The following is a 57,671-nucleotide window of genomic DNA, read 5'->3' as shown; positions in this document are numbered from 1 at the left end:
ATGATCTCTTTGACCTTCACTGCTGCCGCCCCAGGGTCACGCGGGCCCCCGCACCGTCCGGTGGGCGAGCCCGTCCTTCGTCCTGCCACATGACCTTAGATGTCGCGATCGTTCCGGTCGGCACCGGGCCGGAACGGGCACTCGTCCGCGGGTCGCTGTCAGTCCTTCCCGATATCGCGCGGATGATCCGGAAGCCGGGCCACCGGGCTGCACGGGAGGAGAGCGCGCCCTGTCGTCTCCATCCGCTTTCAGGCGCTCCGGCGGCACCGGCGGGCCGGGGTCGGCCCTACGGCCGTCCGCTGGAGTCCGGCGCCGAGGGCTCGTCGCTCGGTTCGGACGGTGACGGCTCCATGCTCGGCCCCGAGTCCGAGGGCTCCTCGCTGGGGACCGGCGTGGACGGCTCCTCGGAGGGCGTCGAAGTCGGCGGGGACTCGCTCGGCGCCGGGGAAGACGGCGCGACGCCGTTCCGGGGCTCGCAGTCGACGCCGTCCCGATCCCGGTCCTTATACCAGGCGTACTCGGGGTCCGTGCCCTCGTAGTACGGGCCGTATCCGGCGGCGTTCGCCTTCGCGCAGGTGGCGAACCTCGGATCGAGGCCGTCACCCGGCTGCGGTGCCGCGGATCCGGAGCCGCGCTCGCAGTCGATGCCGTCCTGATCGCGGTCCTCGTACCAGGCGTACTCGGGATCCGCGCCCCTGACGTACGGGCCGTACCCGGCGGCGTTCGCCTCCGCGCAAGTGCCGAACTTCGGATCAAGTCCATGCGCCCGGGTGGACGGCGCCGGTGTCGTCGGCCGAGCGGACGTGGACGGCGTCCTGGCGGGGGCCGAGGTGCCCTGTGAGGACTTCTGCGCGCGTTCGCCGCCGCACGAGGCGAGGCCGGCGAGGACCAGAACCGCGGCCGAGGCGATGAACAGCGCGGAGAGCCGCGGCTGCGCGGGCCGGTGCGGGCGGTGCCGCGGAGGCGGGCGGGAATCGACGGGCATGGCGTGACCTCCGTCCGAGGTACCGCCGCATCAATCCCCCATTCCACCCCAATCGCCCCATGAGTGACATACGAGACGAACAACCCCGCAGCCAACAGTCGCCCAAATCTCGCGGCACGAGGGGGTCGCACGCCGCCGTCCCGCGTCCGCCCGCATCGCGGTGTGCCCGGTGCGGGCCGATGGCGGTCAAGGCTGACGTTTCTGAATTTTTCCGTTATCGCCCGCCCTGGCGCGGGTCTGCACCGTATCTACGGTCACCCGACGAGAGGACGTGGCATCGCCATGAGCAACCAACCCGGTCCTCGCCCGCGTCTCCGGGGGCGGAGGCGTCCTGGACGGCGTCCGCTGGACGGGGGCCGCGGCGCCGGGCACGGGCGGCGCCGGTTCGGGCGGCCCCGGCCACGTCCAGTAGACGACCGCGGCCGCGACGCCCACCGCCGCCGCCCCCGCCGGCTCGCGCAGCCCGCCCAGGCCGCCGAGCGCCCGCAGCACCGACTCCTGGACGACGTCGTCCACGTCCGCGTGCCCGCGGAGCGCCCACCCGACCACGTTGTACAGCAGCGGCAGATGCTCGGCGACCAGCCGCTCCCGGGCGCCGGCGTCCCCGTCCTGCGCCGCCCGGACCAGCAGGTCCACGTCCGTGCCCACTCGCATCCTCGTCCTCCACAGAGTCTCCGCCGATCCCTCTGGAGACCCCCGAAACCACCAGGGATAACAAGAACCCCGCCGATTCTCCCCCGGGCTCGGCTCCGGCCGGCCGGTTGGCGCGTTCTGCGGGGCAGGTGGGACTGTCCAGGTTAGGGTGCGTTCGTGAAGGCAGCCGTTCATGACAGGTACGGCCCGCCGGACGTGGTCCGGATCGCCGAGGTCGACAAACCCTCCGCGGGAGAGCGGGACGTTCTCATCAGGGTGCACGCGACGACCGTGAACCGGACGGATTGCGCCTACCGATCGGCCACGCCGTTCTTCATCCGGGTGGTCTCCGGCCTCGTCCGGCCGCGACGGAGAATCCTGGGGACGGAGTTCGCGGGCGCGGTAGAGGCGGTCGGCGGCGGTGTCACGTCGTTCGCCGTGGGCGACCGGGTCTTCGGGTACAACGAGGGCCCGTTCGGGACCCATGCCGAGTACCTGTCCGTCCCGGAGGACGGCATGATCGCGACCATCCCGGCCGGCGTGGCGTTCGCGGAGGCCGCTCCCGGAACCGAGGGATCGCACTACGCGTACTCGTCCATCAGGACGGCGGGAGTCGAGGCCGAGCAGGACGTCCTGGTCTACGGCGCGACCGGCGCCATCGGCTCGGCGGCGGTGCAGTTGCTGAAGAGCCTCGGCGCCACGGTGACCGCGGTGTGCGACACGGCCGGTCTGGAACTGGTGCGCGGCCTCGGCGCCGACCGGGTCGTCGACTACACGGCGCAGGACTTCACCGAAGACGAGCAGCGGTACGACCTGGTCCTCGACGCGGTCGGCAAGAGCACTTTCGGCCGCTGCAAACGGCTTTTGAAGTCCGATGGACTGTACATGTCCTCGGAACTGGGGCCGTGGTGGCAGAACCTAATTCTGCTGCTGGTCACGCCATTGCTCGGCGGCAAGAGGGTGAAGTTCGGCTACCCCCGCCAGGATCAGGAGACGGCCCGACATCTCCGGGACCTGATCGAGTCGGGGCAGTTCAAGCCGGTCATCGATCGCCGGTATCCATTGGATCGAATCGTCGACGCCCATCGGTACGTCGAGACCCAGCAGAAGGTCGGCAACGTCGTCATCGAGGTCGTACCGCCCTCCTGACCCGGCCGGTGTCACGGTCGGCGGTCACGGCCGGGAGCCGTCGTCCTCGGGAAGGCCCGCAAGGAGTCCGCGCACTTCGGCGACCCTCGTGGGGGCGTCTATCTCGATGAGCAGATCGAGGGCTTCGGAATAGGCCGGCCGGGCGTCCGACGAACGTCCCGCATGATGGTGGACGCCGCCCAGGATGCACAGCATGGTCGCCAACCCGGCCTTGTTCCCGATCTCCCGGTGGAAGTCGATGGCCGGTCCGAGCACTTCTTCGGCGTCGGCGTGGCGGCCGAGGCCGTCGTAGGCCAGCGCCAGGTGCCAGGCGCACCAGACGACCTCGTCGCGGTCGCGGCGCCGCTCGCCCATGGCCATGGCGTCCTCCAGGACGCGGGCGGCGTCCGCGTGCCTGCCGAGCTGCCGGTAGGCGTCGCCGATGTGCGCGGCCAGCCAGATCTCGCCCGCCTCGTCGTCCCGGCTCCGGTAGACGGCCAGCGCTTCGGCGTAGCGGTCGAGTGCCTGTTCCGGCTGGCCGAGATCGCACTGAAAGTCGCCGAAGTGCGTCAGCACCCACGCCTCCTTGCCCGGATCGCCCATGGAGCGGACCACCTCCAGCGCCCGCTCATAGAGCGGCGGCGTCTCGGCCGCGCGGCCGAGGATCCGGCGCGCCTCGGCCAGGTGGATCAGCGATCCGAGCTCGGCCGGGGCGTCCCCGACGCGGTGCGCCGCCCGGACGGCGAGGTCCTTGACGGCCTCCATCTCCTCCCAGTGCCCGCGGTAGAAGAGCAGGCCGTAGAGCGATTCCGCGATCCGGACGACGAGCCCGTCCTCCCCCGCGTCCGCCGCGGCGCGAAGGCTCGCCTGGACGTTCAGCGACTCGTCCGCGAACCACGCGATCGCCTCGGCCGGCGGCTGCTCGTGCGCGCCGGGCCGGGTCATCCACGCGTGCAGGCGGTCGCCGTACCAGTCCAGCGAGCGGCGGAACGCGTCCCGGCGGGCGGACGGCGGCTCCTCGGCCTCCATGCGCTCCCTCGCGTACAGCCGGAGGAGGTCGTGGAGGCGGTACCGGTCGTCGCCCGCGACCTCGACCAGATGGCGGTCCAGCATCTCCCCGAGCATGCGGTCGGCGTCCGCGTCGGCGACGCCGCCGGTGCGCGCGGCCACGGCGGCGGTGAAGTCCCGTCCCGCGAGGACGCCGAGGCGGCGGAACAGCGACGCCGTGTCGGGCCGCAGGGCCCGGTAGCTGAGCTCGAAGCTGCTGCGCACTCCCCTGTCCTCACCCTCAAGGCGGGATATACGCCCGGTCTCGTCCAGGAGGTCGGACAGGTAGCGCGCGGGCGACCCGCGCCTCATCACGAGGTGCGCGGCGGCGATGCGTATCGCCAGCGGAAGCCCGGCCAGCAGCCGGACGATCTGCCGCGCGGCCGGCCGGTCGCGTCCCACCACGTCCGTGCCGACGATCCGCTCGAACAGCCTGAGCCCGTCGGGATCGGGCAGCGGGTCGAGGCGGAGCCGGTCGGCGCCGTCCACCGAGGCCAGGGTGGTGCGGCTGGTCACGATCACCGCCGTGCCGGGCGACGCGGGCAGGAGCGGGGCGGCCTGCCGCGCTTCGGACACGTTGTCGAGCAGCAGGAGGCTGGGCCCCCGCCTCAGCTGCGCCTGGAACTCGCGCCTGCGCTGCGCCGGGTCGTCCGGCAGCCTGTCGCCGGACATGCCCAACGCGGCCAGGACCTCCACCATGGCGGCGTCCGCGGTGCCGGCCGCGGCCACGTCCACCCGGATCCGCGCGTGCGTGAACGTGGCGGCGAGCCTGTGGGCGAGCTCATTGGCCAGTTCGGTCTTCCCGACGCCCGCCATGCCGTGCAGGACGACCAGCGGGCAGGTCTCGTCCAGCCGGTCGGTGAGCAGGGTCCGCGCCCGCTCGATCACCTCGTCCCGGTCCGTGAAGTCGGGGAGCGACCTGGTCAGGTTCACGTGGCCCGGGGAGGACGGTCGGGGACCCGCGGCCGGGCGCAGGACGCGGACCGGGCCGCCGCCCAGGCCGAGCTCCCGCTCCCAGGGCGCGCCCCGCACCGCGCCTGCCCAGCGGTCCAGCGGGGCGACGGTGAGGACGGACACCCCCTCGGGGACATGGTGTTCCGTCACCACGCCGACCGCGAACTCCTCGTCCTGGAAGCCCTGGGCGAAGACCACGGCGCCCGACATCCCCTCCCATTCGCTCACGCCGCGCCCTCCGGCGGAGCCGGGCGCCGCGGTGACGCGCAGCTCCATCAGGTTCGTGCGCAGGTTGGAGCCCGCCGGGATGACGCCCTTGACCTGCACGCTGTCGCGCCTGGGGGCCGTGCCCGGCTCCCCTGGGCGCTCCTTCCACCGGGGGAAGCCGAGCGCCCAGCACGGGCCGATCTCGCCCGTCCGGGAGCGGTCGACACCGGCGAAACGGACCGGGGGCAGTTCGAGCAGCGGGGAGTCCCCGGCGACCGCCAGCAGGGCGAGGTCGGAGGTCTCGTCCACCGCGACGGCCTCGGCCGGGTGCTCGGTCTCGTCCACCAGCCGGACGAGCAGCGTCCCGGCGCCCGTGACGTTGTGCGCCGCCGTCAGCACCCAGCGCCGTCCGACCAGGCAGCCGGAGCCGACGCTCCACCGGCCGCCGGGGGCGCGCCGCAGGACCTCGACGGCGCGGGCCGTGAGCCCGGCCATCTCAGGGCTTGGCCGCGAGCCCGCGGGTCACCTTGATCGGGCGTCCGGCGTCGTCCAGCGGCGGTTCCAGCGTGACCGTCACGCGCTGGATCTCCTCCTTGCGGTAGGAGCCGTCGCCGCCCAGTTCGAGGACCCAGACCTTCGCCTTGCCGGACGCCCCGGCCTGCCGCGTCACTCCGACGTGGAATTCGAGCTGTATCTGGCCGACGCCGAAGCCGAACTCCGCGTCCTTCCCCGCCTCCAGGGCCTCCATCAGTTCGGCGCGTAGGGCGGCGATGCTCTCGGCAAGTCCAAGTTGGCCCACGAAATCCTCCTATATCCGCATTCCGTCGAGCGCGCGCCGGGACACGGCCGCCGCATGCCCGCGTCGCGATCCTCCACGGCCTCCATCGCCGGGCGGAACGGTTCAGTGGAACGCGGCCGGAGAAGGCCAATTCGAGACTTCGGAAGGCGCGGAGGCGGCGCGTTCGTCCCTCCGCACGGCGCCGGGCGGGCCACCGGACGTTCAGGGCACGCCTTGATCGATGACGAGGACGCTCGGCGCGGCAGCGGAGTCGAAGGGGATCCTCACCCGCAGCCGGTCCGGGGTGCCGGTCGCGTGCACGGCGCTGAGCGTGACGATCCAGCAGCCGGACTCCCGCTCGGCGGCCAGGAGCATGATCGTCTGCTCTCCGTAGCCCCTGCTGACGACTTCGGTCCGCGCCACTTCGACGGCGTGGTCTTCGGGGACGCGCCGGGAGCGGCCGAACAGCCCGCGCCACCGCGCGCGCACCGAGCGGAGCGTTCGCTTCACGGCGCCGGCGAACCCCGCGTCGGCGCGGTTGCCGATGATCCCTCCGGCGGCGGCCGCACCGACGTACGCGCCGACGTGCAGAGCATGATCGATCAGGTCCGGCGCCGACCCGGCCCAGCCCTGCGGGGCCGGGCTTCCGTCGTAAGGGTAGGGGTCCGGAGTGCTCACCGGCACAGCGGGAGGCCCGTCCGGCGCCGGCCCCGCTGCGGCGTAAGGCGCCGGCGGCCCCGGCCGGCCGAGCCATTGCCGCATGCCGTCCGCCCACTCGGGCGCCCGGCCCTGATCGGAGAACCGGTAGATCTCGCAACCCGCGATCAACGTCGTCCAGGCGCCGTGGGGCATGCCGCAGAGAGGCTCGCTCATCCGCATGGCGGCCTGATGGAATTCGGCCGGCCCGCCATTCGCCAGCAGTTCCGCCTGCTGGACGATCAAGGACATCGGATGGCACTCGCCGGCGGACTCGGGACCGGGCGGACCGCCCGCGTCATCGGCCCGGGCAGCCTCGGCACCCCCGTAGGCGGCCACGAGCGAGCCCGCCGCATCACGAAGACCCTGGATGAAGCTCTCCCGGAGCTGCGGGTCCATGGGAGGGGGCTCGGTGGTCACTCTCCCAGCATCATCCCCATTCCTTCACCAGACAAGCCGAATGGCGCAGGCCGCCGACCCGGGGGCGCGACGAAAGCCCGTCTCCCGCTGCGCCACCGCCCGTCCGGCCGCCACCTTAATGATCTTCAGATCGGGTGCCTCCAGTGCCGGCGCGCCACCCCGCACCCCGGCGGATTTCTGTGTTCCTAGAAATCAACATTGAACATCTAATGGCATCATCCGATAGATGGAAGCGCTTCTTTCAACTACTCTCCCGTAGATGTGGTACCTGCCAGGACATTGAAGCTCCGCCGCATGCACATGGGCAGGCGTCCCCGCATTTCACCGGCCACTGCTGAAGTCAGGTCCCGGCGCCACGCTATTTCGTTGGCGAACCCGTCCGCCCGCCGACGATCGAAGCAGCGGCGTGGTCGCCGACCCCGGCGACGAATGCGCGACCACCACGCTCTCCACCGGCATCGCGCCGCACCTGTCCTGGATCGACCAGCGAATCGGCGGCCGACCCCCGTCCTCACCCCGCAGGAGACCCCCATGTTCCGAAAGATCACGGCGGCGCTGGCCGTCGCCCTCGGGCTCGCCTTCCTGGTGCCCGCCCTGGCCGCCGCCCCCGCGTCCGCCGCGGTCCCGGCCCGGGCCGCCGTCCGGACGATCTACTACGACGCGAGCGGCGCGCAGGAGTTCAGAGCGGCCGTCGACCAGGGCGCCGCCGCATGGAACGCGGCAGTGCCGACGATCGCGCTGAAGCCCGCGACCGGGTCCCAGGCCACCGTCAAGGTGTACGCCGACAACGGCTGGCCCCGCACCTACATGTACGGCTTCGGCCAGGCCACCATCTACATGGGACGTGAAGCGGTCGACGACGGCTTCTACCCGCCCCGGATCGCCGCCCACGAACTCGGGCACGCCCTCGGCCTGCCCGACAACCGCAACGGACGCTGCGACTACCTGATGTCCGGCCACAGCTCGCCGGTCTCCTGCACGAGCACGACCCCGCACTCGACCGAAGCAGCCCAAGTCGCCCGCAACGCAGGCACCCGCGTCCCGGCCCTCGCCGCCGTCCGGCAACTCCAGTACGCGGACTGCTTCGTCTTCTGACCGCCCGTCCCCAGCGAACTCCGGACGTCGGCACCCGGCGCGGCACCACCACCGGCGAAGCCCGGCAGCGGTGCCGCGCCGACCTGCATCGCACCCGCATCGACCCGGATCCGGACGTGTGAGCTGGTCATAGGTGAGGGCCACCCGCCCCATCACTGCGCACCCGGAACCGTCCGTGCGGTGTGCTTGCCCCGGAGCCACCTCACTCCCCGGTGACGGCCGCCCCTGGCCCACCCGCTCCTGCGGGAAACGCCCCGCGCATCGAACCACCAATCCCTATCGCGTTCGGTGTTCCGCATCTCCGGGATATGGCCGGAAGGTGGCGGACGGCAGCGAAGGCAGCACGCCCGTCCACGCGGTCAATGAGTGGCGCGGTAGTGGGCGTATTCGCGGACGAGGATCTCGTGGGGCCTCCCGGGCCAGCGGCTGAGGGCACCGGTCTGCCGATCGACGATCAGAACAGGGCGCGGGTCGTCGGAAGGCGTCGTGGTCGCGCAGGTGATGAAACCGTCGGCGAACTCCTCCACGCTCACCGGCACGGGGCTCCCATCGCGGACGAAGTGGGCGTCGGCGAGGCGCCACGCCTCGGCGCGGTCGACCGGCGCCGGGCTGACGGCATAGGCGGCCAGGACGTCGGCGACGCCGCGCAGTGTGCGGCAGTCGCGGGTGCCGCACCCTCGGCAGATCTCCCGCCCGTGCGAGTCGTCGCCGGGCCGGTGCGCCGACAGCACGCAGGTCAGCGCGGCCGTGCAGGCCAGCACGAGACGGCGGGACGCGCCGACGAACTCGCGGCTGCAGGGGTCGAGCCGCCCATGCTGGACGAGCGCGGCGTCGATGGAGTGGACGTCGGCGCGCATCGCGGCGGTCATCGCGGCGTGGACCCGCCGGTGAACCTGGTCGTGCGTCCAGGAGGCGGGTGCGGTCACGCGGCCCGCTCCGCCGCGAAGACGGCGGTGACCGTGCGGCCCTCGCCGTTGCCGTGCCAGCCCCAACTGGCGGCGGTGAGGGAGATCGTCCGCAGGCCGCGCCCGGACTCGGCGAGTTCCCCGGCCTCCAGCGCGGCGGGCTCGCCAGGGCCGCCCTGATCGGCCACCGAGACGGCGACGCGACCGGCGTCCTGGACGATCTCGACAGTGAAGGCCCCGCCGACCTGCCCGGACTTGGTGTGCCGCAGCGCGTTGACGACCAGCTCGTCGGCGGCGAGCAGCACGTCATCGAGGAAGGGGCAGCCGGTCAGCAGGCAGCCGACGAACCGCCGGACGTTGCGGGCCTCCTCAAGCCCGCCGGGGAAGGAACGCCGCCACCGCAGCGGTGGCGCCGGCGGCGCGGCCGGAAGCATCGTCGGGGACATCGAATCACCTCGGGGTCGTGTAAACGGACGTGGCGGATCGCTCAGGTCTCCCCTGCTCCGCACACCGATCGTCACAGAATGTCGCCGCCCGGTCACGAAGGATCCGCGAAAAAGGCGTCCCAGCCCGTGGATTGGCACAGGTGCCGCTCGCGCGCCCGAATCCCGCACGTGCGACCTTCGCACCGCGCGCCCGCCCCCGCACCGCGCGATCACCGAACATGCGTCGCCCGAACATTCAAATTTCCCATGCACGCCATTAATCGCCCCACCGCCCACCCTTTCAACAAATGTTGACAATGCGCATGTAAGGCACGGTAAAAATCCGCTGGGTCGCAAACGCCGACCATTGATACGGTCACCGAGGAGCCCGATGTCCAGAGATCCGGAAACGCCGCCGCCCTGGGCGCGCAGGACGAGCGCCGACTGTCCGGTCGGCGTGCGGCAGCAGGCGTGGATCGAGGCGTCCCTCGCCTGGTTCGAGCGCGAGTTCGTCCGGGAGCCGGCGTCACGGAACGTCGTCCTGCCGGGCCCTGACCTGCCGTCCACCGCCTACACGGGGACGCCGGAGCAGGTCATCTCCCTGGTCTCGCGGGTGTGCGGGGTGATGGGGGTCGATCTCACCGAGATCACCGTGGAGCTCTTCGACCGGGCCGGCGAGGACGCGGCGGCGACGCGGGAGGAACGGCGCACGGTCGGCCACTACCGCGTCAGGAATGGCCGGGCGGTCATCGGGCTGGACGTGACCGAGGCGTCCGACGCCGCCTATCTGATCGCCGTCATCGCTCACGAACTGTGCCATGTGCGGCTCCTCGGCGAGGGCCGGATCACCACCGACCGCAAAGACCATGAACGCCTCACCGATCTTCTCACCGTGTATTTCGGGTTCGGTGTCTTCACCACGAACGCCGCCCTGAGGTTCGGCGAGGCGGCGCGCGGCTTCTCCGTCCACCCCCTCGGCGAACTGGACGAGCGGACCCTGAACGCGGCCCGCAACGACGGCTTCTCACGGCTCGGCTACCTCACCGAGCGCGAGTTCGGTTACGCGATGGCCTGCCACGCCTGGCTGCGCCGCGAGGCCGAGCCGGCGTGGGCGGGCCATCTCGCCCCGGGGCCCCGCGCGTGCCTGTGGCAGGGCCTCGCCTACCTGGGCCGGACCGTCGAGCCCGGCATGCTCCCGCCCGCGGGACCGGCATCGTCCCGGTCTCGGTCCGCGTGGTGCCGAAGACCGACCGCGTGTGGCTCGGCGGCCTCTACCTGATGATCACGCGCGGCGAGTGGCCGCCGGACGCCCCACGGCACCGCCCGTCGTGACCCGCCCACCCGTCCCCGTCCCCGTTCCGCCCGGGGCGTCCGCGGCGATGCGGCGGGCGAGCGCGGCGATCTGGGCGCGGAGTCCCTCCGGAGACGCCGTCAGGTCGAGTGCCGCCTCCACGATCCGGACGTCCTCGGTACCGGTGATGACGTGGGTGTGCGCCTCGGTCTTGGACGCGTACACCAGGTAGGCGCGGTGAAGGCGCATCGCCGTGCAGTAGGCGAGCATCTGGTAGAGGTCCTCCTGCGGAGTGTCCCCGGTCTTGTACTTGGCGTCCACAACTACGAGGGGGCGTCCTTCGGCGGTGCAGAGCACGAGGTCGGGGCGGAGCCGCACCCGGTGGCCCCGGTCGAGATGGTGGCGCCCGTCCTGGAGTCTCACCGTGCCGCCGTGCGGGCGGAGCGCTTCCGCGAGGGCGGCGCAGACGAAGTCCTCGAAGACCCGCCACATCTCCAGCATCAGCCCGTCCACCCGGACGGTGGCGCCGTCGTCGAGTTCGTAGGAAGCGCCGCGCAGCACCAGGTCGGCGATCCCGAGGGCGGTGTGGTAGCGGATGTTCAGCCGGGACGGCGTCCAGGCCGGCAGGGCGCGCCCGGGAGTGAGCCGTTCCACGCCGTCCAGCCTCAACGGCAGATGGCGCAGAAGCCTGCGGGTGGCCGACGGGACGCCCGGCAGGCGCAGCAGCCGGTGGGTCGCGGCGAGCAGAAGCCGGTTCTCGGGGATGTCGGCGGTGTAGTCGTCGTAGCGCACCTCGACCGGCATCGGGAAGCCGTGCCGCCGCTGGATCTGGTCCTTGACGCGGATGCGGCCCCGCACGACCGGCAGCGCCTCCTCCGTCTCGCGGTAGCCGAGAAGGACGCCCTGGCTCAGGGCCCGTTCGGCGGCGCGGGCGAACGCGTGGGCGAGCGCCGGCAGCAGTTCCGTCCGCTCGCCCGCGTCGACCTCGTCCCGCCTCCAGCCCGCCGGCCTCTGCGCGTAGCCGAGGAGGTGGAGCAGGCGGTCGATCGGCGTCTTCGGCCGGACGCGGATCTCCGTCGGATCGCTCGCGGGGCCGATCCGGGCCGCGCCGACCAGGCCGTTGTCGCGCAGTTTCCAGAGACCGGGGCGGGGGCCGGGCGCGACGCGGATCAGGCCGGACGCGGCCAGTGTCGCGGCCCGCTCAGCCGTGATCACGTGCTCCGTCCAGGGCCCGCCCTCGTCGAGGCCGACGACGGTCACGCCAGTCGCCGTCGCAACGTGTCCAGACCGTACTTCGCCTGGACGTCCGTGCCGTCGCCGTAGTGGTGTTCCTCCAGGAGCGGCAGTATCTGCGTCCGCCAGATCCGCGCGAGCCCGGCCTCGGTGGCGGCGCTCTCCCGCATCAGGTAGGACGGGCCGACTTTGAAGTCGCGGTCGTCGATGCGGCTGTTGAGCTCGGCGAGCAGCCGCGCCGGCTCGTCGCCGAGTTCGTGGCGCCGCAGCCAGCGCGCCAGGATCTCGCTGGTGGGCGGCTCGTCCGGATGGAGTTCGACGAACCAGAAGCGGCGCCGCATGGCCGCGTCCACGAGGGCGATGGAGCGGTCGGCGGTGTTCATCGTGCCGATGATGATGACGTTGCGCGGCAGCGTGAAGCCCTGGTCGCCTTCGGAGCCGTAGAGCAGGTTGACGGGTTCGCCCCGGTACTCGAGCAGAAAGTACAGCTCCCCGAAGATCTTCGCGAGATTGCCCCGGTTGATCTCGTCGATGATCAGGACGTACGGGCGGCCCGGGTGGGCGAGCGCGGCGCTGACCAGGCGGCGGAACGGCCCGCGCACGAGGTCGAAGGAGATCGTCCCGTCACCGGACTTCGCCGGCCGGTAGCCCTCGAAGAAGTCCTCGTAGGAGTAGGCGGGATGGAACTGGACGAGCTGGACGCATTCCGGGCGCCCGGACGTGAGGTGCCGGGCGAGCCGCCGGGCCACGTAGGTCTTCCCGGTGCCGGGCGGCCCGTAGAAGATCATCTGGGGGCGTTCGCGGAGCAGCTCCACGGCTTCCTGGAGCCAGTCCCGGCCGATCGCGAGGTCCTCGGCGAGGTCGCCGGTGGCGTCGGGGAGGCGCATGGTCCGTTCGGGGACTTCGACGGGCTCGCCCAGCAGTTTCTCGAGCTCCGGCACGGACGACGTCAGCTCGACGATCGCGGCGTCCGGGTTGCCGACCAGGACGGCGAACTCGTCGGGAAGGTCCTCGTAGTCGATCGGCCGGTCGGCGTTGCGCCAGTCCACGGCGCGTTGCAGGTCGGCATGCCCGCCCACGCTGCTGACGAAGGACGCGGGGCTGGTGATCGTCCCGAGGTAGACGGCGGCGCCGTCGTTGGTGACGACGATGTCGTCCTCGCTCATGCGGGACAGGAAGGCGTGGAACTCGGCCGCCAGCCTCGCCCTGTCCTGGGCGCCGATGTCGGAGTAGGACTCGCGCACCGCCCGCTCGACCTGTTCGGGCTCCGCGCCGGGCGGCAGGTCCCCGAGCCGGGACGAGGGCAGGGAGCATATGCCGTCCGCCAGCCACAGGTCTTCGATCAGGTTCGCGTCGGGCACGTTGGCCGCCCGGACCAGCCACGCGCGCCGGGTCCGCCGGCCGTCCCCCGCCGGTCTGACCTGTGCCGCCAGTTCGGACGCGGGTATCCGGCGCTGCCCGTCGGCCCGGCCGTCCGGAGCCAGGACGCCGTCGTCCGCGAGCAGCGCGTGCCATTCCGCTCGCTCCGCTTCGGTGAGGTGCGCTTCGCGCGGCAGGTTGCCCTCGTCGGCGAGGAGCCTGTGCCAGCCTTCGGGCCGGTCTCCCTGGAGCAGCCGGAGCAGGGCATCGGACCGGAGGCCGGCCTCGGACGCGACATCCGTGAGAGCGGCCCATCGCCCTTCGGGGAGCGCTTCCGCCAGTGACGTCGCACGCTGGAAACGGTCTCTGTGCAGGTCCCAGTACTGGTACGCGCGTCCCAACGCCGCGTAGAAGGCCGAGGGGTCCGGATGCTGTTCAAGCGCTCGCCGCGCCAGGCCGGTCGGAAACCATTTCCGCTGGTCCTTGCGCAGCCAGCCCGCCTTGACGAGCCCGATGCTCGCGAACTGGAGAGCGTTATAGGAATTGTCGTACCAGGCGTCCCCCGCGATCTCCCGCCAGCGGGCTTCCAGACCGGGATCCGCTTCGAGCAGCCGATCGTGAAGCGCGCGGTAGCGAATGCCGCTCGACGGCGTGGCCGGGTCGGCGTCCGCCAAGCGCCGCACCGCGGCGAACACCATTTCGGTGGTGATCTCGTTCCGACTCGTCACACGGTCGAGGTTGGCAGAAAGTCACGCGACATTACATGACACCGGACATATTCCGGCCGGATATGGCGAGATGCGCGGTCGGGCCGGCTCATGACCCGGTTCCCAGTGGCGCGACCACCGCGACCGCACCCGAGCCGCCCGCGCGCCTCGCGGCCCTGGACGGGCGCCGTCATGCCCGCTCCGCCGCAACACCGGGCGACCGTGGCGCGGACGCCTCTCAGACCGGCTATTCAGGGATAAATAGGACATCGTCGTATCGTTTGAATGGCTCGCCGCGACAGGGCCGCATCGTCGCGGATCCGGTACCCGGCTGGACGAGGCGGCGGGGCAGCCGGGATCGGGGGCGCGAATGTGCGGGCGGGCATGGGCGGCCTGAATATCCGCACGTGCAAAGTTCGGACGTGCGCGATTACATAGGGGCCGGTGTGGCTCGTCCGTCGGCCCCGCGCGTCACGGGACACGCCCCGCGAGCCATGCGTCGGGCAGGTTCGCGCCCCCCGTGGAAAGGCCGCCGGCGTGGGCGTCGAGAACAAGGGCGGTACCGACACCCGCACCGAGACCACCGACGACTCCGCGACGCGCGACCGCTCCCCCGGGCCGCCGCCCGACAACCCCGGCTCGCCCGGGCAGCCGTCCCGCTTGGAGAGCCGCGACCGCGCCCGGCAGCCCCAGGAACAGAACGGGTCGCAGCCGGCGGAGGACACCGGCGGTGGCCGGACCGGCGAGCCGCGCAACGGCAAGCCCGGCCGGCCGCAGGGCGGGGCCGAGAAGGCGGAGACACCCGGCAGGTCCGAGACCGGCCAGGGCGGACGGCGCGACGAGGAACCGCGATCGCGGGACGGCGGCGCCCAGGGCGGCGGTAGCGCGTCCAGTGGCCGTGACCGCCTGCAAGGGCAGGTCGGCGAACAGGAGACCGACGCTCGCACCGAACCCGCGGACAAGCCGGCGGCGTCACCGCGGCAGTACACGCTCCCGGCCGACAACCCGGGCTCGCCCGGCCAGCCGTCCCGCCTGGACAGCCTCGCCCGCGCCCGGCAGGCGCAGGAACAAGGGAGGGCGCAGGACGTCCAGGACACCGGCGGCGGCCCGGCGGTGGACGACCGCGAAACGCGGTCCGTACCCGCGCAAGCCGAGGGCGGCGGCCAAGCCTCGGAGGCGACGGGCAAGACGGACGCCGGCACCGGGCGGGATGCGCCCGAGCCGGGGAAGGACCAGCGCGGGCCCACGAGCGGCGAGGAGACACTGCCGCCCGACACCGGCACGGCGGCCGGCGGCGCGTCCGGCGAAGGCGGTCGGCCCGCATCCGAGATCTCGGGGGGAGAGGCGGACGGCCGCGCATCGGAGGCAACGCGTCCGCAGGACCAGGAGCAGCAGCCGCTCCCCCGGCAGGACGCCGCCGCACCGTCCGAGGACCGGACGCCACAGGGAACCGAGCAGAACCCACAGGGCACGGACTCCCCCGGCGAACGCCCGCCCGGACCGGCCGGCCGGCCCGGGGAACAGGCCACCGGCCCCCAGGAGCCGGGGACCGACGCCGCGCCCGGCCGCCCCGAGCCGCAGGGACGGGACGCCGGACCGGCGGGAGACTCCGAGACAGGCTCGCAGGCGCCGGACGGTCCCGCCGACGAGGGCCCCGCGGCCCCACCCGGAACGGCGGATACCGGCGCCGGGAAGCCCGCGGACCAGGCGGAGGCCCGTCCCGGCGGCGACTCCCCGTCCGAAGAGACCGGCGAAACCTCCGGGAAACAAGAACCCCACGGCGAACCCAACGGCGACCGTGGTAGGAAAGCCGAAGACAACGGCACCGAGCAAAACCCGAACGAGACCAACGAGACAAACCCGGAGACCCGCGCCAATCCAATACTTTCCGATGTTTACAGAGACAGCCAAGGACAAGTACGCGTCGAGCCTCGATATGGACGAGAGCATCCCGGCGAACCCGGAACCGAACTAGCTCGGAGTGAACCAGAGGCGACAGAACCGGCAGAACTCCCGGATCGCGGGGACCTCGACCCGGTAGGAGAGCAGGACACCGAGGCCGGGCGCGGCGAACTACGCGACCCCGAGAACGACCCTCTGGACCGAAATCCAGGCGATCCTGAGCGACCAACTCGCCGCAAGGAACTCCTCAAGGAGGCCATGAAAGAATCTGAGAACATTGTTGATACAACAGACAAGGCAGTGGAAGGCGCTTTCAAGGCACTTGATCAAAAGCCGCCCACAGGCCACCCGAGCACCGCTCGGGACACCAGCGCCCACATGGATCCTGTCCAGACCCCCATCAAAGCAGGCAGCGCAACCTATGCTTTGCTAGGCACCGCAATATTGGCAACTCAGGCAACACGTTGGTCCATCGAAAAGATTAGAGAAGTCAAGGGAAGATAGCATGCCAGTCACTGATGATCAAGTAGCGACCTTGCGCGCACTGCTCGCCGGGAACCGGGAAGAGCATCGCCAACTTCTAGCTCAACTTGACCGGAAAGAAGCGAACACCGGCTATTCAGCCCTGCTCGCCGCCGGACTCTTCGAAGCCGTTGAGCGGCGGTTCATCAGGGAAGGGAAAGTAGTTGATAGGGCGGAGGTCACATCTTTTGTCGCCTCAGTCCGAGAGAGGGGTGACGAGATGCCCGATCTTATCAATCCGGAAATCGCCGAACGAATAATTCTTCACATGCTCGACCAGGGAGCCTCCATCTCAGACATCGATCCCGACACCGCGATTCAACATCAACTGATTTTGCTGGCCGGGCTGATCGGCGATTCTCAACTCAGCGACTCGGAACTCGACACCTTTATGCGAAAGATTCGAGTCGACGCGGATGAGTTGCTCGAGTAATGGACTTCTCGGCGGTCAAGATACGAGAAAAGAACATCCTTGCGCTGCGGTCGTTTCTGCTGGACGGGCCCGACGCGTGGATACCTCTGCAGGACGAGATGCAGAAGGACGACGAGACGGCGGCCGGATACAACTCGCTGCTGTTCGGGGCGTTCGAGGTTGCGGTGCGGCGGAGGTTCGCGCCGACCTATACCGTTGGCCAGATCGTCCGGCTCGTCGCCGACCTGCGGATCAGGCTCGGCGAGGACGCGGATGCGGTCAACCCGATCGTCGCCGAGGACATGATCCGTCGTGCCGTCGACGCTCCCCCGCTCAAGGCCGACGTGCCGGACGACCTCACAGCCACCGTGAACGCCCAGGTCTGCATTCTGCTGTACCTCGTCGGCGAGGCGGACTTCGATCGGGCGGGGCTGGAGCAGTTCATCGATGAGGCCACCGCATACACCGAGCAGTGGCTTGCCGCTCGGCGGAGCGAGTCGGCCGGGCAGCGATAGGACCCGGCGGCAGGAGTTCTCGACGGCTCATGGATTCGGTGCCGGCGACCATTTGGCCCCGCCCTGGCCGGGCGGCCTGATCGGGCACGCCTTTCCTTGGGTGGCGGAAAGTTGCAGACTGCGTTGAGGTCGGCCGCCGCGACCATGGGCCGGATCGAGTATCGCTGATCAGGGATTTCTGGGCGGGCTCGAGCCGCACGATCAGGTCCGGCACATCCAGCAGGTCCTGAAGGTCGGTGTTGAAGTCGTCCGTCCAGTGTCGGGCATTGACCAGGTCGAGCGGTTCCCCGCGAAGGTCACCGGCGGCCGATGCCGACCGGGGCCCGCCGCCAACGCGCACGCTGACGTCTCCGGTGGGACGACCAGTACCGCCGAATCCCGCAATCACGCCTCTCGCAGCCATTCGGCAAGGCCGAAAAGCCACTGTTGGCAGCGACCATTCGACTCACGGGTGACGCGCGCGCGAGGGCGCTGAGGTTCCAATGATCTCGCAGGGAGCCGTACGGCCGCGAGACGCTCAGTGGTCGACGGCTGCAGGTGCGAGGGCGCAAATCCGGCACATGGAACATGCAGGCATTTGTGAATTGGACCTTTTGGGCTAAGTGGACGCGTGAACACTGAACGTGCAGGTTTTGGTTGTGCCGATATCAGGCAACGTGCTTCTTCCCAGGGCGCGGGTCGAGTGTTTGTCCGAGCGTGACCGTACGATTACTCGATAGTGGCCGATCGTGCAGGGTTGGCGATCGCTGCGGATCGTGTCCGACGCGATATCGGGAGGACGGCCGATGCCGAGCCCCTACGTCCGCCGCCAGCGACTGGCGGCCGAGATACGCAAACTCCGCGAGAGCCGCGGCCTCACCACCGATGGCCTGGCCCGCATCATGTTCTACAACCGCGCCAAGATCTCCCGCCTGGAGAACGCCGCCGTCCGCCCCGACGTGGCCGAGATCATGAACATGCTCAACGCCCTCGAGATCACCGGCAGCCAGTACGACAAGTTCCTGAAACTCGCCCACGAGGCCGCCCAGAAAGGATGGTGGGACAAGTACGGCGTCTCCATGGGACCGCGCCAGAAGCTCTACGCCGACCTGGAGTACAACGCCGACACCGTCCGTGAGTACAACCAGACTCTGATGCCTGCCGTCTTGCAGGCTCCCGAGTTCATCTCGGCGCTCGTTGAACTGGACGAGTGCCAAGGGAAGATCGACTACGTCCCCGAGCGTATGGCCGACGCCCGTATGCGGCGCCAACGCGAACTGCTCCGGCCGGACGGCCCGTCCTACGAAACCGTCCTGGACGAGTCCTTGATTCATCGGCTAGCCGTCCCGCCGGAGGCAATGATCGCCCAACTTCACCACATGATCAGGGTGGTCTCGGAAGAGGAGCGGATCACGGTCCGCGTCCTACTGCACGACACCCGCGTCCCGGGAGGCTTCCTCCCCATGTCGTCGTTCTACCTCTACGCGTTCGCCGAGCCGGGCGACCCGCCGATAGCTGTACTCGAAACCGTCACCACCGATGTCGTACTCACGCAGCGAGGCGAGGTCGAGCGGTATACCGGGATGTACGACCGCCTACGGAAGGCCGCCCTCACCCGCGAGGACAGCATCGCCTTCCTCGAACGGGTAGCCAACAGGCTGACCGACCAGACAGGATCGGGTACATGACCAAGGACTTCCACCGCTGGCGCAAGTCGCGCCACAGCCAACCGAACGGTGGCTGCATCGAAGCTGGTCGGGCCGACGACGGCACGATCGGCGTCCGAGACACCAAGCTCAACGGCACCGGCCCGACCCTGGAGTTCACCAGGGGCGAATGGCGTACCTTCCTCCACAGGATCCGCGCAGACGGCCACTGAACCTACGGACATCACCGGCCTTGAGACGCCCCCGTCTCAAGGCCGCTGGCGTCTTATCACACTCACTCCCTTTCCTGGGTGGCGTGGCCCTTCTCCCGGAGGCGGATCGAGAATCGTCATGTACGACTCCCCTCCCTCCATGGCTCGCGCCATCGCATCGTAGACGTCCGAGATCAGCGTCTTCGTCCGCGCAAACCTTCAGGATCGTTGCGCTGGAAGGCCCCAAAAGTGTCCATGATGTAGCTGGCATCATGGCGGGCGACGCCGTAGAGATGGAAGTACGCAGCATCCAGCTCGGCCCGCATCGCAAACCGCCGATCCTCGTCCCAAACAAACGGCTGCTGCTCACTGCCCAATTCCGCTGCGAAGCCGTCTAGATCATGGGCAGTGTAGGTCAACTCTAGAACTCGACCACGAATCCACTCCGCGACCGTCTCACTTCGTGACCATTTCGCCTCGTGGCCATAGGCGTCAGGGCGCAGGACTGGGAGCTGTTTGACCGTAAAGTAATTGAGATGACTTCCAGCATTCTTTTGACGGACCACATAGTCCAGCGCGAAAGATGTGAGATTGGCGTACAGTAGCCATAGTTTTGAGTGATCCGAAATCATAAGCGGCAAGGTGTTTCCTACTGCCACTACCGGAACCAAGGAACTCACCATCGTGCGCTCATTTCCGGCACTCGTGATGTCACGCCAGCCCAAGGTCCAAGTTCTACTTATTCGGTTTGCAATCTTTTCTTGGACTTCCGATTCGCAGATCCAATATCGCGGCAGCGGAACAGCCTGAGGATCACGCTTAGCTTCGAGTGAAAGGCGCGGCAGAGTCCCTACATTCGCCTGCGCCTCCATTCGCCCTTCGAAGGTGCCAAAGCGACTGTCGAAGTGATGGATCATCTTTGCCTCATAGAGCGGAAGCATTTGTTGGCCGTCTCGCCTGAAGATGTTTCCGTCCAGAGTCCAACCTGCCGACTCCAATATATCTTCCGCATGGAACAAATCCGAATCGGAAGTCATGTGAAACATCGCCATAAATGAAAGTCCCCAAGGATTACTTGAAGGACTATCACGCCACAGCACGGGGGTGTGACGGTACATATTTAGTGGTGGCCCGGTGGATTCAGGTCGTCGATGGCAGCGATAAGAGAACGATAACGCGTCTGAGTACTGTCTTTTCGGTAAGCACTCGATGCATATCGGAGGCACCATGACCATCCGCAGGGCGGCCGTTCGGGCCGCTGTCGCCGCTGGAATCGCCGGGGCGGTTCTGTCGCCGGCCGGGAGCGCGTTCGCCGACGCCGCGGCTCCCGCGGCCGCCTCGAAGTACTACTACAACACCTGGATCACCGGGGACAGCTACCACTGGGTCGGGAACGGCCACCCTCACTGGTTGAAGACCGGCGGCAAGCTGTTCGCGGGCCAGAACTACTTCTACTGCCAGAACAACTGGGGCATCCGCCACACGGACAAGTACGGCAACACCAATACATGGTGGGCCCAGACCGACGATGACAGCGGCAACAAGAAGGTGTGGGTCTCTGCCACGCTGTTCACCGCGGGCGGTCAGAACGAGCGCATTCCCGGCCTCCCCAATTGCTACTGAGGGGCCTGCCCGGCCGAGGCGGAAGGTGCCGCTATGTGCACCTTCCGCCGAAACACCGCCGGCAAGGTAATCGGCTCGACGGCGCGTAGCGGCGGCCCGTCGCTCGCTGTCTGGAGCTCCAGCAGGCCGTCCCATCCCCTCGGACGGGTCGGCCGCGCAGCGGTCCACGGACAGGGGCGTCTCGGCGATGACCATTGCGTGGCGGTGCGCTGTCTTGGCTGGTGGGCGGGGCGGAACTCAGCTGGGCGCTCGTCGTTTCCGGGGTCGGGCCAGGGGTACTCCCTGGAACCGTCCGAGAGGGGGGACGGGTGAGGCGTCCAAGGATCGTGATCGTCGGGGCCGGGTTCGCCGGGTTCCACGCCGCTCGCACGCTGTCGCGGCTCGCGCGGGGGCGCGCGGAGCTGGTGGTGATCAACCCGACCGACTATTTCCTGTACGTGCCGCTGCTGCCGGAGGTGGCCGGCGGGCTGCTGGACCCGCGCCGGGTGGCGGTGCCGCTGACCGCCGCGCTTCCCGGTGCGCGGCTGGTCCTCGGCGAGGCGGACGCCGTCGACCTGGGCGCCCGGACGGTGCGTTACACCGATCCGGAGAACGGGCGCGGGGACATCGCCTATGACCGGCTCGTCCTGGCCGCGGGCAGTGTCAGCAAGCTGCTGCCGATTCCGGGCGTGGCGGAGCATGCGCACGGGTTCCGGGGCATTCCTGAGGCTTTGTACCTGCGTGACCATGTCATTCGGCAGATGGAGCTCGCGGACGCCGCCGACGATCCGGCCGAGCGGGCGGCGCGCTGCACCTTCGTGGTGGTCGGGGCGGGCTACACCGGCGTGGAGGTGACCGCGCACGGCGCCCTGCTCACCGAGGCGCTCCGGCGGCGGCTGCCGCGGCTGCGCGAGGAGCCGCGCTGGATGCTGCTGGACGTGGCGCCCCGGGTGCTGCCCGAACTCGACGAGCGGATGTCGCGCACGGCCGAGCGGGTGCTGCGGCGGCGCGGGGTCGACGTCCGCACCGGGACGTCGGTCGAGGAGGCGGAGCGGGGCGGGGTGCGGCTGACCGGTGGACGCCACGTGCCGACCAGGTCGCTCATCTGGTGCGTGGGCGTCCGTCCCGATCCGCTGGTGGAGGCGCTGGGCCTGGAGACGCGGAAGGGACGGCTGGTCGTGGACGAGTATCTCAACGTGCCGGGCCACCCCGAGGTCTTCGCCTGCGGGGACGCCGCCGCGGTGCCGGATCCGAACCGCCCCGGCGAGGTGACGCCGATGACCGCGCAGCAGGCCGTCCGGCAGGGCAGGCTGGCCGCGCGCAACGTCGCCGCGTCCTACGGCACGGGGTCGCTGTCCCCCTACCGGCACCGTGACCTGGGGTTCGTGGTCGACCTGGGCGGGGCGCAGGCGGCGGCGAACCCGCTGCGGGTGCCGATGTCGGGGCCGGCCGCCAAGGCGGTCACCCGCGGCTACCACCTGCTGGCGATGCCCGGGAACCGGACGCGCGTCGCGGCCGACTGGGCACTGAACGCGCTGCTGTCCCGCCAGATCGTCCAGCTCGGGCTGGTGCGGTCCCCGCTGGTGCCGCTGGAGACGGCCGCGCCCGAACTGCCGCTGATCCCGCACTGACGCGAGCCGCGCACGAGGCGCGGGTCTTCAGAGCCGCGCACGAGGCGCGGGTCTTCAGCGTCCCGGACGGGTGGCGGCCAGCAGGAGGAGGGCCGCAGCCTGGACGGCGACCGTGAAGATGATCAGGGCGGGGACGGAGCGGGCGTACAGGACGCCGGCGAGGGTCCCGCCCGCCAGGGTGGCGGCGCCCATGACGGCGGCGAACAGCCCGTAGGCGGTGGCGCGCCGGGTGGGCGGGACGAGGTCGGCGACGGTGGCGCGGAGGGTCGATTCCTGGACGCCCAGCGCGGCGCCCCACAGCAGCGCGCCGGCGACGACCAGGGCGAGCCTGTCGGTGAAGGCCAGCACCGGAACGGCGGCCGACAGCAGCGGCAGCGCGGTCAGGGCGCGGGCCGACGTGGTCGTAGGCCCAGCCGGTGGCGAGCGCGGCGACGGCGTCGGCGCCCATGGCGGCCGCGTACAGGACCGGCACGCCGGCCAGCAGGGGGCCGGTGATCGAACGGGCGCCCTCGTAGACGGCGTCCATCAGCATGCCGACGGCGCCGAACGCGGCCACGAACCGCCACGGGCGCAGCCCCGTCCCCGCGGCCCCGTCCCGCGCGGGGCGCCTCACGGGCGGCCCGCGGCGTGACGGTGCGCCATGCTCCGAAAGTAGCAAGCCACGAGAAGCGGTGCTCTTCGGCCGTTTCGAGGTCGCCGCGGGCGCCGGGCCGCCGAGATGATTCCGGGATTGTCCGGAGGCGGACGAGGGGTCGTACCGGGTTCAATCATCTGAGAGGGCGGGACCTCCTAGGATGTCCGGACCTGACTCGGTGTCAGGACGGTGAAAGGGCGGTGCGGGGTGGCTCAGCTTGCGATTGCGGATTCGTTCATGCCGCAGTACGCCAAGTTGGAGCCGAAGGTCCGCAAGGGCGTGGAGGCGGCGATCGCGAAGTTCGCCGAGCACACGCACGCAGGATTGCACCTGGAGAAGCTGGGCAACGCCAAGGATCCGCGGATCCGGACGATCCGGATCGACCAGTTCTGGCGCGGGGTGGTGCTGGCGCCCGAGAAGGGCGACGTGTACTGCCTGCTCGCCGTGATGGCGCACGACGACGCGATCGGGTGGGCGCGGAGCAGGAAGTTCTCGGTCAACCAGGCGATCGGCGTGCTGGAGGTGCGGGACCAGGTCGCGCTTGAGGAGATGTCCCCGGCACTGGAGAAAGTCGCGGAGGGCACCAATTTCCGGCTGCTGGGCCATGTCTTCGACAAGGACCTGATGCGGCTCGGTGTCGACCGTGAGCTCATTCCGCTCGTCAAACTGCTGACGGAGGAGTCGCATCTCCAGGCGATGGAGAAACTGCTGCCGGAACCGCAGTACATCGCGCTCCTGGCGCTCGCTCAGGGCATGAACGCGCAGCAGGCGTGGGACGAGGTCGCGCAATGCCTGCCGGTCGAGGAGAAGCCGGCGGCGGTCGATCCCGACGACCTGGTGACCGCCATGCGCCGGACGCCGGGGAAGGTCGCCTTCGTCAACGGGCCCGAGGAACTGCGGGACGTTCTCGCCCATCCCTTCGACACGTGGCGCATCTTCCTGCATCCGGCGCAGAGCCGGGTGGCGCTCCGCGCCTCCTACAGCGGGCCCGCGCAGGTGACCGGGGGCGCGGGGACGGGGAAGACCGTGACGGCGCTGCATCGGGCGAAGTTCCTCGCGGGCAGGGGCGGGCGGGTTCTGCTGACGACGTTCACGCGGAATCTGGCGGAGGCGCTGGAGAAGCAGCTCGAACTGCTCGTGGACGATCCGGAGGTGCGGGAGCGGATCCACGTGAAGAACGTGGACTCCGTCTCCTACGGGATCGTGGGCCGGCACCACAAGCCCGGCATCGCCGGGGCGGACGTGCTCGAACCGCTGTGGGAGGAGGCGGCGGACGGGACGCCGTTCTCGCCGTCCTTCCTGGGCCGGGAATGGGAGCAGATCATCCTCGCTCAGGAGATCGAGAGCGAGGAGGCGTATCTCGCGTGCACGCGGACCGGGCGCGGGGTCCCGCTGGGGAAGGCGCAGCGGTCGGTGGTGTGGCGGGCCGTCCGGCATGTGGTGGACGGGCTGGCCGCCGCGGGGAGGTCGACGTTCCCGCAGCTCGCCAATGAGGCGGCGGATCTGGTGGCGGGCCCCGAGTACGACCATGTGATCGTGGACGAGGCCCAGGACATCCACCCGGCGCAGTGGCGGCTGCTGCGGCGGCTGGCGGCGGAACGGCCGGACGACCTGTTCGTCGTCGGGGACCCGCATCAGCGGATCTACGACAGCCATGTCTCGCTGACGAGTCTCGGCATCAGTGTGCGGGGCCGCAGCACCAAGCTGAGAATCAACTACCGGACGACGCAGGAGATCCTGGCGTGGTCGGTCCCGCTGCTGGGGCTCTCACCGGCGCAGGGCCTCGATGATTCCGCCGACACCCTGGACGGCTACCGGTCGCCCATTCACGGGCGGCGGCCCGCCGTCAAGGCGTATCCGGATCCGGACGCGGAGATGAACGGGCTGGTCGCGCAGATCCGCGGCTGGCTCGACGACGGGGTGGAGCCGAGCGCGATCGGTGTCGCGGCGCGGTACGGGTGGGTCGCGCGCAAGGCCGCCAAGCGGCTGAAGGCCGAGGGCGTCGCGGCGTACCAGGTGCCCGGCAAGTCGCCGGGCGTCCAGGTCGGGACCATGCACCGGATGAAGGGCCTGGAGTTCCGGTGCATCGCCGTCATCGGGGCGGACGAGAAGTCGCTGCCGGCTGCGAAGGCCATCACGCCGGAGGACGAGGACCCCAAGGCGCACGCCCAGGACGTCCAGAAGGAGCGGTGCCTGCTGTTCGTCGCCTCGACTCGGGCACGTGACCATCTGTACGTGTCGTATGCGGGGGCGCCTAGCCCGTTCCTGCCTGGTTGAGGTCGTGGAGAAGGGCCTCCAGGTCGGATACCTGGGGATGGTCGCCGCCGTACAGGCCGGTCAGGTCGTCCAGGAGTTCGTTGAGTTCCTTGCGCGCCTGGTCCGTCTGGCCTGCGGCCAGCTTGAGGCGGGCTATGCGTTCGCGGACGCGCAGGGTGAGGGCGTCGTAAGGGCTGCCGGGCGAGAGGTCGTCCAGGAGTTCTTGCAGGTGGGTGAGGGCCGTGCCGGTGGCGCCGAGGTGGGCTTGGCTGACGGCCTCCTGCTCGCGGCAGGTCAGGACGTGCGGGTCGTCCGGGCCGTAGAACTCGGCCAGGGCCACGGCGGCGGCGCGGTAGGCGTGGACGGCCCGGCGGTAGTCCCCGCCCTGGTAGAGGACGTCGGCCAGGTCTAGGCGCAACCCCATGTACTCGGGGTCGTCGTCGCCCAGGGCCAGGCGCGCGGGTTCGGTCAGGCCGGAAAGGATTTCGGCCGCTTGCGTGTAGCGGCCCGCTTCGGCCAGCGAGCCCGCTTCCGCGCGCGCTTGGACGACCTCGCCGAACGTGGGCAGTTCCACCGGTTCTTCGGGACGGGCCGCAGGCGCGGCTCCGGTCAGCCGGATCCGGCTGACGGCCATCGAGTACAGGTGCTGCGGGACGATCGCGTTGACGATTCCTGGGAGGGGCTCCAGGGACGACACGAATTGCAGAAGCCGGTGGTAGACGCCGTCGGCGTCCGCGGGCCGGTCGGCGGGTTGCTTCGCCAGGAGTTGCAGGACGAGAGTGTCGAGCGCGGGCGGAACGTCCGGGCGGAGGGCGCGTGGTGGGGTCGGCTGGTCGTCCTCATGGCGGCGCAGCACCTCGTAGGGCGTCGTGCCGAGGAAGACCTGGCGGCCGGTGAGCATCTCGTAGAGGACGCAGCCGAGCGAGTACAGGTCGCTCTGCGGGCTCGGGCTGCCGTACACCTGCTCCATGGCCGTGTAGCCCGGCGTGTAGGGCGCGCCAAGGCCGGTCGTGGTCCGGCGCACGTCGCCTGGGCCGAGCCCCACCGCTGCACCGAAATCCAGGACCTTGACCGACCCGTCCGGGCACAGCATCAGGTTGCTGGGCTTGAGGTCGCGGTGGACGAGCGGACGGCGGTGCGCGACGTTCAGCACCGCGCATACCTGGGCGGCGATGAGCGAGGCCCACGAGACGGACAGCCTCTCCTCCGCGTCCAGGACGTGGTCCACGGTGGTGCCCTCGACGTACTGCATCACCAGGTAGAAGCTGCCGTCGTGGCCGCCGAAGTCGTAGACCGTCGGGACGCCGGGATGCTCGAACCAGGCCGTGCTGCGGGCCTCCTGCTCGAACCGCCCGACGAGCGACTCGTCCGACACGCGGGTGAACTTCACGGCGAGGCGCCGGTCGAGGAAGCGGTCGTAGGCGCGCCACACCTCGCCCATCCCGCCGCGCCCGATCGCCTGATCGAGTTCGTACCGCTCGCGTTCGCCGAGGAGATCGCCCCGCCGCACCGCCCACCTCCACTGGCCCGTCCAGGCAGCGTACCGGCGGCCGCCGGAGCGGCGGGGCCCCCGCGTTCGGCCGGACCTGGGCCCGGCGTCAGCCGGACGGGCGCAGCGTGCCCGCGCCGAGCCCTTCGAGGCCGAGGCGCAGGACGTCGGCGCCGAGGCGGTAGGTGTCCCGGAGGGCGGCCTCCAGGCCGGTGAGCTTGCGGAACGCCGCGCCGAGCTCGGCCTGCTCGGCGGGGGCGAGGCGGGGCAGGCGGGCGCGGCGGACGTCGAACCGGGCGGACGAGGTAGAGCTGCGGAGCGCCGCCCCCTGCGCGCCGAGGAGCAGCCAGCCGGCGATGAAGTCGGGGTCGGTCCGGCCGGGTTCGGCGCGCACCAGGGCCAGGCCGGGGCCGAGCACCGGGCCCTCCTCGGTGATCACGCGGGCCAGGGGATGGCGCGCGGCGAGCGACACGACGACGTCGCCGGGGACCACCTCGACGTGCTCAGGGTCCGGTGCGGCCGTTCCCGAGGGGTCGCGGCCCAGCGCGACGTCCTCCAGGGTGAGGACGCGCACGCCGCCTTCGCCCATCCGCACTTTCGCGGGGGGACGGAGCACTTGCAGCACACCCGCCTTGGCCAGTTCGCCGATCGTCGTCATGGGGACGTCGGCGCGCGCGCGGGCCTGCGTCAGGGCTGACAGTTCGGCGACCGCCTCCGGTAGCTCTGCGGCCTTCTTCTCCAGGAACTCACGGGCGGCGACGAACGAGCCCTCCGCCGTGGGCGTGCTCCGCTGCGGAAGGTAGCGCGCAGGGGTCAGGTCGACCTCGTCGTCCAGCAGGTCGATGATGCGCACGACGACACTGGAGTCGGTTCCGCCGGGCTTGCCCTTCGCATAGCGGCGCCAGGCGCCGAGCGCGGTCTTGTGGAAGTTCTCCGGGTCAGCCGAGGTGTCGACCATCAGGACGTCGTCCGCGGGGGTGTCGCCAGGGGACGGACGGCGCAGCACCCACACCGCCAAGGCGACCGCCATGTTGGGCACCGCACCGGGCGGCAGGCCGATGACGGCGCGGAGCGTCCCGCGGCGGAGCAGCTCAGAACGGACGCGACGGCCGGAACGGCGGTTCGCGACGGCCGGGGGCATGAGCAGGACGACATGCCCGCCTGGCTCGACATGGGCGAGACCGTGCTGGAGCCACGCGAGTTCCGATTCCATGCGCGGTGGGAGCCCGTACTCCCAGCGCGGGTCGCCGGTGAGCTGCTCGTAGCCCCAGCCGCGATCGTTGAAGGGCGGGTTGGAGACGACCAGGTCGACCGTCCGTCCGGGGAAGGCGTCGGCGAGCAGGGAGTCCCCGGGGCGCACCTCGGCCGGGGCGCCGCGCAGCGCGAGCTGTATCGCGGACATCCGCGCGGTCGTGTCGTCGATCTCCTGGCCCAGCAGGTGGTCGACGTCCTTGAACAGCTCGGCGGCGGTCTTCAGGTACGTGCCCGTGCCGCAGGCGGGGTCGAGGACGGTGCGCGCGGGGCCGCCGAGTTCGAGCATCAGCCGGACGACCGGTTCCGGCGTGAGGTACACGCGCCGGCTGTGGTGCTCCAGGTAGCGGGTGCGGAGGAACTCGAACGTCTCCGCGACGCCGAATTCGTCGACGAGCTGGGAGAGCGCGCGGGCGAGGGGCACGGCGGACGGCGGCGTCGGGCCGGGGCCCGCCTCCACTCCCCCGGGCAAGGCGCGGACGGCCTCGGGCAGCGCGCGCGCGACCTCGTCGTCGGAGGCGCCCGACAGCGCCTCCCCGTGGCCGGGGTCGTCGCGCAGGCGCAGGAGGAAGGCGCCGGCGAAGGTGAGGACGTCGGCGAGGTCCACGCCCTCGGACGCCGCCGCGCGCAGCGTCTGCCAGACACGTTCGCGGACGGGCGAGTCGGCCAGTTTTCCCTGGCCGCGGAGCCAGTCCTCCACCTCGGCGAGGGAGAAGGTCGGGCTGACCGCCGTCCCGCCGACGGGCTGGGGGAAGTCGTCGTGGCGGCGGCGCCAGTTGCTCACGGCCGCGCGGCCCACCGCGGCCAGCCGGGCGATGTCCGCCGCGGTCACCGTCGCATCGCTTGGCACCAGCGCTCCCATCAGCCGACGTGCACGACGGCCTCACCCTAGCGCCTGTCCCGCCGGTTGATCTGATTCACGTCCCACCGGCCCGGCATCGCCGCGCTCACTGCTGTGCATCTTGACTTATAGGTTGATTACGTTCACAGCCGGATCAGCCGATCCACTTCCCCCGGATCAGCGCGGAGTCGACGGCTGATGCACCGCACCCGAGATCCACCGGTTCAGGCGTTCGCCTGGGCGGACGTGCCGGCGGCCGCGCGGCTCACGACGGGGAAGGCGGCGCCGGGTGCGGCGTGGTCGATGGGGCCGTCGAAGCGCGTCGCGGCGCGGGCCACCGCCTGCCCGGGGGTGAGGAAGGGGCCGACGTGCGTGACGATCAGCCGTCCCGCCCCGGCCGCGCGGGCGGTGTCCCCGGCGTCCTCCGGTGTGTGGTGGACCTGCTCGCCCGCCTCCGGGGGCCGGGCGCTGTCGGCTTCGCAGAGGAGCACGTCGCATCCCTCGGACAGATCCGTCAGGGCGGGGCAGGGCGCGGTGTCCCCGGAGTAGACGAGCGACCGGCCTCCGGCCTCGGCGCGCAGGGCGAAGGCCGGCATGCCGTGCGACACCGCCCGGCTGGTCAGGGTGAGTGCGCCGGCCCGCGCCCGATGGCCGTCGTGCAGCTCCTCGACGGCGAAGGCGGATTCGATCGGGCTGCGCGTGGCGGTGTTGGTGAGGAAGTGCGCCAGCCGGCCGGCGATGCCCGGCGGGCCGTACAGCGGGATCGGCGCCGCGAGCCGGACGTCGGCGTAGAGCACGGCGTAGAAGGCGGTGAGGAGGTCGGCGCTGTGGTCGGCGTGCAGGTGCGAGATCCAGATCGCGTCCAGCTCGTCCAGGCGGACGTGTCGTTGCAGCTCGGCCAGCGTCCCGGTGCCCGCGTCCACCCACACCCGCGTGCCCGCGCCGGACACCAGGTAGCCGGAGCAAGGGTCGTCCGCGCGCGGGTACGGCGTCGCGGAACCCAGAACGGTGAGATGGAGAACCTCGCTGGTCACCGGCGCAGTCTAGAACGCCCGGCCCGCTGGAAGCGGCCCCGGTCAGCGGTTCCGCGGCGCCACCAGGCCGGACTCGTAGGCCAGGACGACGAGCTGGGCGCGGTCGCGCGCCCGCAGCTTCATCATGGCCCGGTTGAGGTGGGTCTTCGCGGTCAGCGGGCTGATCACCATGCGTCCGGCGATCTGGTCGTTGGACAGCCCCTGCGCCGCCAGGGCGACGGCCTCCCGCTCGCGGTTGGTCAGCTCCGCCAGGCCCTCGCCCCCGCCCGGGTCGAGCGGCTGCGCGACGTACCGGCTGATCAGCATCCTGGTGATGGACGGCGCGAGCAGCGCGTCGCCGCGCGCGGCGACGCGCACGGAGTGCAGGAGGTCCTCCGGCTCGATGTCCTTGACCAGGAACCCGGCGGCGCCCGCGCGCAGCGCGTTGAAGACGTACTCGTCGAGGCCGTAGTTGGTCAGGATGACGACGTGCACGTCGGCGAGGGCCGGGTCCGCGGCGACGCGCCGGGTCGTCTCGATGCCGTCCATGACCGGCATCTGGATGTCGACGAGCGCGATGTCGGGCAGGTGCTCGGCGATGAGCGCCAGGCCCTCCTTGCCGTCGGCGGCCTCGGCGACCACCTCGATGTCGTCCTCGGCGTCCAGCAGGGCCCGGAACCCCCGCCGGAGGAGCGGCTGGTCGTCGCACAGCAGGACGCGGATCACGACGGCCGGCCCACCGGGAACTCGGCCTGGACGCTGAAGCCGCCCTCGCTGCGCGGCTCCGCGCGCAGCCGCCCGCCGAGGGCGGTGACGCGCTCGCGCATCCCGAGCAGCCCGACCCCCGGCACGGGCGCGGCGCCCGGGGCGGCCTTGCCGTCGTCGTCGACGCGCACGGCGAGGGTGCCGGGACGGTAGTCGATCCGGATGGACGCCGTCGCGGCGGCCGCGTGGCGCGCGGTGTTGGTGAGCGACTCCTGGACGATCCGGTAGGCGGTCCGGTCCACCGCGGGCGGCACGTCGTGCCGCTGCCCCTCGATCGTCAGCGTCGTCTCCAGCCCGATCCCGCGGGCCCGCGCCACCAGGTCCTGGACGTGGTCGAGCCCGTGCGCGGGGGTCCCGGCGTCGTCGCGCAGCGTGTCCAGGGTGGCGCGCAGCTCCCGGTTCGCCTCGCGTCCGGCCTCCTGGATCGCCAGCAGCGCCTCCGGCACCTCCTCGCCGCGCTTGCGGGCGAGGTGGACGGCGACCCCGGCCTGCACCTTGATGATCGAGATCTGGTGGGTGAGGGAGTCGTGCAGCTCCCGCGCGATGTGCAGCCGCTCCTCGCCGGCGCGCGCACGGGCGGCCTCCTCCCGGGTGCGCTCGGCCTCGTCCGCGCGCAGCTCGGCCTGCCGCAGCGCCTCGCCGGCGGCGCCGGCGGCGATCAGCCAGGCGAGTTCGAGGACGCCGCGCGCCTGCGCGAACGCCTCCCCCGCGGACCCGTCCGCCGGGGAGGCCAGGGCCGCGAGCGGCAGGGCGGCCAGCAGGCCGGCGCTCACCGCCAGGGTGGCGCCCCGGTGCCCCGACCGCACGGCGGTGTACACCGCGACCAGGTAGGCGACGGCGGGCACGTCGAAGCCGACCGCCTTGTACCCCACCGCGCACAGCCCCGTGACGGCCAGGACGGCGACCGGGGCCCGGCGGCCGGCCGCCAGCGCCAGGCCCCCCGCCACCACCAGCGCGTACCCGAGCGCGTCGAGATCCGTTCCGGGGCGGTCCCCGGCCAGCGCGGTGACCAGCGTCACGGCCGCCACTCCGGCCGCGACCGCCCACCCTCCGACCCGGACCCGCGCGCCGGGCAGTGCTGTGCTCATACGCGCACGCTAGCCGGGTCCCGCCGCGAGCGGATCCTGCCCGCGGACGAGCGTCCCGCTACCGCGCCCGCAGTACTCCCGCCGCGCCGGTCACGGCATGTTCGTCATGGTGAGGGGGCCGCCGCCTTGCGCCGTCCCGACCGCCACCATGCCGCCGTTCGTGCCGGGGACGGTGCCGAGGTCGAAGCCGCCCCGGTTGCGCGAGCCGGTTCCGGTCTGCGCGGGCATCGGGCTGGACTGCCACGCCTGGCCGTCGAACCGGTAGAGGAGCGCGCCGGGCTGGGCGGGGTCGCTCCCGGTCCAGAGGGAGCCGTCGTCACCGAAGCGGTAGCCGAGGTAGGCGGACGGCGGCACCGGTATCGCCCGCCAGGCTCCGCCGCCGCGGAGCATCAGCTCGGTCTTGCCCTGCCCGCTCACCAGGACGCCGCCGGGGCCGGCCGTGAGGAGGGCGTTGTAGCCGTCGGGGACGTCGCCGTCCGACCATTGGGCGCCGTCCCAGTGGGCTATGGCCGGGCCGAAGGGGCCGAGCCCGCTGCCGTCGGCCCACACGTCCGTGTCGCTCACCGCGTGGACCCGGTGGAGGTAGGCGTCCATGTCGTAGGTGGTCCAGCTGCCGTTCCGCCATCTGGCCAGGCACCCGTTGACCGCCCAGACGCCGCCGTCGACGGCTTCCAGCTGCAGGTAGGTCGCGGTCTTGCACGATTCGGGCAGCGCTATCTGCGTCCAGGCCGAGCCGTCCCAGCGGGCCAGGTACGCCTGTCCGGCCTTGCTGGCCGAGACCCAGACGTTCCCGGGGGCGGAGGCGTCGATGTCCTGGATCTCCAGGTTCCAGACACCGGGCGGGTTGCGGTTCTCCCAGGACGAGCCGTTCCACTTGCGGACGACCGCGTTGGAGCTGCAGACCGAGCCCGCCCCCATGCCGGGCCAGGACCAGTCCACGCAGGAGTGCCCCTCGAATCCGGCGGCCCAGATGTCCTGCGGGCCCGACGCGGTCACCTCCGTGAGGCCGCTCTCGGGCCAGAGGCCGCCCGGCGGGCCGCTCGTCCGCCAGGGGCGCTCGGCGGCCTGGGCGGGCGCCGCGAGTCCCGCGACGAGGACGGCGGTCGCCCCGATCATCCATGCACGTCTCATGTCCGGCATGGTGGCGGAGACCGGGCGGCCGATTCTTGTACCAACCGTGACAGGAAATACTGGCAAGTTTGCGTTAAGGCGCGGGGCGCGGCGACAGGGCGGAGAGGGCGGCGCGGCCGAGGCCCTTGGCGGACGCGGCCAGGAAGGTCGTCCAGTCGAAGTAGTCGCGCCAGAGGGTGATGCGGTCGTCGTGGACCTCGAAGGCGCCGCAGACCCAGAACTCGGCGCGCCACGCCTTGTACTCCAGGACGTCGGTGCGTTCGGTGAGGACGGCGGGGCCGTTGGCGGCGATGGTGTGGACGCGCGCCTCGAAGCCGGTCCCGTAGCGGGTCATCGCGCGCAGGGTCTTCTCGACGGCGGGCAGGCCGCGGGCGGGCGGGAGCGGGACGTTCTGGTAGACGATGCCGGGCGCGGCGTAGGTCAGGGCGCGGTCGACGTCCAGGTCTTCGAGGGCGGAGAGGAAGTCGGTGACGGTCTGGATCTCGGTCATGGCGCTCCTCCGGGTCGGGAGCACCACGGTAGTGCGGGAGAATCCGGGCATGCGGTTCGGCATCCTGGGAGCGGTCGAGGTTCGGGTCGGCGGAGACGCCGTGCCGGTGGGCGGGCCCACGGTGCGGGCGCTGCTGGCGATGCTGCTGCTGGACGCGGGGCGGACCGTCCCGAACGAGCGGCTCATCGACGGCCTCTACGGCGACGACCCGCCGAGCGGCGCGGCGAACGCGCTGCAGTCGCAGGTGTCCCGGCTGCGGCGCGGGCTGGGCGGCGCGGCGCTGGTCGAGGGCCTGCCCGCGGGGTACCGGCTCGACGCCGAGCGCGACGACGTCGACGTCCACCGGTTCGAGCGGCTCGCCGGGGAGGCGCGGCGGGCCGCGGCGGACGGACGGCACGCGGCGGCGGCCGCGCTGCTGGAGGAGGCGCTCGGCCTGTGGCGCGGGGACGCGCTGGCCGGCGTGGGCGCGCCGTTCGCGGCGGCGCAGGCGGCGCGGCTGGCGGAGGAGCGGGCCGCGGCCGTCGAGGGCCTCGGCGAGGCGCGGCTGCGGACCGGCGAGCCCGAGTCGGTGGTCGCCGTCCTGCGCGACCTGGTGGACGCGCAGCCGCTGCGGGAGCGGGCGCGGGCGCTGCTGATGCGGGCGCTGCACGGCGGCGGGCGGCAGGCGGAGGCGCTCGCGGTGTTCGAGGAGGGGCGGCGGCTGCTGGCCGACGAGCTGGGCGCCGACCCGTCGAAGGAGCTCGCCGACGCGCATCTGGGCATCCTGCGCGGCGAGACCGGGCCCGAGGAGGTCCGGCCGAACCTGCCCGCGCAGCTGACGAGCTTCGTCGGGCGGGAGGAGGAGCTGCGGCGCGTCGGGACGATGCTCGCGGCGGGGCGGCTCGTCACGCTGCTCGGGCCCGGCGGCGCGGGCAAGACGCGGCTGGCGATCGAGGCGGCGGGACGGGAGGACGGCGAGGTCTGCTTCGTCGACCTGGCGCCCGTCGTCGCGGCGGAGGCGCCGAAGGCGCTGCTCGGCGCGCTCGGGCTGCGCGAGGGCGGGATGCGCCCGGCGCCCGGGGAGCGGTCGCCGGACGCGGTGGAGCGGCTGGTCACCGCGCTGGACGGGCGGCGGATGCTGCTCGTCCTGGACAACTGCGAGCACGTCGTCGCGCCGATCGCGGAGCTGGTGCACCGGCTGCTGAGCGCGTGCCCCCGGCTGCGGGTGCTGGCGACGAGCCGGGAGGCGCTGGCGATCACGGGCGAGGCGCTGCGCCCGCTGCCGCCGCTGGAGCTGCCGCCCGAGGGCACGCCCGCGGTGGAGATCGCGGCCTATCCGGCGGTGCGGCTGTTCCTGGACCGGGCCGAGGCGGTCCGCCCCGGCTTCGCGGTGGACGGCGCGAACGCCGGGAACGCCGGGGCCGTCCTGCGGATCTGCCGGGCGCTGGACGGGCTGCCGCTGGCGATCGAGCTGGCCGCGGCGCGGCTGCGGGCGCTGCCGGTCGGCGAGGTCGCGGCGCGGCTGGACGACCGGTTCCGGCTGCTGTCGCGCGGCAGCCGGGCCGCCGCGCCGCGCCACCAGACGCTGCGGGCCGTCGTCGAGTGGAGCTGGGATCTGCTGGACGAGGCGGAGCAGACCCTCGCGCGGCGCCTCACGGTGTTCTCCGGCGGGTTCACGCTGGACGCGGCCGCGGGCGTGTGCGGGCTCGACGAGGACCTGGTCGTCGAGCTGGCCGACAAGTCGCTCGTGCAGAGCGACGGGACGCGGTACCGGATGCTCGACACCGTCCGCGCGTTCTGCGCGGAGCGGCTGGAGGAGGCCGGGGAGCGGGAGCGGTACGGGCGGGCGCACGCGGAGTACTTCGCCGGGCTGGCCGGGCGGGCCGACCCGCACCTGCGGGCGCCGGAGCAGGTGGAGTGGCTCGACGTGCTCGCGGCCGACCACGGGAACCTGCACGCGGCGCTGCGGTGGAGCGTCCGCGGGGATCCGGCGCTGGCGCTGCGGCTGGTCGCGGCGCTGTCGTGGTACTGGTGGCTGCGCGGGCGCCTGGAGGGCGCGCCGCTGGCGTCGGACCTGCTGGAGGCGCTCGGCGGCGACCCGCCGGAGGCGTTCGGCGAGGAGTACGCCCTGTGCGTGATGAACGCGGTGGCGGGCGGCGTCACCGGTGAGCGCGCGACGGCGTGGCTGGACCGCGCCGAGCTGCTGCTGCACCGGATCGACCGCCCCCTGCGGTACCCGGTCGCGATCGTGCTGTGGGCGCTCACCGCGGGACCGGCCCGCACCGACGCCGCGGTGTTCGTCCGGCAGATCGGCGACGACCCGTGGAGCCTGGCGCTGCTGCGGATGAGCGAGGGGTTCCTCGCCCAGTTCGCGGGGGACCTCGCCGCGATGGAGGAGGCGTGCGGGGAGGCGCTGCGGGGGTTCCGGGCCTGCGGCGACCGCTGGGGCGCCGCCAACTGCCTCGACACCCTGGCCCAGGTGGCCGGCTGGCGCGGGGACCACGACCGCGCGCTGGCGCTGCTGGCGGAGGCGCTCGGCATGGTGGGGCGGCTCGGCGCGCTGGAGGACACCGCCGACCTGCTCTACCAGCGCGCGCAGGTCCTGATCAACGCCGGGACGCCGGACGCGGCGCGGCCGGACCTGGAGCGCGGCATCGAGCTGGCCCGCCGGGCCGGCACCCCGGACAAGATCGCCGGCGGCTACCAGGGGCTCGGCGACGTGGCGCGGGCGCTCGGCGACGTCGCCGAGGCGCGGCGGATGTACGAGACGGCGCTGACCGGGTACGGCTCCGAGCGGTTCATCGCGGTCGCGGTGCGGGGCTCGGCGCTGGTCGGGCTGGGGTGGCTCGCGATCGCCGACGGCGACACCGGGCGCGCCAGGGAGCTGCTCCACCGGGCGCTCGACGAGTCGTTCGACCACCCCATCTTCATGTACCGGGTGCCGCTGGCCGTCGCGCTGGCCGCCGCGGCCCTGGCGGACGGGGACGGGGCGCGGGCGGCGCGGCTGCTCGGCGCGGGGTGGGCGCTGCGCGGGATCCAGCCCGGCGGCATCGCCGACTTCGAGCGGGTGTCCGCCGGTGCGCGCGCCCTGATCGGCGACGCCGCCTTCGGCCGGGAGTTCGACGCCGCCGCCGCGCTCCCCCGCGACCGGGCGCGCGGGCTGCTGGCCGAGCGCTGACGGGACCGCCCGCGGCGGTCAGCGGACGGTGCGGGAACGGTCAGCGCGGGGCGCGAGCCTTCCCGCATGAACGAAACCGGACGCAAATGGAGCACGTTCGCGATCTGCCTGCTGGTCGCGCTCGTCCCGAACATCGACCTGACCGCGCTGAACCAGGCCATCCCGCACCTGAGCGCGGACCTGGACCCCTCGGCCACGCAGATCCTCTGGATCGCCGACGCCTACGGGTTCGCGCTCGCCGGACTGCTCGTCACCATGGGCGGGATCGGCGACCGGATCGGGCACAAGAGGCTGCTGCTGATCGGCACGGCGGTGTTCGCCGCCGCGTCCGCCGTGACCGCGTACGCGCCGAGCGCCGAGCTGCTGATCGCGGCCCGCGCGCTGCTCGGCGCCGCGGGGGCGACGCTGATGCCGTCGTGCCTGTCGCTGATCCGCCGGGCGTTCACCGAGCCGAAGGAGCGGACGGCGGCGGTCGGCGCGTTCATGGGGATCGCGGGGCTCGCCGTCGGGCTCGGCCCGGTCCTGTCCGGCGCGCTGCTGGACCACTTCTGGTGGGGCTCGGTCTTCCTGATCAACGTGCCGGTCATGGCGGCGGCGCTCGTCGCCGGCGCGTTCGTGCTGCCGGAGTCGCGCAACCCCGCCCCCGGCCGCCTCGACCTGCCGAGCGTCCCGCTGTCGGTCGCCGGCGTCGTCGGGGTGGTGTACGCGATCAAGGAGGCCGCGGCGCACGGCCTGGACGAGACCCGGATCTACCTGTCGCTGGCGCTCGGCCTGGCGGCGCTGGCCGCGTTCCTGGTCCGGCAGGGCCGGGTGGCGCACCCGCTGATCGACATCCGGCTGTTCCGGCACGCCGCGTTCACCGGCTCGGTCTGCACCAACATGTTCGCGATGTTCGCGCTGGTCGCCCAGTCGCTGATCTTCTCGCTGTTCTTCCAGCTCGCGCTCGGCTGGTCGCCGCTGAAGGCGGGCCTCGCCGGGCTGCCCGGCGCGGCCGGCGCCATGATCGGCGGCGCCGCGCTCGCCCCGCCGCTGATCGGCGTGCTCGGCCGCGCCCGCGTCGTCGCGCTCGGCATGGTGGTCGCCGCCGGCGGCTTCTCCCTCTACCTGGTCATCGGCCTGCACACCTCGTACTGGGTGATGCTGCCGTCGATGCTGCTCGGGGGGCTCGGCATGGGGCTGGCGATGACGGTCACCGGCGACACCGTGCTCGCGTCCGTCCCGAAGGACCGCTCGGGGGCCGCGTCCGCGATCGCCGAGACGGCGACGGAGCTGGGCGGCGCGCTCGGCATGGCGGTCCTCGGCAGCGTGCTGACCGCCGTGTACCGGAACGTCCTGGACCTGCCGGCGGGCGTGCCGGCCCCGGCGGGCGCCGCCGCGCGCGACTCGCTGGGGGCCGCCCTCCAGGCCGCCGCGCAGCTGCCCGGAACGCTGGGCGCGGAGGTCGCCGCGGCCGCCCGCGGAGCCTTCGTGGACGGCATGCACGCCGCCCTCGCGGGCAGCGCCTGCCTCGCCGCGCTGGTGGCCGTGTTCGCGCTGGTGACGCTGCGGAACGTCCCGAAGGTCATCGCGGAGGCCGAGGAGCCCGAGGAGCCCGAGTTCGTCCACGCCCCCTGAGCGGGCGCCCGGCGCGTCCTCCTCCGCTGGTAAATGTGATATCACTTTGCTATGTTGATGCTAACCTAAGAGGAGGACGACATGGTGGATGCGGGGGCCAACGTGGAGATGCCGCGGCCGAAGATCGCGGAGCGGCCGGCGCGGGACCGCGGCGGATGGCTGATGCTGGGCGTCGCCGTGCTGCTGATCGCGGTCGGCGCCGCGGCCGCCGCCGCCGGCGCGGTGGCCGGCGGGGCCGCCGCCGTCGCCGCCGGGGTCACGGCGGGCAGCCTGCTGGGGGTGGCCGGGCTCGTCCTCTCGGCCGGTCTGACGCCGGTCGCGCCGGGCGAGGCACGGGTGCTGCAACTGCTCGGCCGCTACTCCGGGACGGTCCGCACCGACGGGCTGCGGTGGGTGAACCCGCTGACCGAGCGGCGCAGGGTGTCGACCCGGATCCGCAACCACGAGACCGGGCACGCCAAGGTCAACGACCTGGACGGGAACCCGATCGAGATCTCCGCCGTCGTGGTGTGGCAGGTCGCCGACACCGCGCGGGCCGTGTTCGAGGTCGACGACTTCGTGGAGTTCGTCGCGTTCCAGACGGAGGCGGCCGTCCGGCACATCGCGGGCAGCTTCCCCTACGACGCCGCCGACCGGACGTCCCTGCGCGACAACGCCGACGAGATCACCGCGCGGCTGTCGGACGAGTTGGCGCTGCGCGTCGCGTCCGCCGGGGTGGAGATCATCGAGTCGCGGATCACCCGGCTGGCGTACGCGCCGGAGATCGCGCAGGCGATGCTGCGCCGGCAGCAGGCGGGCGCGGTCGTCGCGGCGCGGCAGCGGATCGTCGAGGGCGCGGTCGGCATGGTGCAGCTCGCACTGGAGCGGCTGGACGAGGAGAACGTGGTCGACCTGGACGAGGAGCGCAAGGCGGCGATGGTCAGCAACCTGCTGGTCGTGCTGTGCGCCGACCGGGACGCCCAGCCGGTGGTCAACACCGGCACCCTCTACCAGTAGCCGGAACCAGTGGCGGAACGGAAGAAGGTCCTGCTGCGGCTCGACCCGGCCGTGCACGACGCGCTGGCCAGGTGGGCGGGCGACGAGCTGCGCAGCACCAACGCGCAGATCGAGTTCCTGCTGCGGCAGGCGCTCGCCGACGCGGGCCGGATGCCCGGGTCGGCGGGACGGATGCGAAGGCCCGGCCGCCCGCGCAGGGCGCGGTCCGGGGACGGGGAAGACGAGCAAGACCCGCCGGAGGGCGGGGCGGGCGAGGACAAGCCATGACCGAGGTTCCGGAGTCGCTGCCGGCGCGCATGTACCTGCTGGCGTACGACCTGAGGAAGCAGAAGATGACCAGGGGCGGCGCGCGGCTCGGCTACGTGCTGCGGGCCGCCGCGCTGACCGAGCTGTACCTGGACGGGCGGCTCGGCGAGGAGCGGCGCGGCCCCGCGCCGGGCACGCCGGGCGACGACCCGTACGGCGTCCTCGCGCAGGTCGCGGCGTCGCGGCCCCGCTCGTGGCAGCACTGGGTGCGCAAGGACGCCAAGGCCATCGTCGGGACGGTCCGGGCCGAGCTGGCGCGGGACGGCTGGATCCGGGTGCGCGAGCGCCGGGTGCTCGGCCTGTTCCCGCGCCAGGTGGTCACGGTGAAGGACCCGCGGGTGGTGAAGGCGCTGTGGGGCGGCGCGTCGTCGGCGCTGCGCGGCCGTCCGGTCGCGCACGTGAACAGCTACGACGCGGCGGCGGTGGCGCTGGCGGCGGCCGGCGAGCTGGCCTCGGTGCTGCCGGGGCCCGACCGGCGGCGGCACAAGCGCCGGATCGACGAGCTGACGGCGCGCAGCGGGCCGGCGGCGGCCGCGGTCCGCAAGCTGATCCGCCGGCTGAACGCGGCCGCCGCCGGCGGCTGAGCGGCTACTCGATGACGAGCTCGACGGGGACGTTGCCCCGCGTGGCGTTGGAGTAGGGGCAGACCCGGTGGGCGCGCTCCACCAGGTCCCGGCCGTCCTCCAGGTCGTCGGGCAGCTCGACGCGCAGCACGACGGCGAGCCCGAACCCGCTCTCGACGTCGCCGCCGATGCCGACCTCGGCGGTGACGGACACGTCCCGGACGTCCTGCTTCGTGCCGCGGGCGACGGCGCTGATGGCGCTGGCGAAGCAGGCCGCGTAGCCGGCGGCGAACAGCTGCTCGGGGTTCGTGCCGTCCCCGCCGCCGCCCATCTCGCGCGGGACGGCGAGGGCGAGGTCGAGGCGGCCGTCCGAGGTGACGGCCCTGCCGTCGCGTCCGCCGGCGGTCGCCACGGCGGTGTAGTGGATGTCCATGCGCGCTCCTTAAGTTGTCTCCAATTTAATTGCACACAACCTATCGGCCGCCAGTGCGGGGGCCTACAAGTTCCGGGTGCTCCGGTTTGTACCGGGCCCCACCCGCGCCGGGGACCGCGCGCCCCATAGCCTTCTCGGACATGGACCCCGAACGCCTTGTCTACCCGCTGATGAAGTACGTCGTCATGGGACCCGCGATGCGCGTCGCGTTCCTGCCCGCGGTGAGCGGCCTGCGGCACGTCCCGCGGCTCGGCCCGGTGATCCTCGCCGCGAACCACCTGGCGTTCCTCGACTCGTTCGTGCTGCCGCTGATGGTGCCGCGGCGGGTCCACTTCCTCGGCAAGCACGAGTACTTCACCGGGGCGGGGCTGAAGGGCCAGGCCGCCGCGACGTTCTTCCGCGGCGTCGGCGCCATCGCGGTCGACCGGTCCGGCGGCCGGGCGGCGCTGGACGCCCTCGACAGCTCCGCGGCCGTGCTGGAGCGCGGCGGCGCGTTCGCGATCCACCCCGAGGGCACCCGCTCCCCCGACGGGCGGCTCTACCGGGGCCGCACGGGCGTGGCGCGGCTGGCGATGCGGACCGGCGCGCCCGTCGTCCCGGTCGCGATCATCGGCACGGACAAGGTGCAGCCGCGGGGCCGGGCCGTCCCGAAACCGGGCCGGATCGGGCTGCGCATCGGCCCGCCGATGGACTTCCGCGGACGCGGCGACGGCGTCCCGCGCGGGAAGGCGGCCCGGCAGGTCACCGACGAGATCATGGAGGCGATCCAGGGGCTGTCGGGGCAGGAGTACGTGGACGACTACGCGCCCCGCCCCGCCGGCTCCCCCTGACCGCCCGCCGTCCGGCACAGGTTTGAGCGTGACCGAAAGGGCACGATTCATGGTGACGGACGGAGATGATGTGGAAATCAGCCTGGACCTCCTTCTCCCCCGGGACGCCGCGAGCGTCCCGGCGACCCGGAGGCTCCTGGACGCGGCGCTCACCGCACTCGGGGTCGAGGACCACATCCGGGACGACATCGAGATGATGCTCACCGAGGCGTGCACCAACGTGATCGAGCACGCCGAGCACGGCGCCGACTACACCGTGCGCGTCACGATCCACGACCGGCGCTGCGTGATCAAGGTGATCGACTCCGGCGCCGGGTTCGACGCCGAGCGGGTGCCCCGGCCCGAGCCGTCCGCCGAGCACGGCCGCGGCCTGCTGATCATGCGGTCGCTGGCGGACGACGTGCGGTTCCGCTCGTTCCCCGAGGACGGCGCGCTGGTCTCGCTGGAGAAGCGGCTGACCTACGGCGAGGACAGCCTCGGCGGGCTGCTCACCGCGGACAGCCCGGTCCCGGTCATGGCCGGCGCCGACCCGGACCAGGAGGCGTTCGCCGGCCGGATGTTCGAGATGGCGCGGGCCGGCGAGACCGGGCGGCTCGTCGCCTACGTCGAGGCCGGGGTCCCGGTGAACCTGTGCAACGACCGGGGCGACACGCTGCTCATGCTCGCCGCCTACCACGGCCACCCGCAGACGGTCCGGGCCCTGGCGGCGCGGGGCGCCGACCCCGAGCGCGCGAACGACAAGGGCCAGCGCCCCCTCGCGGGCGCGGTGTTCAAGAAGGAGGCGGACGTGGTGCGGGCCCTGCTCGACGCGGGCGCGGACCCGCGCGCGGGCTCCCCGTCCGCCGCCGACACGGCGCGGATGTTCGGCGACACCGAGTTCCTCGCCTGGTTCGACGACGCCGCTCCCCCGTCCGCCTGACTCACCGCGGGACGCGCAGGACGAGCACGGCCACCGCCAGCGCCGCGGCGGCGAACACGGCGCCGGTCGCGAACGCCGCGTCCATGCCGTGCACGATGTCGCCGCCGGACGCGGCGGAACCGTGGACGGTGACCATGACCGCCGAGCCCAGCGACCCGCCCGTCCACAGCATCGTCTGCGCCACCCCGGACGCCGCGCCCGCCTGCGCGGGCTCCACGCCGGCCAGGATCGTCGCGTTCAGCGGCATGACCGACAGTCCGCCTCCGGCGCCCATCAGCAGGAACGGGACGAGCAGCCCGGCGGCGTAGCCGTCCCCGGGCGAGAGCCGCGACAGCCACAGCAGGCCGGCGGTGAGCAGGACCGCACCCGCCACGACGAGCGGGCGGGCGCCCATCCGGGCCATGAGGCGCGGCGCCAGCCGGACGACGGCGAACTGCATCCCCACCATCGGCAGGAACGCCGCGCCGGCGCGCAGCGGCCCGTAGTGCAGAACCTGCTGCAGGTACTGGGTGAGGAAGAAGAACGCGCCGAACATCGCGGCGGTCAGCAGGAACTGGCCGAGATAGGACGCGGCGCGGTCGCGACCGGTCAGCAGCCACAGCGGCATGACCGGCTGCCGGACCCGCGTCTCGATCGCGACGAAACCGGCCAGCAGGACGGCGGCGGCCCCGAACGCGGCGAGCACCCGGCCGTCGCCCCAGCCGTCCGACCCGGCCCGGATCAGCGCGTGGACGAGCGCGGTCATGCCGAGCGTGGACGTGACGGCGCCGCCGAGGTCGAACCGGCCGGGGCGGCGCCGCGTCTCGGCGAGGACGCGCGGCGCGGCCAGCAGCAGGACGGCGCCGACGGGGACGTTGACGAAGAACACCCACCGCCAGGACCCGGCCTCGGTCAGCGCGCCGCCGGCGACCATGCCGGCGGCGGCGCCGGCGCCGGTCACCGCGGAGAAGACGCTCAGCGCGCGGACGCGGGCGGGCCCCTCGAAGTGCTGCGCGATCAGCGCCATCGCGCTCGGCGCGGCGACCGCGGCGGCGACGCCCTGGCCGGCGCGGGCGGCGAGCAGCCACCAGCCCGTCTCCGCCAGGCCGCCGAGCAGGGACGCGGCCGTGAACAGCGCGACCCCGGCGATGAACGCGCGGCGGCGGCCGAACACGTCCCCGGCGCGCCCGCCGAGGAGCAGCAGGCCGCCGAACGCGAGCATGTAGGCGTTCTGTATCCAGGCCAGGCTCCCGGTCGACAGGCCGAGCCCCTGCCGCACCTCCGGAAGCGCGATGGTGACGACCGAGGTGTCCAGGCCGATCATGAGCTGGCAGCCGACGATGACGGCGAGGACGGTTCCTGGGCGATGATGGTGGGCGGCGGTTCCCCCCGGAGCGGCGAACTCCGGGGGTGCGGCCGTCCGCTCGTTGGACGCGGTCACAGGCGAACCTTCCCGAGATAAGGAACGGCGAAGTACACTATGCGGGGAACGTACCACCGATCGACCAGAAAGAGAACGCCAGCGTTCACTATTTTGGGGGGCGCGCCGTGACCCCGGCCACCCGCCGCCGCGGCGGCGACCTGGAGTCGGCGATCTTCGACGCCGTGTTCGCGCAGCTGGAGGCCGTGGGCTACGCCAAGCTGACCATGGAAGGGGTCGCGACCGCCGCCCGGACCGGCAAGGCCGCGCTCTACCGGCGGTGGAAGTCCAAGGACGAGCTGATCTCCGACGCGCTCAAGCACGTCCTGCCCGAGACGCCCACCGCGCCCGACACCGGCACGGTGCGCGAGGACCTCCTCGCCATCCTCGGCTGCACGCGGGACACGCTGGTCGCCTGCCGGGGCGCCGCCTTCAAGGTGCTGAAGGAGGAGACGGAGGCGGGCAAGGGCATCGTGCACGAGGTCGTGCGCGACCGGCTGTCCCAGCCCGTCCGGGACCTGGTGTACGACGCGCTGCTGCGGGCCGCCGAGCGCGGCGAGATCCGCCCCGGGGCGGCGACCAGGCAGGTCGCGAACGTCGGCCAGGCCGTGATCGTCTATCACAACCTCGTCGAGGGCGGCCCGCTCGACGACGACTACGTGCGTTCGGTCGTGGACGAGGTGATGATGCCGCTCGTGCGGCCGTGACGGTCAGAGGGCGAGTTCGTCCCTGTGGGGGACGCCGTTCGCGCGGGACCGCTCGTCGACGATCACGCGGTGCTGCCAGTAGGGCGGCGCGACGCCCTCCTCGCGCAGCGTCCGGTGCAGCCGCTTGAGGAACTCGTGCTTGATGGCGAACTGGTCGCCGAACTCGCTGGACCGCAGGATCACGTGGAAGCCGACCGAGGCGTCGTTGAAGTCGTCGAACCGCACCAGGACGTTGGCGTCCTCTACCCCGCCCTGCACGTCCTTCATGACGTCGTGGCCGACCCTGGTGAGGAGCTTCTCCACCTCGTCCAGGTCGACCTCGTAGGGCACCTTCGCGTACACCATCACCGACATGTCCTGCGCGGGCCGGTGGTAGTTGGTCAGGATCGTGTCAGAGAACCGCTGGTTCGGGATGACCTCGATGTTGTCGGAGAGCGTCCGGATGGAGGTGTTGCGCCAGTTGATGTCGACGACGTACCCCTCCTGGCCGCTGGAGAGCTTGATGTAGTCGCCGGGCTCGATCGTCTTGGACGCGAGGACGTGCACGCCCGCGAACAGGTTGGCGAGCGTGTCCTGCAGCGCCAGCGCCACCGCGAGACCGCCGACGCCCAGCGCGCCGAGCATCGGCGTGATGGACACCCCGATGCTCTGCAGCATCACCAGGACGCCGATGCCGAGCACGATCACCCGGGTGATGTTGGCGAAGATCGTGACGTTCGCGGCGACGCCCTGCCGGGCCAGCGCGATCGAGGTGACCGACGCCGCGATCAGCCGCGCCATCGCCAGCGAGACCACCAGGATCGTCACGGCCGTCAGCACCCTGGCGGCCACGTCCAGGGTGCCGCGCGGGAGTTCCAGCACCTTCGCCGCCGCCCACAGGCCGAGCAGCACCGCGAGCGGCATCGCCAGGTCCCGGATGAGGCGGGCGGCCAGGTCGTCCCAGGTCCACCGGGTGTCGCCCGCCCGGCGGAACAGCCGGCCGGTCAGCAGCCGCAGGAGGACGGCGATCGCCAGCGCGGCCGCCATGACGATGGCGGCGACGATGACCCGTTCCCAGCTCAGATCGCCCAGATGACCCATGAGGTGTGTGACGCTCCCTCCGCGGCTGCCCGCAAGATCCCGATTTGCCGTGCTATGCGTCCACGATCGTAGTGAAGCCCCGGTGTGCTGCGAGGCACATCACGGAGTTGTGGCCGCGGGTTCGGCCGTCCTGGCGATTACGATCGGACGGGTGGTAGGCGTGGGAATGATGCGCCGGCTGGGGGTCACGGCGCTGGGACTGCGGAACGGCCCCCACCGGGTGACGGTCGAACGGGACCTCGAAGTCCCGACCGGCGACGGCGTGACGCTGCTGGCCGACCGGTACGCCCCGGTGGACGTCGACAGGGCGCCCACGGTGCTCGTCCGCTCCCCGTACGGGCGGCGCGGGCCGTTCGGGCTGATGTGCGGGCAGGCGTTCGCGTCGCACGGGTTCCAGGCCGTGGTGCAGAGCGTCCGCGGCGGGTTCGGGTCCGGCGGCGTGTTCGAGGCCCTCGACGAGCGCGAGGACGGGCTCGCCACCATCGAGTGGCTGAAGTCGCGGCCGTGGTTCGGCGGCACGTTCGCCATGCACGGCCCGAGCTACCTCGGCTACGTGCAGTGGGCCGTCGCCGCCGAGGCCGGGCCCGAGCTGAAGGCCCTGTCGATGCAGGTCACCGCCTCGACGTTCCGGGACGCCGTCAACGTCGGCGGCACGTTCGCGCTGGAGTCGGCGCTCATCTGGGTCGACCTGACCGCGCGGATGAAGAACTCCCTGTCCGGCATCACGACCGGCATCATGTCGCCGCGCCGCGCCCGGCGCGCGACGCTGTCCGGACGTCCCATCGCCGAACTCGACCGGCTCGCGACCGGCGGGCAGCAGCGCTTCTTCCAGGACCTCCTCGTCAACGGCCCCGACACCCCGTTCTGGGACAAGCGCGACTTCAGCCCCACCGTCTCCAAGGTCACCGCGCCGGTGCACATGACGGGCGGCTGGTACGACATCTTCCTGCCCTGGCAGATGAAGGACTACGCGGCCCTGCGCGCCGCCGGCCGCCGCCCCTACCTGACCATCGGCCCCTGGTTCCACGCCGACCAGCACATGATGCGCGGCTCGGTCGCCGACTCGATCCGCTGGTTCCGCGCCCACCTGCTGGACGACCCGTCCGACCTGCGGGAGCAGCCCGTCCGGCTGTTCGTCACCGGCGCCGACGAGTGGCGCGAGTTCCCCGACTGGCCGGTCCCCGGCATGCGCGAGGAGCGCTGGCACCTGCACCCCGCCGGCGCCCTGTCCCCCGACGCCCCGCCCGAGTCGGAGCCGGACGCCTACCGCTACGACCCGAACCACCCGACCCCGTTCCTCGGCGGCCCGACGCTCCTCGGCGAGAGCCGCCCGTCCACCGACCAGAAGCGCCTGGAGCGCCGCCGGGACGTCCTCACCTACACCTCCGCCGTGCTGGACGACGACGTGGAGATCATCGGCCCGGTCACCGCCGACCTGCACATCCGCTCGAACCGGGAGCACACCGACTTCGTCGTCCGGCTCTGCGACGTGACGCCGGACGGCGAGTCGCTGAACCTGTGCGAGGGCATGCGCCGCCTCGTCCCCGGCACGCCGGAACCGGACGCCGACGGCGTCCGGCACGTCGCCGTCGAACTGTGGCCGGCCGGCCACCGCTTCCGCCGCGGCCACCGCATCCGCGTGCAGGTGGCGAGCGGCGCCTACCCGCGCGTGGCCCGCAACCCCGGCACCGGCGAGCCCATCGGCACCGCCACCGAGATGCTGACGGCCGACCAGGAGATCTTCCACACCCCGGGCCTGGCGTCCACCGTCAACCTCCCCGTCGTCCGCTAACGCGCGCGGAGGGCCTCCAGGGCCCTGTCGGCGTGGGTGTTCATGCGGACCTCGCTCTTGACGACCGCCAGGACGCGGCGGTCGGTGCCGATGACGAAGGTCCGGCGCCTGGTCGGCATGAGGGCCAGGCCGCGCTTGACGCCGAAGCGGGCGCGGACCTCGCCGGACGGGTCGGACAGGAGGGGGTAGCCGAAGGCGTGCCTGTCGGCGAACTCCTTCTGCTTGGCGACGGGGTCGGCGCTGATGCCGACCGGGTGGGCGCCGACCTCGGCCAGCTCCGCGACCAGGTCGCGGAAGTGGCAGGCCTCGGCGGTGCAGCCGGGGGTCAGGGCGGCGGGGTAGAAGAACAGGACCACGGGCCCCTTCTCCAGGAGGGCGGCGAGAGTGCGGGGTTCGCCCGTCTCGTCGGGCAGTTCGAAGTCGTCAACGACGTCACCGACGTTCATGGGGTCGAACCTAGTCCAGGAGGGCGGCGATGGCACGGGCGGTCCACGCGCCGCGGGCGCCGGGACGTCCGGCCAGGTAGGAGCCGGCGCGGGCGGCGGTCCAGTCGTGCGCCTCCCGCAGCCCGTTGCCGAGCATGGCCAGGTAGGGGGCCGTGGGCGCGTTTGGAGGCGCCGGAGCGGGTGAGGTGAAGGTGAGCATGGCGCGGCCGGCCCGCTCGCCGACCTTCAGGACGGTCTCGTAGCGGCCCGGGCCGAGGCTCTGGCGGCCGCGGGCGAGGGCCTCGGAGAGGTCGTGGTCGGCGCCCGCGCCGCGGCGCATCTCCTGGGCGAGGACGTCGCAGAACTGGCGCCGGGTCAGCAGGTAGGCGCGGGCGGCGGCCCGGCCGGGGAGGTCCGGGTCGTAGAAGGCCATTCCGCCGCCCCAGGTCAGGGAGGTGTGCCCGAAGTAGATGCCGCCGGGGACCGTGATCGAGCAGACGGCGCGGGCGGGCCGCGGATCGCGGCAGCCGGTGTAATGGCGGGCGCTCCCCCGGGGCCGCCCGCCCGCGAGGTAGCAGTGGAACCTCTCCCGGAAGAGGTTCGAGCCGTAGGCCACGTACCAGAGCGGATCATCGTTCATCTGGTCCAGTATTCCCGCAGGCCAGTGGTGGTTTGTTGGGTCCTGGACGGGCCGGATGCGCTTTCGCCAGGTTTGACGGAGCGCCCCCGCGGATATGAAACTGGCCGAGCAGGTGTCTACGACGCAGATACCTCCGTGCTTCCCCTGTGATGTCCCGGAGGATCCGTCATGAATCGCCCGCTTAATATCGCTCTGGTGTCCGCCTCCGACCTCGACGGCGAGCACCTGCAGTCAGTGCACGTCCGGGATCTCGCTCGCTCGCTCACCCGTCCGCTCACGTCGGACGGAGAGCCGAGCCAGGTCACGGTGTACGCGCGGCGGGAGGACAAGTCCGCCCGCGGCCGTGTCCGGCTCGCGCCGGGCGCCACCCTGGTCCACCTGGACGCCGGGCCCGCGCGCCCGCTTTCGGACGACGAGCTGCTGCGGCACATCCGCGACTTCGCGGACGGGCTGCGCCGCCGCTGGAGCGGCGCCGGACGTCCCGACATCGTGCACGCGCACGGCTGGATCGGCGGCCTCGCCGCCTGTGCCGTCGCCCGCGAGCTGGGCATCCCGTTCGCGCAGAGCTACCACGGCGTGGCCGCGTCCGAGCGCCGCGCCGGCCGCCGGGTGCACCCGCACCGCGACCGGCTGGAGAAGGCCATCGGCCGCGACGCCGACCTGGTGCTCGTCGGGCACGCCGAGGAGGCCGGCCAGGTCGTGCGGATGGGCGTGCCGCGCCCGTCGGTCGCGGTCGTCCCCTACGGCGTGGACGGCGAGCAGTTCGCGCAGGTCGGCCCGGCCATGCCGCACGGCGGCCGGCCCCGCCTCGTGATGGTCTGCGACGATCTGGAGGCCGGCGACGTCGCGACCGCGATGCGCGCCCTGGTGCACGTCCCGGACGCCGAGCTGACCGTCGCCGGCGGCCCGGAGCGCGAGGATCTGGAGAGCGACCAGGCCGTGCACCGGCTGCGGCTGCTCGCCAAGGAACTGCACGTCGCCGACCGGGTGATCTTCCTCGGCCGGCTGCCGCGCAAGGCGCTGCCGAAGCTGCTGCGCACCGCGAGCCTCGCCCTCTGCCTGGCCCCGCACGAGCCGTCCCCGTCGGTCCCGCTGGAGGCCATGGCCTGCGGCGTCCCCGTCGTGGCGACCCCGGCGGGCGGGCACGTCGACGAGGTGCTCGACCACATCACCGGGCTGCACGTCCCGGCGGGACGGCCGGTCGTGATCGGCCGGGCGGTCCGGCACCTGCTGGCCGAGGAGACCACGCTGCACGGGTACTCGATCGCCGCCGCCGACCGCGCCCGGTCCCGGTACTCGCTGGAGCGGATCGCCGCCGAGACGCTGCGCGCGTACAAGAAGGTGCTGCCCGAGCCGGAGCCGGAGCCCGAGCCCGAGGCGACGGCGGAGGACGCGGCGGAGCCGGAGCCCGGCAGGACCCCCGCCCTGGTCTGACCCCGCGACAGTCCCCGGCGGGCCCCGGTTCCCTCCCCGGATCCGGGGCCCGTCCATGTCCGGTCCGATGGGATACTCGACGGAATGAGCGGGGTGCTGATCGGCAGAGCGGCGGAACTGGCGGAGCTGAGCGCCGCGCTGGAGCGGGCCGCCGCGGGCGGCGCGGGCGCCGTGCTGGTCAGCGGCGACGCCGGCGTCGGCAAGTCCCATCTGGTGTCCGCGCTGACCCGCGCCGCCCGTGCGCAGGGCTGCGCGGTCCTCGTCGGGCAGTGCGCGGAGCTGGGCGAGAGCATGCCGTACCTGCCGCTCGCGGACGCGCTGTGGACGGCCGCGCAGGCCGGCGCCCCGGAGGCGGACCAGGTCCGCGCGGCGCTCGACGCCCGCCCGGTGCTGAAGGGCCTGCTGCCGGACGGCGACGGCGCCCCGAGCGCGGCGTCGGAGCTGGGCCAGCAGCAGCTGTTCGGCGCGGTGCTCGGGCTGCTCGGCGAGCTGGGCCGCGACCGGCCCGTCCTGCTCGTCCTGGAGGACCTGCACTGGGCCGACCGGTCGACCCGGCACCTGCTGACGTTCCTGTGCCGCGTCCTGCAGCGCGAGCGGGTCTGCCTCGTCGGCACGTACCGGGCGGACGACCTGCACCGGCGGCATCCGCTGCGCCCGGTGGTGGCGGAGCTGCTGCGGCTGCCGAACGTCGCCGGGGTGGAGGTCCCGCCGTTCGGGCCCGGCGAGACCGCCGAGTACGTCGCGGAGCTGTCGCGCGGCGCCGCGCCGGTGACGGCGGAGGTCGTCGAGCGCGTGCACCGGCGGTCGGAGGGCAACCCCTTCTACGCCGGCGAGCTGTACTCGGCCGATCCGGAGCTGCGGGACGGGGCGGCGGAGCTGCCGTCCGGGCTCGCCGACCTGCTGCTGTCGCGGGTGGAGCGGCTGTCGGCCGGCGGGCAGCGCGTGGTGCGGGTCGCGGCGGTGGCCGGGCGCCGCGTCGACGACGAGCTGGTGCGCCGGGTCTCCGGGCTGGACGAGGCCGCGGTCGGCGAGGCGCTGCGCGAGGTGGTGTCGCACCAGCTGCTCGTCCCGTCCGGCGCGGGGTACACGTTCCGGCACGCGCTGCTGCGCGAGGCCGTCTACGCCGACCTGCTGCCGGGCGAGCGGACGCGGCTGCACGCCGACTTCGCCCGCCTGCTCGCCGGCCTGCCGGACGGGACGCGGGGGTCGGCGGCGGAGCTGGCCCACCACAGCCTCGCCGCGCACGATCTGCCGGCCGCGTTCGCCGCGTCCGTCCGGGCGGGGCGGGAGGCCGACCGGCTGGGCGCGCCGGCGGAGGCGTTCGAGCACTACGAGCGGGCGCTGGAGCTGTGGGAGGCCGTCCCCGGCCCGGAGGAGGCCGCCGGGACGGACCGGTTGCGGCTGTCGCTGACCGCCGCGCAGGCGTCCGCGCGGGCCGGGGAGCTGCGCCGCGCCGTGCACCGGCTGCGCCGCCTGCTGGACGCGGCCGACCCCGCGGACGTGCTGCTCGGCTCGCGGATCCGCGAGCACCTGGCGTCCTATCTCGGCGATATCGACGAGGACGCGGAGTCGCAGGCGGTGGCGCGCGAGGCGTTCACGATGCTGCCCGCCGAACCGCCGACGCAGGAGCGCGCCTACGCCCTCGCGACCTACGCGCGGACGCTGCTGTACCGGGACGCCGAGGGGGAGCTGCCCGCGTTCGCGGAGCGGGCCGTCGAGGAGGCGCGGGCCGCGGGGGCGACCGGCGCCGAGTCGAGCCTGCTGGTGACGCTCGGCCTGTACCGGGAGTCGCGGGAGGCCGACACGGGCGTCGCGGAGGTGTTCGCCGAGGCCCGCGACCTGGCCGCCGCGGACGGCGAGACGTCGATGAGCGCGATGCGGGCCGCGTTCCACTACGCGCGGACGAAGTTCGACCGCGGCGACCTCGCGGGCGCGGTCCGCGCCGCCGACGAGGGCGTGAAGTTCGCCCTGGACAACGGGCTCGGCTGGAGCACGTTCGGGACGGTGCTGCGCTCGCTGCGGTACCTGATCCACTACACGTCGGGGAACTGGGCGGAGGCGGAGCGGCTGGCCGCCGACTTCGCCGTCCCGGTCGTCCGGCCGCACGAGGCGCAGGTGTCGGCGTACGCGCTGTTCGTGGAGGTCGCGCAGGGCTCCCCCGCCGTGGACGAGCGGCTGCGGTGGATCGCGCCCCTGTGGGGGCGGGACAACTTCCTCAACTACGTCGCGCGGGGCCTCGCCGCCGAGCACGCCCTCTGGCGGGGCGACCCCGACACCGCGGCCGAGCACGTCGGGAGCGTCCTCGACACCGTCTACGTCGAGAGCACCGGCGCGATCCGCATCGCCGCGACCGGCCTGTGGGCGGAGGCCGAGCGGGCGTCCCGCGCCCGCGCCGCCGGCGACGAGGCGGCCGTGCGCGCCGCGTCCGAGGCGGGCGACGCGCTGCTGCGGACCGCCAGAGCGGTCGTCGCCGTCAACACCGACGGGCAGCCGCGCGCCTGGCTCGGGCTCGAAGGGCTCGGGTGGCTGGCCCGCGCGGAGGCCGAGCGGCGGCGCGTCGACGGCGTCCACGACGTGGAGCTGTGGCGGAGGACCGCCGAGCTGTTCACCTACGGCGACCCGGACGGCGGGTTCGCCTACGAGGTGGCGCGCTCCCGGTGGCGGCTGGCCGAGGCCCTCGCCGAGAACGGCGGCCGCGAGGAGGCGGCGGCGCAGTGGCGGTCGGCCCTCGCGATCGCCGAGCGCCTGGACGCGAAGCCGCTGCTCGGGGTGCTGCGCGACCTCGGCGCCCGCGCCCGCCTCGGCGGCGCCGGCCGCGCGGCGCCCGCCGCGTCCCGCCGGTCGCCGTCCGGCCCGCTCGGCGCCCTCACCGGACGCGAGCGCGAGGTCCTGAAGCTGGTCGCGGAGGGGCGCAACAACCGCGAGATCGCGGCGGCGCTGTTCATCTCCCCGAAGACGGCGAGCGTCCACGTGTCCAACATCCTCGCCAAGCTGAACGTCACCAGCCGCACCCAGGCCGCCGCCGTGGCCCACCGCGAAGAACGGTGAATCTTGCGGCGGATCGCGGAGTTCAGTAATGTGCGGAAGGTGACTGCCGGGTCGGCCTTGGGCCACGAGCGAGTGAGGTTCCCGGCCTCCGAGTGAGGCCGGGGCGGGCACGCGGCCCGCCTTTTCCACTCGCGTTCCTTAATTTCTCTTCACGCGCCTCGCGCGACGTCAACGGGCATGCCCGTCGTTTCGGCATGCCCTTCCCCGCCATTTCCCCGGTCATGGTCGCTTGCCGCTTCCATGGCTTCTTCGGCATGCCCGAAAACAGTTCAGGAGACTGATGAATTTCAACACCCAGGTCATCGAGGAGTTCCGCGCCAACGGCGGGCGGGTCGGCGGCCCGTTCGAGGGCGGGCGGCTGCTCCTGCTGACCACGACCGGGGCGCGGTCGGGCGCCCCGCACACGACGCCGCTCGGCTACCTGCCGGACGGCGTGGGGCGCGTCCTCGTCATCGCGTCGGCGGGCGGCTCGCCCAAGAACCCGGCGTGGTTCCACAACCTGGTCGCCCGTCCGCGGGTGACGGTGGAGAGCGGCGACTTCACGTACGAGGCGGACGCGGTCGTCCTGGCGGGCGCCGAGCGCGACGCCGCGTTCGCGCGGGCGGTCGAGGCCGAGCCCGGATGGGGCGAGTACGAGATCCGGTCGGGGCGGACGCTGCCCGTCGTCGCCCTGGTCCCGCTGGTGGCCGGGCCGCCCGGCGGGCCCGAGACGCCGGGCGCCATGCTCGTCGCGGTGCACGACGCGTTCCGCCGGGAACTGCGGCTGATCCGCGCGGAGGTCGCCGCGTCGGGGGCCGGGGTGGGCGCGCAGCTGCGGATCAACTGCCTGTCGCTGTGCCAGGGGCTCGGCAACCACCACCTGGGCGAGGACCAGCAGCTGTTCCCGCTCCTGGAGCGGCGCCATCCGCGGCTCGCGCCGGAGCTGGCCCGGCTGCGGGACGAGCACGAGACGATCAAGGCGCTGCTGGACGAGCTGCGCCGCGTCCTCGACTCCGGTGGGCCCGCCTCGCTGCTCGCGGAGGTCGACCGGCTCACCGGCGCGCTGGAGGCGCACCTCGACCGGGAGGAGGAGCGGCTCGTCCCGCTGCTCGACACGCTGGAGGTCTAGCGCGAGGTCCGGCGCGGTGAGCACGCCGCGACGGCGGCGGGGACGGCCGTCGGGTCACGCCAGGAGGTCGAACCGGGCGCCGGCGCCGGCGGCGCGGGCCGCGCGGTAGGCCGTCCAGCTCAGCGCGAGGTCCTGCCAGGGCAGCCCGACCGGCGCGTAGACCGTGACCTCGCGGGCCTTCACCCGTCCCGGGACCTGGCCGCGCAGCAGGTCGCGGAGCGTCCCGGCGGCGTGCTTCACGCCGAGGCCCGCGCCGGCCAGCACGCCCATCTCGACGGCGAGCGGGACGTCGTCGACGACGACGCGGGCGCCCTCCAGCAGGTCGGCGCCCAGCTCCGCCTTGCCGGGCTCGTCCGCGCCGAGCGAGGTGAGGTGCGTCCCGGGCGCGACGTCGGCGGCGTGCAGGAGGGGGCGGCGCGCCCAGGTCGCCAGGACGGCGATCCCGGCGTCCCGGACGGCGGCGCGCGGGTCCGCGGCCACCGACGCGGGGACGCCGAGCAGCGCGCCGTGCCGGTCGGCGAAGCCGGCGGCGCGGCCGGCGTCCAGGTCGCAGACGGTCAGGCCGCGCACCGTCCGCAGCTCGCGCAGGCCGCGCAGGACGAGTTCGGCCTGCGCGCCCGCGCCGATCACCGCGACCGCGCCGGCGTCCGGACGGGCGAGCGCGTGGGTGCCGAGCGCGGCGGCCAGGCCGGTGCGCCACGCGGTGACGGTGGCCGAGTCCAGCAGGGCGAGCAGCTCGCCGGTGCCGAGGTCGTGCAGGCAGACGACCCCGCGCAGCGCCGGACGGCTGCCGGGGAACTTGGCGTTGACCTTCACCGTGTAGGCGGGGATCCCCTCGACCACGCCCGGCAGCAGCGCGGTGGCGGCGCCCTGGCCGGGCAGCGGCGCGACCACCCGGCGCGCGGCCGTCCCGTCCTGCGCCGCGGTGAATCCGCGGCGCAGCGCGTCGAGGCACTCGGCGGGGTCGAGCAGCGCCGCGAGGTCGGAACGGTTCAGCAGGAGCGTCACCGCGCCATTCTCCCCCGCCGGGGCCGCCGGGGACGGGGCCGGGCCTACGGGCGCCGCTGGCGCTGGGCGACCAGCGCGTCCCATTCGGTCAGCCAGTCGCGGCCCTGCTCGTCGATGAACGAGCCCGGCGGCGGGGTGACCCGGTGGTCGCGCAGCCACGCGCCGGGGCGCCGCATCGAGGGGCGCATCCGGCCGTCGCTCGGCATGAGCTGCGGCCGGATCGGCGCCGGCATCGGCGGCGGCCCCGGCGGCTCGGCGGCGACGTCGGCGGCGTCCTTCTCCTCCGCCATGCCGATGGGGCCCTGGCGGCGCGCGTTGAAGAACTGGTTGACCGCCGGGTGCGTGCTGGACAGCACCATCTCGCGCGGTCCGAACATGACCAGGCCGCGGCGGAACAGCAGGCCGAGGTTGTCCGGCAGGACGCGGGCGGTGCCGATGTCGTGGGTCACGATGAGGAAGGTGGCGCCGAGCTCGGTGTTGAGGTCGACGAACAGCTGGTTGAGGTAGGCGGTGCGGACGGGGTCGAGGCCGGAGTCCGGCTCGTCCGCCAGGATGATCTCGGGGTCCAGGACGAGGGCGCGGGCGAGCCCGGCGCGCTTCTTCATCCCGCCGGAGATCTCGCCGGGCAGCTTCTCCTCCGCCCCGGTCAGGCCCACCATGTCCATCTTCTCCAGCACGATGCGCCGGATCTCCGACTCGCCCTTCTTCGTGTGCTCGCGCAGCGGGAAGGCGATGTTGTCGTAGATGTTCATGGAGCCGAACAGGGCGCCGTCCTGGAACAGCACGCCGAACCGGCGGCGCATCTCGTACAGCTCGTTCTCGCGCAGCCGGGGGACGTCGCCGCCGCCGACGTAGACGTGGCCCCGGTCCGGGCGCAGCAGCCCGACGAGGTTCTTCAGGAACACCGACTTGCCGGTGCCGGACGGCCCGAGCAGCGCGGAGATCTCCCCCGCCGGGACGGTGAGCGACACGTCCTCCCAGATGACCTGCCGCCCGAACGACTTCCTGAGCCCTTCCACCCGGATCTCGACACCCATGGGCACTCCCGTGCCGGGGAACCGGGAGCGGGGGATCCGCGTCGAATGTCCGGCCCCCCGTCGCCTTCGACTGTACGACGGGTCCGGCGCGCCGGGGAGGCCCATCGGACGTCCGGTACCGGAGGCCGGGCCCGGAACATACCGGCCGCATCCCGAAACATAATCGCGTTCGGTTCGCGGGCCGGGAGTCCCGCATGCCCGGATGACCACGGGCGGACTCGCAGGATGACAACGACGCCGTCCCGAATTAGGCACCTTCTGCGTCTTACATCCTTATTGACGGTTCTTACACCATGTCCAGGACCTCCGGCGCACCACAAGGGTGCGCCAACCCCCCCGCTGGAGGCACAAGTGAAGAACCGTCACAGGCGCGTCGGCGCCGCCGCCGTCACCACGGTCGCGGCCGGCCTGGTGGCCGCCACCCTCGCCACCGCTCCCGCCGCGTCCGCGGCACCGGCGGCGCCCGCGGCGCCCGCCGCACCCGGCGAGGTCGCGACCGCGATCGCGCACCAGCTCGGCTCCCAGTCCGCCGGCTCCTACCTCAAGGGCGGCAAGCTCGTCGTCACCGTCACGTCCGCGCAGGCCGCGCAGGCGGTGCGCGCCGCCGGCGCCGTGCCGCAGACCGTCGCGCGCAGCGGCGCCGACCTGAAGAAGGTCATGGCGGCGCTCAAGCACGACGCGACCGTCCCCGGCACCGCGTGGGCCGTGGACGCGGCGACCAACCAGGTGCTCCTGACCATGGACAGCACGGTCAAGGGCGCCGGGCTCGCGAAGGTGAAGGCGGCGGCCGCCGAGCAGGGCGCGGCCGTCCGCACCGAGCGGGTCGCCGGGAAGTTCCAGAAGCTCACCCGCGGCGGCGAGGCCATCTACACCGGCGGCGCGCGCTGCTCGCTGGGCTTCAACGTCCGGTCCGGCAGCACGTACTACTTCGTCACCGCAGGGCACTGCACCAACATCGGCACGACCTGGACCGACAGCTCGGGCCAGACGCTCGGCCGCACCGTGTACAGCAGCTTCCCCGGCAACGACTACGGGGTCGTGCAGTACACCTCGGCGCCCGCCGACACGCAGGGCACCGTCAGCCTCTACAGCGGCACCCGCGACATCACCAGCGCCGGGAACGCCGCGGTCGGGCAGACGGTGTACCGCAGCGGCAGCACCACCGGCCTGCACAGCGGCCAGGTCACCGCGCTCAACCAGACGGTCAACTACCAGGAGGGCAGCGTCAGCGGCCTCATCCGCACCACGGTGTGCGCCGAGCCGGGCGACAGCGGCGGCTCCCTGTTCGCCGGGTCCACCGCGCTCGGAATGACCTCCGGCGGCAGCGGCAACTGCTCCTCCGGCGGGACGACGTTCTTCCAGCCCGTCACCGAGCCGCTCTCCCGCTACGGGCTGAGCGTGTACTGATCCCGCGGCTCCACTGAGCTGAAACGGCACCGCGCGAGGCGGGCCGTCCCCATCCGGATCCGTGGGGGCGGCCCGTCCGCCGTGCCGGGCCCCGGCGGGCGTCAGGCGGGCACTTCGAGGGTGCGGTGGATCTCGGCGATGACCGCGGCCTGCTGGTCCGTCAGGTAGAAGTGGCCGCCCGGCAGCACCTTCAGCGCGAACCGGCCGCCGGTGACCCGCGCCCAGCCGCGCGCCTGCTCCTCGGACACGTGCGGGTCGGAGTCCCCGATGACGGCGGTGAGCGGGACGTCCAGCCGCGTCCCGTCCTCGCGGTGCGCGTAGTTCTCGATGAGCGCGAAGTCGTTGCGGACGTACGGGAGGACGAGTTCGCGCAACTCCGGCTCCTGCAACGCCTCGGCGTCGGTTCCGCCCAGCTCGATGATCTCGTCGACCACGCCGTCGTCGTCGAGGTCGGAGACGCGGCGCTCGCCGCCGCGGTCGTGCGGCGGCCGGGTCCCGGACGCGAACACGTGCACGGGGGCGCTGC

General features: G+C 72.7%; 51 protein-coding genes (2 of these 51 running past the window's edge). 24 read left to right on the top strand and 27 right to left on the bottom strand.

All coding sequences use genetic code 11. From position 1 onward, the window contains the following. The 3 genes from ACA511_RS24130 to ACA511_RS24120 all read right to left on the bottom strand — a co-directional run. A protein-coding gene (locus tag ACA511_RS24130) for a CBS domain-containing protein (RefSeq protein ID WP_375026848.1) crosses the window boundary here: on the bottom strand, positions 1-2 show a 2-nt sliver of it. It extends 448 nt beyond the left edge of the window; just 2 of its 450 coding nucleotides fall inside the window; its start codon straddles the left edge of the window (only 2 of its three bases are visible, at positions 1-2); the stop codon falls past the left edge of the window. A 284-nt stretch (positions 3-286) separates the two neighbouring features. Further along, positions 287-985, bottom strand: a complete 699-nt coding sequence (locus ACA511_RS24125) for an excalibur calcium-binding domain-containing protein (RefSeq protein WP_375026847.1) — start codon at positions 983-985, stop codon at positions 287-289. Between the two features lie 186 nt (positions 986-1,171). Next, positions 1,172-1,639, bottom strand: a complete 468-nt coding sequence (locus ACA511_RS24120) for an RNA polymerase sigma factor (protein ID WP_375026846.1) — start codon at positions 1,637-1,639, stop codon at positions 1,172-1,174. Positions 1,640-1,795: 156 nt separating this feature from the next. Between ACA511_RS24120 and ACA511_RS24115 the strand changes: the two genes are divergently transcribed. Next, a complete protein-coding gene (locus tag ACA511_RS24115) occupies positions 1,796-2,767 on the top strand; it encodes an NAD(P)-dependent alcohol dehydrogenase (protein ID WP_375026845.1) in 972 nt (323 codons plus the stop codon). Between the two features lie 24 nt (positions 2,768-2,791). Here the strand turns inward: ACA511_RS24115 and ACA511_RS24110 are convergent, their stop codons facing one another. From ACA511_RS24110 to ACA511_RS24100, 3 genes are all read right to left on the bottom strand, one after another. Then, entirely contained in the window at positions 2,792-5,449 is a 2,658-nt protein-coding gene (locus ACA511_RS24110) for a tetratricopeptide repeat protein (RefSeq protein WP_375026844.1), read from the bottom strand. 1 nt (position 5,450) lies between these two features. Then, on the bottom strand, positions 5,451-5,753 hold the full coding sequence (locus ACA511_RS24105) for a trypco2 family protein (protein WP_375026843.1): 303 nt from the start codon (positions 5,751-5,753) through the stop codon (positions 5,451-5,453). Between the two features lie 201 nt (positions 5,754-5,954). Continuing rightward, positions 5,955-6,848 carry a hypothetical protein gene (locus ACA511_RS24100; protein WP_375026842.1) on the bottom strand — a complete coding sequence of 298 codons (894 nt, stop codon included), beginning with the start codon at positions 6,846-6,848 and terminating at the stop codon, positions 5,955-5,957. Between the two features lie 531 nt (positions 6,849-7,379). On the opposite strand from ACA511_RS24100, the gene ACA511_RS24095 reads away from it, so the two are divergent. After that, the gene (locus ACA511_RS24095; protein WP_375026841.1) at positions 7,380-7,943 is read left to right on the top strand and encodes a snapalysin family zinc-dependent metalloprotease; all 564 of its coding nucleotides are present in this window, start codon (positions 7,380-7,382) and stop codon (positions 7,941-7,943) included. 359 nt (positions 7,944-8,302) lie between these two features. Here the strand turns inward: ACA511_RS24095 and ACA511_RS24090 are convergent, their stop codons facing one another. Next, entirely contained in the window at positions 8,303-8,869 is a 567-nt protein-coding gene (locus ACA511_RS24090; RefSeq protein ID WP_375026840.1) for a hypothetical protein, read from the bottom strand. Continuing rightward, positions 8,866-9,294 carry an ATP-binding protein gene (locus tag ACA511_RS24085; protein ID WP_375026839.1) on the bottom strand — a complete coding sequence of 143 codons (429 nt, stop codon included), beginning with the start codon at positions 9,292-9,294 and terminating at the stop codon, positions 8,866-8,868. Before ACA511_RS24085 ends, ACA511_RS24090 begins: the two co-directional genes overlap by 4 nt. Positions 9,295-9,664: 370 nt before the next feature. On the opposite strand from ACA511_RS24085, the gene ACA511_RS24080 reads away from it, so the two are divergent. Beyond that, positions 9,665-10,552, top strand: a complete 888-nt coding sequence (locus ACA511_RS24080; RefSeq protein ID WP_375026838.1) for a hypothetical protein — start codon at positions 9,665-9,667, stop codon at positions 10,550-10,552. Positions 10,553-10,555: 3 nt separating this feature from the next. Here the strand turns inward: ACA511_RS24080 and ACA511_RS24075 are convergent, their stop codons facing one another. Then, positions 10,556-11,824, bottom strand: a complete 1,269-nt coding sequence (locus ACA511_RS24075) for an McrC family protein (protein WP_375026837.1) — start codon at positions 11,822-11,824, stop codon at positions 10,556-10,558. Next, positions 11,821-13,884 (bottom strand): McrB family protein, encoded by a 2,064-nt coding sequence (locus ACA511_RS24070; RefSeq protein WP_375026836.1) that lies wholly within the window; start codon positions 13,882-13,884, stop codon positions 11,821-11,823. Before ACA511_RS24070 ends, ACA511_RS24075 begins: the two co-directional genes overlap by 4 nt. Positions 13,885-14,400: 516 nt before the next feature. Between ACA511_RS24070 and ACA511_RS24065 the strand changes: the two genes are divergently transcribed. From ACA511_RS24065 to ACA511_RS24045, 5 genes are all read left to right on the top strand, one after another. After that, positions 14,401-16,269 carry a hypothetical protein gene (locus tag ACA511_RS24065; protein WP_375026835.1) on the top strand — a complete coding sequence of 623 codons (1,869 nt, stop codon included), beginning with the start codon at positions 14,401-14,403 and terminating at the stop codon, positions 16,267-16,269. A gap of 1 nt (position 16,270) precedes the next feature. Continuing rightward, positions 16,271-16,720, top strand: a complete 450-nt coding sequence (locus ACA511_RS24060) for a hypothetical protein (RefSeq protein WP_375026834.1) — start codon at positions 16,271-16,273, stop codon at positions 16,718-16,720. Continuing rightward, on the top strand, positions 16,720-17,214 hold the full coding sequence (locus ACA511_RS24055; protein WP_375026833.1) for a hypothetical protein: 495 nt from the start codon (positions 16,720-16,722) through the stop codon (positions 17,212-17,214). The genes ACA511_RS24060 and ACA511_RS24055 overlap by 1 nt, the downstream gene beginning before the upstream one ends. 785 nt (positions 17,215-17,999) lie before the next feature. Next, positions 18,000-18,881, top strand: a complete 882-nt coding sequence (locus ACA511_RS24050) for a helix-turn-helix domain-containing protein (protein WP_375026832.1) — start codon at positions 18,000-18,002, stop codon at positions 18,879-18,881. Beyond that, entirely contained in the window at positions 18,878-19,072 is a 195-nt protein-coding gene (locus tag ACA511_RS24045; RefSeq protein WP_375026831.1) for a DUF397 domain-containing protein, read from the top strand. Before ACA511_RS24050 ends, ACA511_RS24045 begins: the two co-directional genes overlap by 4 nt. Before the next feature lie 173 nt (positions 19,073-19,245). On the opposite strand, the gene ACA511_RS24040 is transcribed toward ACA511_RS24045, so the two are convergent. Further along, the gene (locus ACA511_RS24040; RefSeq protein ID WP_375026830.1) at positions 19,246-20,103 is read right to left on the bottom strand and encodes a hypothetical protein; all 858 of its coding nucleotides are present in this window, start codon (positions 20,101-20,103) and stop codon (positions 19,246-19,248) included. Between the two features lie 175 nt (positions 20,104-20,278). Between ACA511_RS24040 and ACA511_RS24035 the strand changes: the two genes are divergently transcribed. Next, on the top strand, positions 20,279-20,674 hold the full coding sequence (locus tag ACA511_RS24035) for a hypothetical protein (RefSeq protein ID WP_375026829.1): 396 nt from the start codon (positions 20,279-20,281) through the stop codon (positions 20,672-20,674). A gap of 308 nt (positions 20,675-20,982) precedes the next feature. Continuing rightward, positions 20,983-22,284 carry an NAD(P)/FAD-dependent oxidoreductase gene (locus tag ACA511_RS24030; RefSeq protein WP_375026828.1) on the top strand — a complete coding sequence of 434 codons (1,302 nt, stop codon included), beginning with the start codon at positions 20,983-20,985 and terminating at the stop codon, positions 22,282-22,284. Positions 22,285-22,338: 54 nt separating this feature from the next. Here ACA511_RS24030 and ACA511_RS24025 read toward each other — a convergent pair whose 3' ends face one another. After that, positions 22,339-22,632 carry a hypothetical protein gene (locus ACA511_RS24025; protein ID WP_375026827.1) on the bottom strand — a complete coding sequence of 98 codons (294 nt, stop codon included), beginning with the start codon at positions 22,630-22,632 and terminating at the stop codon, positions 22,339-22,341. A 493-nt stretch (positions 22,633-23,125) separates the two neighbouring features. Between ACA511_RS24025 and ACA511_RS24020 the strand changes: the two genes are divergently transcribed. Next, a complete protein-coding gene (locus ACA511_RS24020) occupies positions 23,126-25,195 on the top strand; it encodes a UvrD-helicase domain-containing protein (RefSeq protein WP_375026826.1) in 2,070 nt (689 codons plus the stop codon). Here the strand turns inward: ACA511_RS24020 and ACA511_RS24015 are convergent. The 7 genes from ACA511_RS24015 to ACA511_RS23985 all read right to left on the bottom strand — a co-directional run bounded on the left by ACA511_RS24015 (position 25,173) and on the right by ACA511_RS23985 (position 33,242). After that, positions 25,173-26,684, bottom strand: coding sequence for a protein kinase (locus ACA511_RS24015; RefSeq protein WP_375026825.1), 1,512 nt, complete (start codon positions 26,682-26,684; stop codon positions 25,173-25,175). The genes ACA511_RS24020 and ACA511_RS24015 overlap by 23 nt on opposite strands. Before the next feature lie 88 nt (positions 26,685-26,772). Then, on the bottom strand, positions 26,773-28,764 hold the full coding sequence (locus ACA511_RS24010; RefSeq protein ID WP_375026824.1) for an N-6 DNA methylase: 1,992 nt from the start codon (positions 28,762-28,764) through the stop codon (positions 26,773-26,775). Between the two features lie 215 nt (positions 28,765-28,979). Beyond that, positions 28,980-29,789 (bottom strand): MBL fold metallo-hydrolase, encoded by an 810-nt coding sequence (locus ACA511_RS24005; protein WP_375026823.1) that lies wholly within the window; start codon positions 29,787-29,789, stop codon positions 28,980-28,982. Between the two features lie 42 nt (positions 29,790-29,831). Beyond that, positions 29,832-30,494: a response regulator gene (locus ACA511_RS24000; protein ID WP_375026822.1), complete on the bottom strand. Its 663-nt coding sequence runs from the start codon at positions 30,492-30,494 to the stop codon at positions 29,832-29,834. Beyond that, positions 30,491-31,621, bottom strand: coding sequence for a sensor histidine kinase (locus ACA511_RS23995; RefSeq protein WP_375026821.1), 1,131 nt, complete (start codon positions 31,619-31,621; stop codon positions 30,491-30,493). Before ACA511_RS23995 ends, ACA511_RS24000 begins: the two co-directional genes overlap by 4 nt. 90 nt (positions 31,622-31,711) lie before the next feature. Beyond that, positions 31,712-32,752 carry a hypothetical protein gene (locus ACA511_RS23990; protein ID WP_375026820.1) on the bottom strand — a complete coding sequence of 347 codons (1,041 nt, stop codon included), beginning with the start codon at positions 32,750-32,752 and terminating at the stop codon, positions 31,712-31,714. A 73-nt stretch (positions 32,753-32,825) separates the two neighbouring features. After that, positions 32,826-33,242, bottom strand: a complete 417-nt coding sequence (locus ACA511_RS23985) for a limonene-1,2-epoxide hydrolase family protein (protein WP_375026819.1) — start codon at positions 33,240-33,242, stop codon at positions 32,826-32,828. A gap of 49 nt (positions 33,243-33,291) precedes the next feature. Here ACA511_RS23985 and ACA511_RS23980 point away from each other — a divergent pair, with 49 nt between their 5' ends. From ACA511_RS23980 to ACA511_RS23960, 5 genes are all read left to right on the top strand, one after another. After that, positions 33,292-36,399 carry a BTAD domain-containing putative transcriptional regulator gene (locus ACA511_RS23980; RefSeq protein ID WP_375026818.1) on the top strand — a complete coding sequence of 1,036 codons (3,108 nt, stop codon included), beginning with the start codon at positions 33,292-33,294 and terminating at the stop codon, positions 36,397-36,399. Between the two features lie 66 nt (positions 36,400-36,465). Beyond that, positions 36,466-38,013, top strand: coding sequence for an MFS transporter (locus tag ACA511_RS23975; RefSeq protein ID WP_375026817.1), 1,548 nt, complete (start codon positions 36,466-36,468; stop codon positions 38,011-38,013). A gap of 81 nt (positions 38,014-38,094) precedes the next feature. Next, a complete protein-coding gene (locus ACA511_RS23970) occupies positions 38,095-39,009 on the top strand; it encodes an SPFH domain-containing protein (RefSeq protein WP_375026816.1) in 915 nt (304 codons plus the stop codon). A 9-nt stretch (positions 39,010-39,018) separates the two neighbouring features. Beyond that, positions 39,019-39,276 carry a hypothetical protein gene (locus tag ACA511_RS23965; protein WP_375026815.1) on the top strand — a complete coding sequence of 86 codons (258 nt, stop codon included), beginning with the start codon at positions 39,019-39,021 and terminating at the stop codon, positions 39,274-39,276. After that, entirely contained in the window at positions 39,273-39,899 is a 627-nt protein-coding gene (locus tag ACA511_RS23960; RefSeq protein ID WP_375026814.1) for a GPP34 family phosphoprotein, read from the top strand. The genes ACA511_RS23965 and ACA511_RS23960 overlap by 4 nt, the downstream gene beginning before the upstream one ends. 4 nt (positions 39,900-39,903) lie before the next feature. Here the strand turns inward: ACA511_RS23960 and ACA511_RS23955 are convergent, their stop codons facing one another. Then, the gene (locus ACA511_RS23955; RefSeq protein ID WP_375026813.1) at positions 39,904-40,311 is read right to left on the bottom strand and encodes an organic hydroperoxide resistance protein; all 408 of its coding nucleotides are present in this window, start codon (positions 40,309-40,311) and stop codon (positions 39,904-39,906) included. A gap of 140 nt (positions 40,312-40,451) precedes the next feature. Here ACA511_RS23955 and ACA511_RS23950 point away from each other — a divergent pair, with 140 nt between their 5' ends. Together ACA511_RS23950 and ACA511_RS23945 are read left to right on the top strand one after the other, a co-directional pair. Further along, the gene (locus ACA511_RS23950) at positions 40,452-41,141 is read left to right on the top strand and encodes a lysophospholipid acyltransferase family protein (RefSeq protein ID WP_375026812.1); all 690 of its coding nucleotides are present in this window, start codon (positions 40,452-40,454) and stop codon (positions 41,139-41,141) included. 70 nt (positions 41,142-41,211) lie between these two features. Then, on the top strand, positions 41,212-42,060 hold the full coding sequence (locus ACA511_RS23945) for an ATP-binding protein (protein ID WP_375026811.1): 849 nt from the start codon (positions 41,212-41,214) through the stop codon (positions 42,058-42,060). A gap of 1 nt (position 42,061) precedes the next feature. On the opposite strand, the gene ACA511_RS23940 is transcribed toward ACA511_RS23945, so the two are convergent. Further along, positions 42,062-43,480, bottom strand: coding sequence for an MFS transporter (locus ACA511_RS23940; RefSeq protein WP_375026810.1), 1,419 nt, complete (start codon positions 43,478-43,480; stop codon positions 42,062-42,064). 107 nt (positions 43,481-43,587) lie between these two features. Between ACA511_RS23940 and ACA511_RS23935 the strand changes: the two genes are divergently transcribed. Further along, the gene (locus ACA511_RS23935; RefSeq protein ID WP_375026809.1) at positions 43,588-44,166 is read left to right on the top strand and encodes a TetR/AcrR family transcriptional regulator; all 579 of its coding nucleotides are present in this window, start codon (positions 43,588-43,590) and stop codon (positions 44,164-44,166) included. Positions 44,167-44,169: 3 nt separating this feature from the next. On the opposite strand, the gene ACA511_RS23930 is transcribed toward ACA511_RS23935, so the two are convergent. After that, the gene (locus tag ACA511_RS23930; RefSeq protein WP_375026808.1) at positions 44,170-45,246 is read right to left on the bottom strand and encodes a mechanosensitive ion channel family protein; all 1,077 of its coding nucleotides are present in this window, start codon (positions 45,244-45,246) and stop codon (positions 44,170-44,172) included. A gap of 151 nt (positions 45,247-45,397) precedes the next feature. Between ACA511_RS23930 and ACA511_RS23925 the strand changes: the two genes are divergently transcribed. Further along, the gene (locus ACA511_RS23925; protein ID WP_375026807.1) at positions 45,398-47,038 is read left to right on the top strand and encodes a CocE/NonD family hydrolase; all 1,641 of its coding nucleotides are present in this window, start codon (positions 45,398-45,400) and stop codon (positions 47,036-47,038) included. Here the strand turns inward: ACA511_RS23925 and ACA511_RS23920 are convergent. Then, on the bottom strand, positions 47,035-47,484 hold the full coding sequence (locus ACA511_RS23920) for a peroxiredoxin (RefSeq protein WP_375026806.1): 450 nt from the start codon (positions 47,482-47,484) through the stop codon (positions 47,035-47,037). The genes ACA511_RS23925 and ACA511_RS23920 overlap by 4 nt on opposite strands. Before the next feature lie 10 nt (positions 47,485-47,494). Continuing rightward, positions 47,495-48,103, bottom strand: coding sequence for a histone deacetylase (locus tag ACA511_RS23915; RefSeq protein WP_375026805.1), 609 nt, complete (start codon positions 48,101-48,103; stop codon positions 47,495-47,497). A 195-nt stretch (positions 48,104-48,298) separates the two neighbouring features. Here ACA511_RS23915 and ACA511_RS23910 point away from each other — a divergent pair, with 195 nt between their 5' ends. The 3 genes from ACA511_RS23910 to ACA511_RS23900 all read left to right on the top strand — a co-directional run bounded on the left by ACA511_RS23910 (position 48,299) and on the right by ACA511_RS23900 (position 53,693). Further along, entirely contained in the window at positions 48,299-49,537 is a 1,239-nt protein-coding gene (locus ACA511_RS23910; RefSeq protein ID WP_375026804.1) for a glycosyltransferase, read from the top strand. An 84-nt stretch (positions 49,538-49,621) separates the two neighbouring features. Further along, positions 49,622-52,585, top strand: a complete 2,964-nt coding sequence (locus ACA511_RS23905; RefSeq protein ID WP_375026803.1) for an AAA family ATPase — start codon at positions 49,622-49,624, stop codon at positions 52,583-52,585. Between the two features lie 280 nt (positions 52,586-52,865). Continuing rightward, positions 52,866-53,693 carry a nitroreductase/quinone reductase family protein gene (locus ACA511_RS23900; protein ID WP_375026802.1) on the top strand — a complete coding sequence of 276 codons (828 nt, stop codon included), beginning with the start codon at positions 52,866-52,868 and terminating at the stop codon, positions 53,691-53,693. Positions 53,694-53,747: 54 nt separating this feature from the next. Here the strand turns inward: ACA511_RS23900 and ACA511_RS23895 are convergent, their stop codons facing one another. Continuing rightward, positions 53,748-54,701, bottom strand: a complete 954-nt coding sequence (locus ACA511_RS23895) for an ornithine cyclodeaminase family protein (protein ID WP_375026801.1) — start codon at positions 54,699-54,701, stop codon at positions 53,748-53,750. A gap of 44 nt (positions 54,702-54,745) precedes the next feature. Beyond that, on the bottom strand, positions 54,746-55,738 hold the full coding sequence (locus ACA511_RS23890) for an ABC transporter ATP-binding protein (RefSeq protein WP_375026800.1): 993 nt from the start codon (positions 55,736-55,738) through the stop codon (positions 54,746-54,748). A 351-nt stretch (positions 55,739-56,089) separates the two neighbouring features. Here ACA511_RS23890 and ACA511_RS23885 point away from each other — a divergent pair, with 351 nt between their 5' ends. Continuing rightward, a complete protein-coding gene (locus ACA511_RS23885; protein ID WP_375026799.1) occupies positions 56,090-57,145 on the top strand; it encodes a S1 family peptidase in 1,056 nt (351 codons plus the stop codon). Between the two features lie 101 nt (positions 57,146-57,246). On the opposite strand, the gene ACA511_RS23880 is transcribed toward ACA511_RS23885, so the two are convergent. Next, positions 57,247-57,671, bottom strand: the 3' portion of a protein-coding gene (locus tag ACA511_RS23880; protein WP_375026798.1) for a thioesterase II family protein. It continues 313 nt past the right edge of the window; the window shows 425 of its 738 coding nt (coding positions 314-738); its start codon lies off the right edge, out of view; the stop codon is at positions 57,247-57,249.

Origin of the sequence: Actinomadura sp. GTD37 (assembly GCF_041951365.1) — a bacterium.
GTDB lineage: Bacteria > Actinomycetota > Actinomycetes > Streptosporangiales > Streptosporangiaceae > Spirillospora.
Note: the sequence above shows the minus strand (reverse complement) of the source record. Positions and strands in the feature narration are given on the sequence as shown.

Coding starts and splice junctions, on each gene's coding strand:
- ACA511_RS24125 (WP_375026847.1), bottom strand. CDS start 985: ATGCCCGTCGATTCCCGCCCGCCTCCGCGGCACCGCCCGCACCGGCCC.
- ACA511_RS24120 (WP_375026846.1), bottom strand. CDS start 1,639: ATGCGAGTGGGCACGGACGTGGACCTGCTGGTCCGGGCGGCGCAGGAC.
- ACA511_RS24110 (WP_375026844.1), bottom strand. CDS start 5,449: ATGGCCGGGCTCACGGCCCGCGCCGTCGAGGTCCTGCGGCGCGCCCCC.
- ACA511_RS24095 (WP_375026841.1), top strand. CDS start 7,380: ATGTTCCGAAAGATCACGGCGGCGCTGGCCGTCGCCCTCGGGCTCGCC.
- ACA511_RS24085 (WP_375026839.1), bottom strand. CDS start 9,294: ATGTCCCCGACGATGCTTCCGGCCGCGCCGCCGGCGCCACCGCTGCGG.
- ACA511_RS24080 (WP_375026838.1), top strand. CDS start 9,665: ATGTCCAGAGATCCGGAAACGCCGCCGCCCTGGGCGCGCAGGACGAGC.
- ACA511_RS24060 (WP_375026834.1), top strand. CDS start 16,271: ATGCCAGTCACTGATGATCAAGTAGCGACCTTGCGCGCACTGCTCGCC.
- ACA511_RS24055 (WP_375026833.1), top strand. CDS start 16,720: ATGGACTTCTCGGCGGTCAAGATACGAGAAAAGAACATCCTTGCGCTG.
- ACA511_RS24050 (WP_375026832.1), top strand. CDS start 18,000: ATGCCGAGCCCCTACGTCCGCCGCCAGCGACTGGCGGCCGAGATACGC.
- ACA511_RS24045 (WP_375026831.1), top strand. CDS start 18,878: ATGACCAAGGACTTCCACCGCTGGCGCAAGTCGCGCCACAGCCAACCG.
- ACA511_RS24040 (WP_375026830.1), bottom strand. CDS start 20,103: ATGGCGATGTTTCACATGACTTCCGATTCGGATTTGTTCCATGCGGAA.
- ACA511_RS24035 (WP_375026829.1), top strand. CDS start 20,279: ATGACCATCCGCAGGGCGGCCGTTCGGGCCGCTGTCGCCGCTGGAATC.
- ACA511_RS23995 (WP_375026821.1), bottom strand. CDS start 31,621: ATGAGCACAGCACTGCCCGGCGCGCGGGTCCGGGTCGGAGGGTGGGCG.
- ACA511_RS23990 (WP_375026820.1), bottom strand. CDS start 32,752: ATGAGACGTGCATGGATGATCGGGGCGACCGCCGTCCTCGTCGCGGGA.
- ACA511_RS23985 (WP_375026819.1), bottom strand. CDS start 33,242: ATGACCGAGATCCAGACCGTCACCGACTTCCTCTCCGCCCTCGAAGAC.
- ACA511_RS23980 (WP_375026818.1), top strand. CDS start 33,292: ATGCGGTTCGGCATCCTGGGAGCGGTCGAGGTTCGGGTCGGCGGAGAC.
- ACA511_RS23975 (WP_375026817.1), top strand. CDS start 36,466: ATGAACGAAACCGGACGCAAATGGAGCACGTTCGCGATCTGCCTGCTG.
- ACA511_RS23970 (WP_375026816.1), top strand. CDS start 38,095: ATGGTGGATGCGGGGGCCAACGTGGAGATGCCGCGGCCGAAGATCGCG.
- ACA511_RS23960 (WP_375026814.1), top strand. CDS start 39,273: ATGACCGAGGTTCCGGAGTCGCTGCCGGCGCGCATGTACCTGCTGGCG.
- ACA511_RS23955 (WP_375026813.1), bottom strand. CDS start 40,311: ATGGACATCCACTACACCGCCGTGGCGACCGCCGGCGGACGCGACGGC.
- ACA511_RS23950 (WP_375026812.1), top strand. CDS start 40,452: ATGGACCCCGAACGCCTTGTCTACCCGCTGATGAAGTACGTCGTCATG.
- ACA511_RS23930 (WP_375026808.1), bottom strand. CDS start 45,246: ATGGGTCATCTGGGCGATCTGAGCTGGGAACGGGTCATCGTCGCCGCC.
- ACA511_RS23920 (WP_375026806.1), bottom strand. CDS start 47,484: ATGAACGTCGGTGACGTCGTTGACGACTTCGAACTGCCCGACGAGACG.
- ACA511_RS23915 (WP_375026805.1), bottom strand. CDS start 48,103: ATGAACGATGATCCGCTCTGGTACGTGGCCTACGGCTCGAACCTCTTC.
- ACA511_RS23905 (WP_375026803.1), top strand. CDS start 49,622: ATGAGCGGGGTGCTGATCGGCAGAGCGGCGGAACTGGCGGAGCTGAGC.
- ACA511_RS23900 (WP_375026802.1), top strand. CDS start 52,866: ATGAATTTCAACACCCAGGTCATCGAGGAGTTCCGCGCCAACGGCGGG.
- ACA511_RS23890 (WP_375026800.1), bottom strand. CDS start 55,738: ATGGGTGTCGAGATCCGGGTGGAAGGGCTCAGGAAGTCGTTCGGGCGG.